This is a genomic window from Anaerovibrio sp. JC8, assembly GCF_002100115.1.
Taxonomy (GTDB): Bacteria; Bacillota; Negativicutes; order Selenomonadales; family Selenomonadaceae; genus Anaerovibrio.
Genome location: NZ_ANBM01000004.1, coordinates 57,672 through 115,342 on the forward strand (window position 1 = coordinate 57,672; position 57,671 = coordinate 115,342).

At 47.9% G+C, this 57,671-nt stretch carries 56 protein-coding genes, 1 tRNA gene, 1 other RNA gene, 2 pseudogenes and 3 riboswitches (2 of these 63 cut by a window edge); of the genes and pseudogenes, 3 read left to right on the top strand and 57 right to left on the bottom strand.

Annotated features, from left to right (window positions below; all coding sequences use genetic code 11):
* The 31 genes from flhB to D081_RS04770 form a co-directional block, all read right to left on the bottom strand.
* Positions 1-855, bottom strand: partial view of a flagellar biosynthesis protein FlhB gene (flhB, locus tag D081_RS04620; protein ID WP_369823994.1) — the 5' portion only. It extends 291 nt beyond the left edge of the window; the window shows 855 of its 1,146 coding nt (coding positions 1-855); it begins with the start codon at positions 853-855; its stop codon lies off the left edge, out of view.
* The gene (gene fliR, locus D081_RS04625; protein ID WP_085022960.1) at positions 809-1,591 is read right to left on the bottom strand and encodes a flagellar biosynthetic protein FliR; all 783 of its coding nucleotides are present in this window, start codon (positions 1,589-1,591) and stop codon (positions 809-811) included. The genes flhB and fliR overlap by 47 nt, the downstream gene beginning before the upstream one ends.
* An 18-nt stretch (positions 1,592-1,609) precedes the next feature.
* Complete coding sequence (gene fliQ / locus D081_RS04630) at positions 1,610-1,879, bottom strand: flagellar biosynthesis protein FliQ (RefSeq protein ID WP_027397519.1); 270 nt, start codon at positions 1,877-1,879, stop codon at positions 1,610-1,612.
* 11 nt (positions 1,880-1,890) lie between these two features.
* On the bottom strand, positions 1,891-2,640 hold the full coding sequence (fliP, locus tag D081_RS04635) for a flagellar type III secretion system pore protein FliP (protein WP_085023151.1): 750 nt from the start codon (positions 2,638-2,640) through the stop codon (positions 1,891-1,893).
* Between the two features lie 21 nt (positions 2,641-2,661).
* Positions 2,662-3,219: a flagellar biosynthetic protein FliO gene (gene fliO / locus D081_RS04640; protein ID WP_233127422.1), complete on the bottom strand. Its 558-nt coding sequence runs from the start codon at positions 3,217-3,219 to the stop codon at positions 2,662-2,664.
* On the bottom strand, positions 3,219-3,581 hold the full coding sequence (locus tag D081_RS04645; RefSeq protein ID WP_027397516.1) for a response regulator: 363 nt from the start codon (positions 3,579-3,581) through the stop codon (positions 3,219-3,221). The genes fliO and D081_RS04645 overlap by 1 nt, the downstream gene beginning before the upstream one ends.
* A gap of 124 nt (positions 3,582-3,705) precedes the next feature.
* Positions 3,706-4,977 carry a flagellar motor switch phosphatase FliY gene (gene fliY / locus D081_RS04650; RefSeq protein WP_233127423.1) on the bottom strand — a complete coding sequence of 424 codons (1,272 nt, stop codon included), beginning with the start codon at positions 4,975-4,977 and terminating at the stop codon, positions 3,706-3,708.
* The gene (gene fliM / locus D081_RS04655; protein ID WP_085022963.1) at positions 4,970-5,977 is read right to left on the bottom strand and encodes a flagellar motor switch protein FliM; all 1,008 of its coding nucleotides are present in this window, start codon (positions 5,975-5,977) and stop codon (positions 4,970-4,972) included. The genes fliY and fliM overlap by 8 nt, the downstream gene beginning before the upstream one ends.
* Before the next feature lie 43 nt (positions 5,978-6,020).
* On the bottom strand, positions 6,021-6,542 hold the full coding sequence (fliL, locus tag D081_RS04660; RefSeq protein WP_085022964.1) for a flagellar basal body-associated protein FliL: 522 nt from the start codon (positions 6,540-6,542) through the stop codon (positions 6,021-6,023).
* Positions 6,543-6,773: 231 nt separating this feature from the next.
* Complete coding sequence (locus D081_RS04665) at positions 6,774-6,971, bottom strand: flagellar FlbD family protein (RefSeq protein ID WP_085022965.1); 198 nt, start codon at positions 6,969-6,971, stop codon at positions 6,774-6,776.
* Between the two features lie 95 nt (positions 6,972-7,066).
* Positions 7,067-8,467 carry a flagellar hook protein FlgE gene (locus tag D081_RS04670; RefSeq protein ID WP_085022966.1) on the bottom strand — a complete coding sequence of 467 codons (1,401 nt, stop codon included), beginning with the start codon at positions 8,465-8,467 and terminating at the stop codon, positions 7,067-7,069.
* 91 nt (positions 8,468-8,558) lie between these two features.
* Positions 8,559-8,948, bottom strand: coding sequence for a TIGR02530 family flagellar biosynthesis protein (locus D081_RS04675; protein ID WP_085022967.1), 390 nt, complete (start codon positions 8,946-8,948; stop codon positions 8,559-8,561).
* An 18-nt stretch (positions 8,949-8,966) separates the two neighbouring features.
* The gene (locus D081_RS04680) at positions 8,967-9,464 is read right to left on the bottom strand and encodes a flagellar hook assembly protein FlgD (RefSeq protein ID WP_085022968.1); all 498 of its coding nucleotides are present in this window, start codon (positions 9,462-9,464) and stop codon (positions 8,967-8,969) included.
* Between the two features lie 21 nt (positions 9,465-9,485).
* A complete protein-coding gene (locus D081_RS04685) occupies positions 9,486-11,126 on the bottom strand; it encodes a flagellar hook-length control protein FliK (protein ID WP_085022969.1) in 1,641 nt (546 codons plus the stop codon).
* 191 nt (positions 11,127-11,317) lie between these two features.
* Positions 11,318-11,941 (bottom strand): MotE family protein, encoded by a 624-nt coding sequence (locus tag D081_RS04690; protein WP_085022970.1) that lies wholly within the window; start codon positions 11,939-11,941, stop codon positions 11,318-11,320.
* A 21-nt stretch (positions 11,942-11,962) separates the two neighbouring features.
* The gene (locus tag D081_RS04695) at positions 11,963-12,526 is read right to left on the bottom strand and encodes a lytic transglycosylase domain-containing protein (RefSeq protein WP_369823995.1); all 564 of its coding nucleotides are present in this window, start codon (positions 12,524-12,526) and stop codon (positions 11,963-11,965) included.
* Between the two features lie 32 nt (positions 12,527-12,558).
* Positions 12,559-13,008 (bottom strand): flagellar export protein FliJ, encoded by a 450-nt coding sequence (fliJ, locus tag D081_RS04700; RefSeq protein WP_085022972.1) that lies wholly within the window; start codon positions 13,006-13,008, stop codon positions 12,559-12,561.
* A gap of 26 nt (positions 13,009-13,034) precedes the next feature.
* Positions 13,035-14,342, bottom strand: a complete 1,308-nt coding sequence (gene fliI / locus D081_RS04705) for a flagellar protein export ATPase FliI (RefSeq protein WP_037330078.1) — start codon at positions 14,340-14,342, stop codon at positions 13,035-13,037.
* A complete protein-coding gene (locus tag D081_RS04710; protein ID WP_085022973.1) occupies positions 14,342-15,085 on the bottom strand; it encodes a FliH/SctL family protein in 744 nt (247 codons plus the stop codon). The genes fliI and D081_RS04710 overlap by 1 nt, the downstream gene beginning before the upstream one ends.
* Positions 15,086-15,125: 40 nt before the next feature.
* Positions 15,126-16,142 (bottom strand): flagellar motor switch protein FliG, encoded by a 1,017-nt coding sequence (fliG, locus tag D081_RS04715; RefSeq protein WP_085023152.1) that lies wholly within the window; start codon positions 16,140-16,142, stop codon positions 15,126-15,128.
* A gap of 11 nt (positions 16,143-16,153) precedes the next feature.
* The gene (fliF, locus tag D081_RS04720; protein WP_085022974.1) at positions 16,154-17,743 is read right to left on the bottom strand and encodes a flagellar basal-body MS-ring/collar protein FliF; all 1,590 of its coding nucleotides are present in this window, start codon (positions 17,741-17,743) and stop codon (positions 16,154-16,156) included.
* Positions 17,744-17,787: 44 nt separating this feature from the next.
* On the bottom strand, positions 17,788-18,090 hold the full coding sequence (fliE, locus tag D081_RS04725) for a flagellar hook-basal body complex protein FliE (protein WP_027397501.1): 303 nt from the start codon (positions 18,088-18,090) through the stop codon (positions 17,788-17,790).
* A 13-nt stretch (positions 18,091-18,103) separates the two neighbouring features.
* Entirely contained in the window at positions 18,104-18,562 is a 459-nt protein-coding gene (gene flgC, locus D081_RS04730) for a flagellar basal body rod protein FlgC (RefSeq protein WP_085022975.1), read from the bottom strand.
* Between the two features lie 51 nt (positions 18,563-18,613).
* A complete protein-coding gene (gene flgB / locus D081_RS04735) occupies positions 18,614-19,027 on the bottom strand; it encodes a flagellar basal body rod protein FlgB (RefSeq protein ID WP_085022976.1) in 414 nt (137 codons plus the stop codon).
* 305 nt (positions 19,028-19,332) lie between these two features.
* Positions 19,333-20,124, bottom strand: coding sequence for a GTP-sensing pleiotropic transcriptional regulator CodY (gene codY / locus D081_RS04740; RefSeq protein ID WP_085022977.1), 792 nt, complete (start codon positions 20,122-20,124; stop codon positions 19,333-19,335).
* Positions 20,125-20,297: 173 nt separating this feature from the next.
* Complete coding sequence (gene hslU / locus D081_RS04745) at positions 20,298-21,692, bottom strand: ATP-dependent protease ATPase subunit HslU (RefSeq protein WP_085022978.1); 1,395 nt, start codon at positions 21,690-21,692, stop codon at positions 20,298-20,300.
* 19 nt (positions 21,693-21,711) lie between these two features.
* Entirely contained in the window at positions 21,712-22,254 is a 543-nt protein-coding gene (hslV, locus tag D081_RS04750) for an ATP-dependent protease subunit HslV (RefSeq protein WP_085022979.1), read from the bottom strand.
* 217 nt (positions 22,255-22,471) lie between these two features.
* Positions 22,472-23,782, bottom strand: a complete 1,311-nt coding sequence (gene trmFO / locus D081_RS04755) for a methylenetetrahydrofolate--tRNA-(uracil(54)-C(5))-methyltransferase (FADH(2)-oxidizing) TrmFO (protein ID WP_085022980.1) — start codon at positions 23,780-23,782, stop codon at positions 22,472-22,474.
* On the bottom strand, positions 23,775-26,090 hold the full coding sequence (gene topA, locus D081_RS04760; RefSeq protein ID WP_233127424.1) for a type I DNA topoisomerase: 2,316 nt from the start codon (positions 26,088-26,090) through the stop codon (positions 23,775-23,777). Before topA ends, trmFO begins: the two co-directional genes overlap by 8 nt.
* Before the next feature lie 13 nt (positions 26,091-26,103).
* Positions 26,104-27,207: a DNA-processing protein DprA gene (gene dprA / locus D081_RS04765; RefSeq protein WP_085022981.1), complete on the bottom strand. Its 1,104-nt coding sequence runs from the start codon at positions 27,205-27,207 to the stop codon at positions 26,104-26,106.
* Between the two features lie 218 nt (positions 27,208-27,425).
* Positions 27,426-28,481 (bottom strand): nicotinate phosphoribosyltransferase, encoded by a 1,056-nt coding sequence (locus tag D081_RS04770; protein WP_085022982.1) that lies wholly within the window; start codon positions 28,479-28,481, stop codon positions 27,426-27,428.
* Between the two features lie 129 nt (positions 28,482-28,610).
* On the opposite strand from D081_RS04770, the gene D081_RS04775 reads away from it, so the two are divergent.
* Together D081_RS04775 and folB are read left to right on the top strand one after the other, a co-directional pair.
* A complete protein-coding gene (locus D081_RS04775) occupies positions 28,611-28,970 on the top strand; it encodes a hypothetical protein (protein WP_085022983.1) in 360 nt (119 codons plus the stop codon).
* Between the two features lie 74 nt (positions 28,971-29,044).
* Positions 29,045-29,407, top strand: a complete 363-nt coding sequence (gene folB / locus D081_RS04780) for a dihydroneopterin aldolase (protein WP_085022984.1) — start codon at positions 29,045-29,047, stop codon at positions 29,405-29,407.
* A gap of 112 nt (positions 29,408-29,519) precedes the next feature.
* Here the strand turns inward: folB and D081_RS04785 are convergent, their stop codons facing one another.
* The 9 genes and pseudogenes from D081_RS04785 to D081_RS04825 all read right to left on the bottom strand — a co-directional run bounded on the left by D081_RS04785 (position 29,520) and on the right by D081_RS04825 (position 38,202).
* Complete coding sequence (locus D081_RS04785; protein ID WP_198941954.1) at positions 29,520-30,170, bottom strand: NlpC/P60 family protein; 651 nt, start codon at positions 30,168-30,170, stop codon at positions 29,520-29,522.
* Between the two features lie 17 nt (positions 30,171-30,187).
* A riboswitch (cyclic di-AMP (ydaO/yuaA leader) is annotated at positions 30,188-30,352 on the bottom strand.
* Positions 30,353-30,383: 31 nt separating this feature from the next.
* Positions 30,384-30,735: RNase P RNA component class A (gene rnpB, locus D081_RS04790), an RNA gene on the bottom strand.
* 81 nt (positions 30,736-30,816) lie between these two features.
* Positions 30,817-31,449, bottom strand: coding sequence for a thiamine phosphate synthase (gene thiE / locus D081_RS04795; protein ID WP_233127425.1), 633 nt, complete (start codon positions 31,447-31,449; stop codon positions 30,817-30,819).
* Positions 31,450-31,470: 21 nt separating this feature from the next.
* On the bottom strand, positions 31,471-32,289 hold the full coding sequence (locus D081_RS04800) for a Nif3-like dinuclear metal center hexameric protein (protein WP_085022987.1): 819 nt from the start codon (positions 32,287-32,289) through the stop codon (positions 31,471-31,473).
* Positions 32,286-32,963, bottom strand: coding sequence for a class I SAM-dependent methyltransferase (locus D081_RS04805; protein ID WP_085022988.1), 678 nt, complete (start codon positions 32,961-32,963; stop codon positions 32,286-32,288). The genes D081_RS04800 and D081_RS04805 overlap by 4 nt, the downstream gene beginning before the upstream one ends.
* 299 nt (positions 32,964-33,262) lie before the next feature.
* Positions 33,263-33,982 (bottom strand): annotated as a pseudogene (gene rpoD, locus D081_RS13010) (RNA polymerase sigma factor RpoD); the annotation flags it as partial.
* A gap of 324 nt (positions 33,983-34,306) precedes the next feature.
* Positions 34,307-35,041: pseudogene (locus D081_RS13090) on the bottom strand (sigma-70 factor domain-containing protein); the annotation flags it as partial.
* A gap of 38 nt (positions 35,042-35,079) precedes the next feature.
* Positions 35,080-36,876, bottom strand: a complete 1,797-nt coding sequence (gene dnaG, locus D081_RS04815; protein WP_085022989.1) for a DNA primase — start codon at positions 36,874-36,876, stop codon at positions 35,080-35,082.
* 327 nt (positions 36,877-37,203) lie between these two features.
* A complete protein-coding gene (locus D081_RS04825; RefSeq protein WP_085022991.1) occupies positions 37,204-38,202 on the bottom strand; it encodes a deoxyguanosinetriphosphate triphosphohydrolase in 999 nt (332 codons plus the stop codon).
* A 191-nt stretch (positions 38,203-38,393) separates the two neighbouring features.
* On the opposite strand from D081_RS04825, the gene D081_RS04830 reads away from it, so the two are divergent.
* A complete protein-coding gene (locus D081_RS04830; protein ID WP_027397484.1) occupies positions 38,394-38,606 on the top strand; it encodes a hypothetical protein in 213 nt (70 codons plus the stop codon).
* 286 nt (positions 38,607-38,892) lie between these two features.
* On the opposite strand, the gene glyS is transcribed toward D081_RS04830, so the two are convergent.
* The 17 genes from glyS to D081_RS04915 form a co-directional block, all read right to left on the bottom strand.
* Positions 38,893-40,956 (bottom strand): glycine--tRNA ligase subunit beta, encoded by a 2,064-nt coding sequence (gene glyS, locus D081_RS04835; RefSeq protein WP_085022992.1) that lies wholly within the window; start codon positions 40,954-40,956, stop codon positions 38,893-38,895.
* Positions 40,956-41,837 (bottom strand): glycine--tRNA ligase subunit alpha, encoded by an 882-nt coding sequence (glyQ, locus tag D081_RS04840; protein WP_085022993.1) that lies wholly within the window; start codon positions 41,835-41,837, stop codon positions 40,956-40,958. Before glyQ ends, glyS begins: the two co-directional genes overlap by 1 nt.
* A 539-nt stretch (positions 41,838-42,376) precedes the next feature.
* Positions 42,377-42,451, bottom strand: a tRNA-Arg gene (locus D081_RS04845).
* An 88-nt stretch (positions 42,452-42,539) separates the two neighbouring features.
* Positions 42,540-43,346, bottom strand: coding sequence for a metal ABC transporter permease (locus D081_RS04850; RefSeq protein WP_085022994.1), 807 nt, complete (start codon positions 43,344-43,346; stop codon positions 42,540-42,542).
* The gene (locus tag D081_RS04855; RefSeq protein WP_085022995.1) at positions 43,343-44,215 is read right to left on the bottom strand and encodes a metal ABC transporter ATP-binding protein; all 873 of its coding nucleotides are present in this window, start codon (positions 44,213-44,215) and stop codon (positions 43,343-43,345) included. The genes D081_RS04850 and D081_RS04855 overlap by 4 nt, the downstream gene beginning before the upstream one ends.
* A gap of 198 nt (positions 44,216-44,413) precedes the next feature.
* Positions 44,414-45,151, bottom strand: a complete 738-nt coding sequence (locus D081_RS04860; protein ID WP_085022996.1) for an ABC transporter permease — start codon at positions 45,149-45,151, stop codon at positions 44,414-44,416.
* Positions 45,151-46,017 carry an ABC transporter ATP-binding protein gene (locus D081_RS04865; RefSeq protein ID WP_085022997.1) on the bottom strand — a complete coding sequence of 289 codons (867 nt, stop codon included), beginning with the start codon at positions 46,015-46,017 and terminating at the stop codon, positions 45,151-45,153. The genes D081_RS04860 and D081_RS04865 overlap by 1 nt, the downstream gene beginning before the upstream one ends.
* A 30-nt stretch (positions 46,018-46,047) precedes the next feature.
* A complete protein-coding gene (locus D081_RS04870) occupies positions 46,048-46,857 on the bottom strand; it encodes an energy transducer TonB (RefSeq protein ID WP_143272125.1) in 810 nt (269 codons plus the stop codon).
* A 1-nt stretch (position 46,858) separates the two neighbouring features.
* Entirely contained in the window at positions 46,859-47,269 is a 411-nt protein-coding gene (locus D081_RS04875) for a biopolymer transporter ExbD (RefSeq protein ID WP_085022999.1), read from the bottom strand.
* A 2-nt stretch (positions 47,270-47,271) separates the two neighbouring features.
* A complete protein-coding gene (locus tag D081_RS04880; RefSeq protein WP_085023000.1) occupies positions 47,272-47,889 on the bottom strand; it encodes a MotA/TolQ/ExbB proton channel family protein in 618 nt (205 codons plus the stop codon).
* A gap of 84 nt (positions 47,890-47,973) precedes the next feature.
* The gene (locus D081_RS04885; RefSeq protein WP_085023001.1) at positions 47,974-48,969 is read right to left on the bottom strand and encodes a sirohydrochlorin cobaltochelatase; all 996 of its coding nucleotides are present in this window, start codon (positions 48,967-48,969) and stop codon (positions 47,974-47,976) included.
* A gap of 131 nt (positions 48,970-49,100) precedes the next feature.
* A riboswitch (cobalamin riboswitch) is annotated at positions 49,101-49,292 on the bottom strand.
* 28 nt (positions 49,293-49,320) lie between these two features.
* Positions 49,321-50,736 (bottom strand): GntP family permease, encoded by a 1,416-nt coding sequence (locus tag D081_RS04890; protein ID WP_085023002.1) that lies wholly within the window; start codon positions 50,734-50,736, stop codon positions 49,321-49,323.
* 503 nt (positions 50,737-51,239) lie between these two features.
* Positions 51,240-51,431: riboswitch (cobalamin riboswitch) on the bottom strand.
* Positions 51,432-51,506: 75 nt separating this feature from the next.
* Entirely contained in the window at positions 51,507-52,661 is a 1,155-nt protein-coding gene (locus tag D081_RS04895) for a cation diffusion facilitator family transporter (protein WP_085023003.1), read from the bottom strand.
* A complete protein-coding gene (locus D081_RS04900) occupies positions 52,651-54,111 on the bottom strand; it encodes a protein O-GlcNAcase (RefSeq protein ID WP_085023004.1) in 1,461 nt (486 codons plus the stop codon). The genes D081_RS04895 and D081_RS04900 overlap by 11 nt, the downstream gene beginning before the upstream one ends.
* A 54-nt stretch (positions 54,112-54,165) precedes the next feature.
* Complete coding sequence (locus tag D081_RS04905; RefSeq protein WP_085023005.1) at positions 54,166-55,569, bottom strand: aminopeptidase; 1,404 nt, start codon at positions 55,567-55,569, stop codon at positions 54,166-54,168.
* Between the two features lie 469 nt (positions 55,570-56,038).
* The gene (gene dusB / locus D081_RS04910) at positions 56,039-56,995 is read right to left on the bottom strand and encodes a tRNA dihydrouridine synthase DusB (RefSeq protein WP_085023006.1); all 957 of its coding nucleotides are present in this window, start codon (positions 56,993-56,995) and stop codon (positions 56,039-56,041) included.
* 3 nt (positions 56,996-56,998) lie between these two features.
* Positions 56,999-57,671, bottom strand: the 3' portion of a protein-coding gene (locus tag D081_RS04915; protein ID WP_085023007.1) for a type III pantothenate kinase. 92 nt of this gene lie beyond the right edge of the window; 673 of the gene's 765 nt are visible here — the last part of the coding sequence; the start codon falls outside the window, past its right edge; it ends in the stop codon at positions 56,999-57,001.

Consider the following 57,671-nt stretch of genomic DNA (forward strand, 5'->3'; position numbering starts at 1 on the left):
AGGAACCTCCTGCATCATTCTGGCCATGGCCATCTGACGCTGCTTCTGACGAATCTTGCCCTTAATCTTAGGGTCACCTTCCTGCTGCTTGAATTCTTCCTTGACCTCCTGCTTGGACATTTTCAAATCCTGCAGGTTCTGCCATTTCTGATAGGCAAAATCCATTACCGCCATGACAATGAACACGCCAATAATCTTGAAGGCCAGAAAAAAAATAGTGTCCGACATCTTATTTAGGGCCGCAAACAGGTCCATATAAATCAGCTTGGGAATCTGAAATATCTCGTCGGTCAGATAAGTCAGAACAAAATAACCAATTATAATTATTTTCAGCAATGACTTGATAAGCTCCACCAGGGAACGCTTGGAAAACATTCGCTTGGCTCCGTTAATAGGATTCAGCTTGTTTAGGTCAAAGCCTATGGTTTCCGTGGAAAAATTAAGTCCCACCTGGGCCAGATTCATGGCCAGGCCGATAATCATAATGAAGACCATCAGTGGTATAGAAGTCTTGGCCAACAGAATTATCATGCCTATAAACATCTGCATGATGGATTCCTCATTTATGTCAACATTCAAATTGCCATAAATATAGGTTGAATAATTCATAATCTCAGCCACAGCATTGCCGCCAAGAACCTTCAGAACCATAAAACCGGCCAACAAAACGAAGGCTGCATTTATTTCCTGACTTTTACCAACCTGACCCTTTTTGCGGGCGTCAGCTTTACGCTTGGCAGTAGGCTCCTCGGTTTTCTCACCGGCAAAGAGCTGCAGGTCAAACTGGAAAAGAGGCTGTCTATATTTTTTATTGTATTGCCCGTAAGGCGATGGTGATGTTTCCATACATCTCATTGAACAACACATCCAAAAACAATATATAAAATGGAATCACGATAGCCAGTGTAAAGGAACCAATCATAATCTGCATAGGAATACCTACAACGAAGATATTCATCTGAGGCATTGTACGGGCCAGAATACCAAGGGATACGTTGGTAAGAAGTATCGCAAAGGTTATTGGCATGGCTATCTGCACACCTGTCACAAAAATATTGGCTGTAAAGTCCACAATCAAATTAGTAATGGAGGTATCATAATGAATCCCCACCATTGGAATAACAGCAAAGCTGTTAATAAGGGCCGTCAACAGCATGTGATGGCCGTTGGTCACCAGGAAAATAATCATGGTGAGATAATAAAGAAATGTACCAATAAGCGGATTCTGTTGGCCGGAGGTCGGGTCCATTTCATTTACCACTGCAAACCCCACCTGCATATCCATGATCTTACCAGCCATAGTAACACACTGAAGGCACACATAGCTTACAAAGCCAATGAGCCAGCCCACAAACATTTCCGAAAGGACGGAAAGGGAGTAGGCGAACAGGGACATGGGAGCCTCGATGGGGTAGTTCTGGTCTATAACCGGAAACACCACCAAGGATATGGCAAAGCAGGCTCCAGCCCTGAAATATATTGGTATATTCTGGCTGCCATAAAATGGCGCAATCAGGAACATACCGCTAATCCGAGTCATCATTAACAGGAAAACAGCGGCATGATTTTGCAGCAAATCAAAAAAATCCACTTTTTTACCTCATTGAAGCTAACCTATATAAATTGGCAGATTTACAAAAACATTTGTAAAATATTCCACCATGATTCTCAGCATCCATGGACCAAAAATCAGTATGGCCACAAATACGGCCACAATCTTTGGAATAAAGGCCAAGGTCTGCTCCTGTATGGAGGTGGTAGCCTGAAATACGCTGACCATAAGACCAACTGCCAGACCCAGACCCAGCATTGGGGCAGATACCAAAAGTACAACCCGCAGGGCCTCCTGGGCCATCTGTATTACCAAATCTCCTGACACTTAATCATCCCCTACTTAAAGCTGACTATCAAGGACTTTATCAGCAAGTGCCATCCATCCACCAGGACAAACAGCAATATCTTAAATGGCAACGAAATCATTACCGGCGGCAGCATCATCATACCCATGGACATGAGGGTACTTGCCACAATCATATCTATTACGATAAATGGAATATATATCATAAAGCCCAGCTGAAACGCTGTCTTTAGCTCACTTACCATAAAGGCCGGAATTAATGTAAAGGTGGAAACCTCCTCCGGTCCATTAGGCCGGGGAGCATCAGACAGGTTTACGAACATGGCCAGATCTGCTTCCCTGGTCTGCTTGAACATAAACTCCCTTATTGGCTCCACCACATTGTCAAGGGCCTGTTCCTGGGTTATCTGCCCTGCAAGATAGGGCTGAAGGCCATTTTCATAGCCCTGATTCCAGTAAGGCGCCATTATATAGAATGTAAGAAATAAGGATAATCCTATAATTACCATGTTCGGCGGTGTTGTCTGTGTGGACATGGCGTTACGCAAAAATCCAAGTACAACAACAATCCTGATAAAGGCTGTAGTCATTATCAGAATTGATGGTGCGATGGACAAAATGGTCAATACCGCCATGAGCTGCAGAGTCACTGCAACATCCTGAGGATTATCCGAAGTTCCAACATCAATATTCACATTAGGAATAAGAGGTGCCGCACTGGCATCTCCTACAAATAAAAAAAAGAAAAGCAGGCTTCCTCCTACTACGAGTAGCCGCTGCAGCTTTGTCAAGCCTCACAACCCCTATCTTCTGCGATTTATACCATCACGGATAAACGAAGGAACCCTCTTGGTCAGCTCATCCAAGGATGACAGCTGGGTGGCAAACAATCCGGTTTCTATTGGCTGAACTACTGACTGTCTCCTGAGCCGTTCGATTTCTTCAGGATCAGTCACTTCACCCAACAGGGTAACCTGCTGGTCGGTAACGCCCAGCATCAAGGTCTTTCCTGCCAACTCAACAACACATACCGATTTATGTGGCCCCAGGGGTAAATGCTCCAACATTCTGCCGCCATTATTATTTACACTTTGGCCAAACCTTCCGCCTAAAAATTTAGACGCAAAATATGCCATGACAACCACAAAGGCAAACACAACCACAAGGCTGATAACGTATGCCAATGTCGACCACCATGACATTTGAGAAGGTTTTGGATCGGCATTCTCATATCCGGCCAGATAGCCACCGCCGCCTGCCGAATCAGCTGCCGCCAGACAATCTGGCGACAGCACTGATAACACCAATATAAAAATACATAGGACAGATGCCATGGAGCAGAAACGTCTCCAGTCAATCATCAGCCAACTGCTTTACGAACAGCTTCGAGAACACGGTCAGCCTGGAAAGGCTTTACGATAAAGTCACGGGCACCAGCCTGAATGGCCTCGATAACCATTGCCTGCTGGCCCATAGCAGAGCACATAACAATCTTTGCGTTAGGGTCAATCTTTCTGATTTCCTTAACTGCACTGATGCCGTCCATCTCTGGCATGGTAATATCCATAGTGGTGAGGTCCGGCTTAAGTTCCTGATACTTCTCAAGAGCCTTGGCACCATTCTCTGCCTCGCCTACTACCTCATATCCATTCTTGGATAAAATATCTTTTACCATCATTCTCATGAATGCCGCATCATCAACTACTAATACTCTTACTGCCATTTGTCATCTCTCCTCATTAAATATTCTCATATTTTGAATTGAAATTATTCTTTCCCTTATAACTGTAATTATATCTTAATCACAGGGATTTAACAAGTCTTACTATTTTGTATACTACGTGAACTTACAGGGTCTGTACCCTTTCCATCGGGCTTACGATTTCTGTAATACGTACACCAAAGTTTTCATCGATAACTACAACTTCGCCCTTGGCTGTCAGCTGACCATTTACATGGATATCAACCGGCTCGCCGGCCAGCTTGTCCAGCTCGATAATGGAGCCCGTGGAGAATTCCAAAATTTCCTTAATGGACTTCTTGGCACGACCCAGCTCAACAGTAACCTGCAATGGAACATCCTGAATGAGGCTGATATTTGCAGTATTGGCCACGGTTGGTTCGTTGGTCAATGGAGCAAACTGTGCGCTCTGTACCGGAACTCCGGAACCAACCACAGCAGAATTTGCGTACTGTGCCGGTGGAGCGTACATTGGCTGCGCTGCCATCATCTGAGGTGGTGGCGGTGCCATAGGTGCCGCCTGAGGTGGTGGTGGCGGTGGCGGTGGTGCCGCCGCTGGAGCCGGTGCTGCAGGTGCTGGTGCAGGAGCTGCTGCCGGAGCAGGAGCTGGTGCCGCAGGTGCTGGAGCTGGCTCTGGTTCTTCTTCTGGCTGAGCTCCGCCATTCATAAGGAAATCTACCATTTCCTTCGCCACATCTACTGGAAGTATCTGCATTATCTCACTATCAATGAGACCATCAACCTCCATACGGAAGGAAATCTTTGCCACTGGCTCGCTCTGGCTGAGGAGCTCAGTGATTTCACTGTTTTCCTCCATGCCGAAGTCTACCAGATTTACCTTTGGTGGTGAAATATCAATCTTCTTGTTGAACATGGTAGACAATGAGGTAGCAACTGTACCCATCATCTGGTTCATGGATTCACCCACCGCACTCATGTGGATCTCAGTGAGTTCCCCTGGTGGGTTAAGACCATCACCACCCATCATCAAATCAGCAATGATGGAAGCATCCTGAGCCTGAATAGCCAAGATATTGTTACCGTTAATACCGATAACGTAGCCTACCTCAACTATCAGATAAGGCATTGGATACTCATCTTTGATGATCTGCATGGTAGCCATGGAAACCGTAGGAGTGGTAATGTTTACCTTGTGGCCAAGAAGAACGGACAACGTGGTTGCCGCACTTCCCATGGAAATATTACCAATTTCTCCTAAAGCATCTTTCTCTATATCTGAAAGCATGCCATCAACATCTGCTCCAGCATCGGAAGGAGCCGGTGCCGCCTCAGTAGGCTCTGGATTACTGCTTTCAGAAGATCCACCGCCGCCGTTCATCAGCGCATCGATCTCCTCCTGTGTAAGCATATCACCCATTAGTGCCTTCATCTCCTTCCGTCTTAATCAATTTCGTGATCTGCACCGCAGATCGTTTGCCGGATGTACCCGGCCGACACAGGAATTTAGTGTCGTTTCCTATTATACATTTCAGTTCATCGTCGACCCTGGTATCCAGCTGCAGCACATCGCCGTAGCTCAAGGACAGGAACTCGCGAACCGAAATATCGAATTGTCCCATCTGAACAATTACAGGAACCTTGGTTCTTCTAAGCTTTTCTTTAATAATATCAGTATTTTCCGGGTGTTCCTCCCTGCTGACATTGGCAGATACCCAGAAGGTTGTAGTCAACTTGGACATGATAGGCTCAAGCACCAGATAAGGAATACAGATATTGAGGAATCCTTCTACTGAACCGATCTGTGTCTTAAGTGTTATGATAACAACCATATCGCTAGGTGGAACAATCTGGGCAAACTGAGGGTTTGACTCCATTGCCTCCATCTTAGGATTGAACTGAACAACATTAAACCATGCTTCTCTGAGATGTCCCAAGGCCTTATCAAAAATTCTTCTGATAACGGCCTCCTCTATCTCAGTAAGCACGCGGGCCTTAATAGTGTTCTCTCCCTGACCACCAAATACCCGGTCTATAATGGAAAACGCAATACCAGAGTTCATCTCAAGGATGATATTGCCCTTCAGAGGCGGTACTGCCAATATTCCAATAACACTAGGGTTTGAAAGCGATTGGACAAATTCCTGATATGTTAACTGCTCAACGGACACAACCTCTACAGATACCAGTGCACGCAAGTACGTGGACAGGTATGTGTTAAACAGTCGTGCAAAGTTGTCATGCAGCATGTTTAATGTTCTAATCTGATCTTTAGAGAACTTATCTGGACGCTTGAAGTCGTAAGTCTTAACCTTTTTCTGGTTTTCTTCCTTCTTCATTTCCTCAGCGTCGGCTTCACCAGAAGCGAACTGGGCCAGTAGTTTGTCTATCTCAGATTGTGAGAGTACATCATCTGCCAAGCTTCATCCCCCTTTCCTTCTCAATATTTATGTTAGCCATAGTTTACTGAAGCATAAAGCTGGTGATGTAAACATCATAAACACTGCCCTCGCCGAGAGCCTTGTTTACCTCACTCTTAATCTTGGCCTTTAAATCATCCTGCTTGTTGGCATCCAGCTCTTCGATCTTTACAGTACGAAGAATCTGCAAAGTGGAGTCCATAATCTTGGTTTCTGCCATTGGTACCAGCTTGCCTTCCTTAACGACCTCTTCCTTTTCAGGATTCAGCTCCATAACAATGCCTACCTTCAGGAAGCGGCTGGCCTTGATGCCACCAACATTGACAATCATACCTTCCTTGGGATCGCCAAGCTTGACAAAAACACCAGGATCGTGATTCTTTACCTCACCGCCAGCTACATTGGCGCCGTTGGACATCACCTGAGTGGTAATGAAAAAGGAAATACCGCCTGCCAGTATCAAGCCAAAAAGAATAAGAACTACTACGATAATGATAGGAAATTTCTTACCTTTGCCACCTGCCTCGGGAGCCGGTTGTTCCTCGATCTTTTCTTCATCAGCCATTCTATGTCACTCCTTCATTTTTTATCCGACGCTAACGGCTGCAAAGGCTCCCACCTCTTAGATGTAAGACAAGCATCCGTAACGCTCTGGGTAAAATTCGACTAAATGCAGCGAAAAATAAAGCTCCAACTGCATAAGTCTCATTTTATCTATACAATTGACGAGAATCCATTCTCACCAAAATATATTCAATAATTATTATTTTACCAATTATATGACAAAATACAACTATTATTTAAACCATGCCCGCTTGTACTTTACCACCTGGCGGACAACCTCTTCCATTGGCTCTTCCACGATAATCTTCTTGCCATTGGTCAGTGTAATTACAGTATCAGGAGTTTCCTCGATTGTTTCTATAATTTCGGCATTGAGGACGAATTCCCCTTTTTTACTACGATCAGAATTGAATTTTGTAAGCTTAATCATATAAGCTCCCCCTTAAAAGCATATTAATTTGTTGGCAGGTGCAGGGAGCACCTGCCAACAAATAACTTAAAAAACCTTTTAAATTCCTAATAAAATTATCTCTTCATATTGATAAGGTTCTCCAACATCTCATCAGATACAGTAATAATCTTGGAGTTGGACTGGAAACCACGCTGAGTGATAATCATGTTACTGAATTCCTCAGCCACGTCCACATTGGACATTTCCAGGGCAGAGGCAGTAATGGTAGCACCAAAGCTAGCGGCAGTACCGATGTTAGGGGTACCGGAGTTATTTGACTCTACATAGAGGGAATTACCCTTCTTGGTAAGACCAGGAGCATTGGTGAACTGAGCTACTGCAATCTGGGCCTCCTTACGGAGTACACCGTTGGTGTAGGTACCAACAACAGTACCGGACTCGTCGATAGTTACAGTATCCAAAGTACCAGATGCATAGCCATCAGCTTCAGCATTAATAGTGCTGGAGTTGGCATACTGGGTCAACTTATCAAAAGTAATGTTAACCTTTTGTGGAGCAGCACCATTCCCCTGGGAATAAGTGAGATTAAGAACAGCACTACCAGATTCATAAGCGCCGGAGTCCTTAAACTTAATAGTCGCATCAGCCATGGTTAAAGTAGTTAGCGAACCATCTTCCTCAGTAATTGTACCTTTTGCCAGTTTTGCCATCCATTCATTTGCCGCTGTCTTTTCAACGGTAATTGGTACAACATGGGCAGAACCCAGGGAATCATATACTTTTACGGTGGTAGACAATGGTATACTGTTACCTATCTTATATGTACCAGTAGTTACCGTCTGGGTCGTACCATCACTCATGGTAAGTACTGCTGCTGCAATATTAGTACCATCTACAGTGCATGGATCAGGTGGAGTAACAGCCTGGCCGTTACTGTCAGTAGCAGTAACACTTTTAATCGTTGCAGCGGAAGCATTAAGATTATTTATATAATTAGCAATCTGAGTTGAAGACGAAGGCATGGTCTTGCCTGCACGAATCTGAATAGAAGAAGTTGCACCATTGGTATTAATGGAATTATGCTCAGTAGCAGAAGCATTCATATATCCCTGAACATACAAGCCTTCCGCATTAACCAGATTACCTTCAGCATCGAAGTTAAAGGCACCATTACGGGTATAGAAGGTCTGGTTTCCCTGCTTTACTACGAAGAGAGCATTACCAGAAAGACACAGGTCAGTATTAATACCGGTGCTCTGTACAGAACCATCCTTGAAATTTACGTCAATAGCAGAAATCTTCATACCAAGACCAATCTGCTTAGGATTGGTACCACCAGTAGTACCGGAAGCCTGGGAAGCTGCGGTGAGGGTCTGGCTTAAGGAATCCTCGAAATTAACACGGCTGGATTTAAAACCAGTGGTATTTACGTTGGAAATGTTGTTACCGATAACATCCATACGGGTCTGATGATTTTTAAGTCCGGAAACGCCGGAAAACAGTGAACGCATCATAATGAATCAATCTCCTTTTCTTTGTCTGATGCGGCTTTTTGTAAAGGACCTCTGTCAGTCAGTCCTTTAAGCTCTCCAATAAGGTCCAAGCTTATAATATGGCCGCACTGTCAATATTCGTAAATATATTTTCCTTTGCACTTGATCCATCCATGGCGGTAATTACAGTCCGATTGGTGACACTGACTACAAGAGCGGTATCATTCATGTAGATAACCGATTCCCTGGCACCCTTTTCAGCCATCCTGGCCACGGTGTCATCCAACTTTGCAAGATCCTGCTCACTAAAGGTAAGATTTCTGTCCCTTAGGCGCTGGAGTGCATGGTTTGAGAACATCACCTTTTGAGAGCTTTGCTGCAATATATCAGCGAAGGTTGCTCCCTTGGTTATGGCTGTATCAGCAGCCCGGCGATGATTAAGACTGGAATTTTCCACTGGCAAAATGGGTTGTGACGGAAAAAAGATTTTTGGGTCACTCATATCTTGCCTCCTAAACTTTTATGCACCTTTGCCCACACGGGTAATATGTGCAATTTCAACCTTGGTAGTCATTTCAGTTCCATCGGCAGCCTTAACTGTTGCCAGCACGGAAGTCTTGCCATCAGTTACGCTGACACCGGAAACAGTACCTTCATAGAAATTCTTACCATCTGAAGACCACTGAATGTCCTTGCCAATCATGCTGCTAAGCTGGCCAACCAATACGGAAGAGTCGATATTCTCCACCAGGGTATAAACCTCGCCCAACTTGCTGGCCACATTGGTCATCTGCTCCAAGGAGGAATACTGGGCCAACTGGGCAAGATACTCGGTGTTGTCCATAGGAGAAAGTGGATCCTGATACTGCATCTGGGTTACCAGCAGAGAAAGGAATGCATCCTTGTCCAGCTCGCTCTTCTTACCGACCTCGGAAGCGGCTACGCCCATTGACTTCTTGTACTCATCATAATCATAGGTCTTGCCATCGACGGTAATGGTATTTAATGAATTTGCCATATTTATACTCCTTTCTGAAATTTATACGGCGTAGTCAACGCCATCGGAAATCTTGTTGCCTTCGCTGTCGCGAATAACCTCAGTAGCCTGATTTACCGGCCCTGCTGCAAGATTCTCCACATCCTCTTCAAAATCCTTTAAGTCAATTTCCTGACTTCTGACATTCTGCTGCTGTTGCTGCTGGTAGTAGCCCTGGCTTTGTCCCTCTGGCAGCTGGCCATCGGAAAGTCCTGTCTGAACTTCTACGCTGTCTACCTTGATGCCCTGCTCATTCAGTTCCTTCTGCAGCTGAATCATTGAAGTTTCCAGCATAGCCCTCACCTGGGCATTATCAGTATGGAATGTGGCGGTCACACCACCATTGCTGTTTACAGCCACCTTCAAGGTAAGATCACCAAGATGTCTCGGGTTCAGCTTAATTACCATTTCAGTGTTCTCAGCATTACGGAGAAGTCTGGCCTGCTCCACAATCTGCTGGGTAACCTGGTAGGTATCCCTGGTCTGAGCCACGTTTGGCTGACTGTTAGTCTGGGCCACGTTGTCAGTGGTCTGAGTCTGAACAGAGGAGTTAATGGCCTGAGTGGCATCCATTCGATTGTTTACGGTTGCTTCCTCAGCTTCTGCCTGCTGAGCCTGCACTACTGGAGCAGCTGCTTCATTTTCCATATTCTGCTGGAAATTCTGCTGTGGCTGCTGGAAGCTCTGCTGCGACTGCTGACTATCAGGATTTAAACTCTGTTTTGGTTCACTGGTATTTACCACCTGAGTCTGCTGTCCGAGAAGATTGTTCATATCCTCTACAGTAGTCTTCTGAGTAGCGGTGTTTGTCGCCGGCTCAGTGTCCTGGCTCACAATTCGGCTGCCGGAAAGAACGGCCAGCATGTGCTGTTCTTTGGTCATATCGCCGGAATTGATTACCTGGGAACCGTCTGGTGCGGTTACAGCTTCCACTGGCTGCACTGGCTTTAACAGTGCCTCAATGGATTTTGGCTGATGCATCTGAGGCTGCTGTACTTCAGCATTCTGCTGAGTCTGCTGAGTTGCCTGACCCTCCGGCTCTGCTACCACCTGTCCATCAACTACGACGGCTTCCTTGGCGGCATCCTGAACCTGTACATTAGTGGTTTCAGTCTGCTGCTGGAGCTGTGTGGCAGCTGCTGGCTGCTGTAATTCCTGGGCTGCGGTGCTGATTTCCGGAGTAGCGGTATCCACTACAGTCTGAATCGGCTGTTCAGCTACTGGCTGTTCCAGAATTGGCTGGACATTTTCCTCAGTCTGGGCTGCTGGCATAGAAGAAGTAAGCTCGGCCAATGGCATCGGTACAACAGTGGTTGCGGTGGCTTCTGCCGCCATTTCCTCTGCTGCCTCATCCACTACCTCGGCTACAGCCCCCTTGACATCGCCCTCTGGCTTTGCCTCCGCTGTGTCAGCCTTCTGTACTGGCTTGTCAGCTACTGGAGTTTCAACAGCTTCCTTGGTAAGCTCGGTCAGCTTATCCTCCTTGGTGACATCTTTAAGCTCCGAGGAGAAATCCTTGCCCTGCTTGCCGCTGGTTGCCTTGCGTCCCTCAAAGGCCTTGTTTACATTTTTCTGAACATTGACATTGCCCTGTGGAGCAGCTGGTGCAGCGGTAAAGAGATTTGCACTTACGTTTGTTCCCATGAATTCACCTCCTTAAAAAAGTAATAATATATATGATTTCCACCTCATCCACCGCCCTTACAGAAGCAAGTTCTCCTAACAGCGGTCCCCCTTCCCCTCAAGGGAAGGCCAATGAAGTAGTTAACCATCAAAAATATTTTACCAAAAGAAGATTAAAGTACAATTAAGAAAAATTATTAATTAGTTATAATTTAATTTTGTGCCTGGGGCTGATTCTGTTCAGACTGTGGCGGATTCTGCATTGGCCGCTTTGGAGCACCATTATACATAATCCTGGTAATATTAGCAGCCCGATCAGTATCAAACTTGGTCAGCACCTGGGAAACCTGGGATTCATCCATACGCTGAAGAATGGATATGACAATATCATCATCCATACCTTCCATAATCTTGGCAGCCTCCTCAGGCTTCATCTCATTGTAGAGACGGGCCAGCTTGGAAACACGTTTTTTTTCTGCGGCCTGTCTTTCCTTGGTCTGCTTTTCAATTTCCTCCTTGGAAAGTACTACAGGCTTGGACTGGTTTTTCTTGTCGTCCTTTTTAACCTCTTTCTTGGCCTCAGTCTTCTGGGTGGCTTCATCCACGGAGGATTCACCATCCTCCACTGGTCTTACAAAGTATTCACCGATAACTGGCATATCGTAAAGGCCATATTTTTCATTTGCTTCGTTGGTATCTATAATTCTGAAGTAAATGCCCAAAAAGAAGCCAACGATTATTATAACAAGCAAAACCAGGGCTATAATAAAGAATTTCAGTATTTTTTTGAATTTACTTGGCTTTTTTTCAGCTTCGTCATTCCGATTCTCGTCCATTAAATCCACCCTATATTAATATTATCGATAAATATCCAATACCTTATTTACATAATTTTGGGTCTCAATATACGGTGGAACGCCACCATAATCCTTAACAGCCTGTGGGCCCGCATTGTATGCAGCCACGGCCTTCTTCACATCACCATTGAAGGTATCCAGCATCTCCTTGATGTACTTGGCACCTCCATCAATGTTCTGCTGCTTGTTATACGGGTCAACCCCCAGGGAAGCAGCAGTATCCGGCATAAGCTGCATAACGCCAACTGCTCCCGCAGAGGACACAGCCCCCTGATTGCCACCGGACTCTGTCTGGGCAATAGCTGCTACCAGACGTGGGTCAACATGGTACTTGGAAGCCGCCTCATTTATAAGGGCAGTGGTATCACCGCCAAAGCTGGTATTTTCCACCTTGGTGCCGCTGAAATCCATGGTAGGATTCAGCTTGCCCTCTGCTGCCTTTAGCTCAGCGGCAAAGGTGTTATTGCCTGCTGCATTGGCATTATAGGCCGGTCTGCTGATACCAAATCTGTCATTAAGTTCATTAATGCGCTGGACAACACCCTCCAGGCCTTCTATTCTCATCATATTCAATCACCTTCACACATACAGATGTCTTAACCCATATTTCTGAAGTAGAGCTGGCCGCCGATTTCATCCAGTACCTTCTGTTCCTCGAAGAGAACCTCTGCCATGTACTGCTGGAAGCGTTTTTCCTTCAGCTGCTCAATGCTCTTTAATTTGTTCATTATCTTTACAAGCTCTGTCATGCGCTTTTGGCGCTCAGCCTGGCACTCCATAATGAAATGCTGCTGCTGCTCAATCTGCTCACGCTTGTAGTTAAAGAAGCTGTTGTAGGTCATGAGGGTACCAACAGTAATGGTTCCCTTGCTGGTAAGGGCATCATAATCCTTATGCCCCTGAGCCATCTGCTCCAGCAGCTCCTCCAAGTGATGTCTTGCTTCTTCAAGCTTTTTTGTAGCGGTGGCCAATTCAACCTGCGCCTGGTCCTTATTCATTTTGGTAACCTTCAGCAGGGTTTCCAGCTGGAACCTGAATTTCTTCATGTCTGGCTGCCTCCACTATTCTATGTCTAAATGGCTTCCAGTCGCTCTATGGTTTCATCGAAGCCCTGTACCTCGAATACCCCCTGGCACAGGAAGTCATTTATGGCGTCAATTTTCTGAATGGCCTCGTCAATCTTCGGGCTGGAGCCCTTGACGTAAGCACCTATATGTATCAAATCCTCAGCGTCCTTATATACTGCCATAAGGGCCCTGAGCTTTCTGTTGGCATCCATGTGTTCATCCGGCACAACGGCTGACATTACACGGGATACGCTGGCCAACACATCTATAGCCGGAAAATGGTTCTGGGCTGCAATGTTTCTTGACAGCACTATATGACCGTCAAGAATACTTCGCACCGCATCGGCGATTGGCTCATTCATGTCATCGCCATCAACCAATACAGTATAAATACCCGTTATGGAACCCTTCTCACTGGTGCCCGCTCTTTCCAGAAGTCTTGGAAGTAAAGCGAACACAGACGGGGTATAGCCTCTTGTGGCAGGCGGCTCACCAACGGTAAGTCCCACCTCACGCTGAGCCATGGCAAATCGGGTTACAGAGTCCATCATGAGAATAACCTTGCGGCCCCGATCACGGAAGTATTCCGCAATGGCAGTAGCCGTCATGGCACCCTTTATACGCACCAGGGCAGGCTTGTCAGAGGTTGCAACAACTACAACCGACCTTTTCAGGCCCTCTTCCCCCAAATCGCGCTCGATAAATTCCTTTACCTCACGGCCACGCTCTCCAACCAGTGAAATAACACTGATGTCGGCTTCGGTATTACGGGCAATCATGGAAAGCAGGGTGGATTTGCCCACGCCACTGCCGGCCATAATGCCGATACGCTGGCCCTGGCCCATGGTAATGAGACCATCAATGGCCCTTACGCCAACGTAAAGTGATTCCTTTATAACCGGCCTGTCAAGCGGGGCCGGCGGATCAGCCTGCAAAGGATATTCCTCCTTGCACAGGATGGGACCCTTTCCATCTATGGGATTTCCCAGACCGTCAATTACCCTTCCCAAAAGCTCCGGACCAACCTTAACCTGGAGAACCTTCTGGGCTGATACTACCTCACAGCCTGGTCCAATACCCTTGGAATCTCCCAAAGGCATCAGCAGAACCTTACCATCCCGAAAGCCTACCACCTCAGAAGGTACAGGCTCAACATCGGGGAAATGTGACTTAACATAGCACAGCTCTCCCATGCTGACGTTTGGCCCCTGGCATTCAATAACCAGACCAACCATCTGCACCACCTTGCCAATCATACGCATTGGCTTGCTGTTTTCAACTGCGTTGGTAAACTTTTTCAGGTTGATTTCCATTATTTCATAACATCCCTAATAGACTGCTCAATTACCTCAAGCTGAGTACTCAGCTTGGCATCTATGGTTCCATTAGGTGACTCCACAACCACGTCACCTAACTTTAAGGTTTCATCGGATTCAATGGTCAGCTCGCATTTACCCTCCATGGTGGTAAGATAATCTGAGCGGGCCATCAGCACCAGCTCGTAGGCCTCCGGGCAAACCCTTACAGTCACCTGCGGCTGGTCCTTAACCTTTTCTATGGCATTTTGCACCAGTGGCAATACCATCTGGGGTATATCAATAAAATGCTGGGGAATGACCTTGTTGGCAATTTCAATAACCATTTCAGCAATGGTATTTTCTGCCTTGGTAACATAGTCAAGAGCTTCCTGCTGGGCAACCTTGATGGTATTTTCAGCTTTGGCATTGGCATCCAGAATAATCTGATGCTGCTCCTCCCTTATCTGCTCCATGCCCTCCTGGCGTCCGGCCTCAATGCCTTCCTGCCTTCCGGATTCCCTGGCTTCATCTCTAACTGCATCTGCCTGAGTGGTGGCCTCAGAAATAATTCTTTCCGCCTCGGCTCTGGCTTCTTGTTTTGTTATCTCGCTGGCTATTTCAGCATCCTTGAGCTTCTGAATGGCTGCCTCCTCCTTGCGGCGGATGTTGGCCATAATGTTCTCACGAACTTCCTCGCTCATTTCAGGGGAGTCTTCCTCCTCCGGAACTACAGGACGCTCAAACTTTGGAGTCTCCACAATATGCGGGTCCTCCTGCCAAACGACACCTTTCAGCACCCTAGACAATCATTTCGTCACCCTTTCCACGGGAAATTACAATCTCGCCCTTCTCTTCCAGACGACGGATGACATTTACGATACGCTGCTGAGCTTCCTCAACGTCACGAATCTTAACAGGGCCCATGTACTCGATTTCTTCACGCAGCATATCGCCGGCACGCTTGGACATATTCTTGAAGACCTTGGCCTGAACGTCCGAATTGGTAGCCTTGAGGGCCAAGGACAGATCCTTGGTGTCCACCTCGCGGAGTACCATCTGCAGCGAACGGTCGTCGATCATTACAATGTCCTCGAATACGAACATGAGCTTCTTGATTTCCTCGGTGAGCTCCGGATTGTCTACTTCCAGAGCATCTACGATGCCCTTTTCAGTAGCACGGTCTACGCGGTTCAATACTTCTACGATAGCCTTAACACCACCGGCATCGGTGAAGTCCTGAGTTACCAGTGCAGACAGCTTGCGCTCCAAGACTCTCTCAACCTCACGGAGTACCTCCGGGGAGGTACGGTCCATGATGGCTATTCTTTTTGCAACCTCAGCCTGTCTTTCCGTAGGAAGGGAAGCCAGGATGGTAGCGGCCTGATCCGGATCCAAGTAGGCCATAATCAGGGCTATGGTCTGAGGATGCTCGTTTTGAATAAAGTTTAACAGCTGGCTTGGGTCAGTCTTATGCAGGAAGTCGAATGGACGAACCTGAAGGCTGGTGGTGAGACGGCTGATAATTGCAGAAGCCTTCTCGGAGCCCAGTGCCTTTTCCAGGACGTTCTGTGCATATTCCAGACCACCGGAGGACAAGTAGTTCTTGGCCATGGCCATCTGATAAAATTCACTGATTACGGCTCTCTTCTGCTCCGGAGAAACCTGCTTCTGATTGGCAATTTCCAGGGTCAGCTTTTCGATTTCTTCGTCGTTCATATGCTTGAACAGCATGGCAGAATATTCAGGGCCGAGGGTTATAAACAGAACCGCAGCTTTTTGCTGATTAGATAATTCCGGTTCCTTGTCACCATACATATCCATAGTTATCAATCCTCCGACAGCCAAGTCTTAACAAGCAAAGCAATCTCGGCAGGCTTGGTACGGATGAGTTCCTCGATAACCTGACGCTCGTTGATGTGTTCCTGCTCCTCTGGAGTGAGCTCATCAGGCTCAACAGTACCAGCCTCAATAGCAGCAGCACGCTCTGCTTCCAAACGCAATCTCTCTTCCTCTTCCAGTCTTGCCTGCTCCTCGGCAGCCTCTCTTGCCAAACGCTCCTGTTCCCGCTTTCTTCTGATATAGAAGAAAACTATGAGGGCGATTATCAGGAGAACCAAACCGATGGCAATGTACATATTTCTGGCCTGACGGTCCTTCTCAGCCTGCTCCTCGGCAGCACGTCTGTCAGCCAGCTCGGTGCTGAATGGCAATGGCTCAACGGATACGGTATCACCGCGGTCCGGATTGATGCCCACAGCAGAGGATACAGAACGGGAAATGCTCTCCTGCTGGGCAGGAGTGATGTCGTCATTTACCAGAACGGCAATATTTACACGCTTGATGGAGCCCGGAGAAGCAATGGTCTTCGCCTTGGCCTCGTTAATTTCATAATTCTTGGTGGTTTCCTTCTTTGAATACTGCGCATTGCTGTTATTCTCGGTAGCCACATAGCCAGGCACATTGGACTGGGTGCCGGCCGGACCGCCAGGAGTATTGGAGGTCCCATTGTAGGATTCATTTACAGTCTGCTCACTGCGGATAATACCGGAATCGTCTACTACAGGAGTAAAGGTCTGGGTATCAGTCTGACGCTGGTCAAAGTCCAGCTCAACATTTACGCGGACATAGGAGCGTCCTTCACCCAAAGCCTGATCCAGCATGGTCTGAACATCCTTCTGCATGCGGTCCTGAACCTTGCGGGTCATTTCCAGCTGGGTCATGGTCTTGGCACTTACGCTGTTTTCCTCGTCCTCGTCCGGATCATTCAGAATCCTGCCGGTTTCATCAACTACAGTAATATTTTCAGGCGAAAGCCCCTGGATACTGTTGGAAGCCAGGTTGACAATGCCCTTGATTTCTTTTTTGTTTAACTGAGTGTTCATTTTCAGCTTCAGCATAATGGATGCTGTCGCCGGCTTCTCGTTTTTCTTGTAAAGGCTGTCCTCCGGAAGCACGATGTGCACTCTGGCCTTTTCTACAGCCTCAATCTGTTCGATAGTACGGGTCAGCTCACCCTGCAATGCCTGAAGATAGTTGACCTTGTTCTGGAACTCAGTAACGCCCAGCTTGCTGTCATCAAAAATCTCAAAGCCCTTGTTACCACGAGGGAGTCCCTCGGTAGCAAGCTGCAGTCTGGCTTCATGAACATTGGCAGAAGGTACCAGTATGGTGGTGCCCTGCTTTGTTTCCTGAACCTCGTATTCTACTTTAGTTTCCTTGAGCTTTGCCGCTACCTCACCAGCATCCTTTGTCTCCATATTGGTAAACAAGGGAACCATATCTGGCTTGCCGCCATACATGAAGCTGGCACCGATTATGAGAAGCACCAGCAGTGCAATACCGCCGATAGCCATGTAACGCTGTTTCTTAGTGGTTTTTTCCCAAAGCTGAAGGTATTTTTCTTTCCACTCGCCCATTCTCTCAATCCCTTCGCTGTGTTTTGCCTGATTTTACCAAGAAATCATACCTGCATGCGCATAATTTCCTGATAAGCCTCCACAGCTTTGTTGCGAACCTGAAGGGTAAGCTGCAATGCGATATCAGCCTTTTCAGCTGCCACTACAACCTGAGATATATCTTCTACCCGTCCGGCTGCCAGAAGGGCGTTCATTTTTTCGGATTCCTTTTCCAAGGCATTTACATTGCCAAGGGCATCCCCGAGGTACTCACCAAAGGTCTTGACAACAGGAGCTTCCTGGGTCTCACCCAAATGACTCTCAGCATGCATGGACACCGGAGTCATCTTTAATGCTTCTATCTGCATTATGTCACCTCATTTATTTACTGATATTTAAGGCCTGTGAAGCCATACTCTTCGCTGCATTGATGGTAGTAACATTTGCTTCATAGGCACGGGAAGCAGTAATCATGTCTACCATTTCATTTACAATGTTAACATTTGGCAGCTCAACATAACCATCCGCATTGGCGTCCGGATGGCCAGGATCATATACGAGCTTGCCCTGAGTTGTGTCCTCCTGAATAGCCACGGCACGCACACCATCGCCAGCCTTTTTGCCAAACTCTGACTTGGAAATCTCACCCGAAAGCACACGGGCAAAATTCTTGTTGTGCATTTCTCTAGGCTCAAATACTACGAACTTGCGCTTGAACGGGGTACCGTTCTCAGTGCGGGTAGTATTAACATTGGCAATATTGTTGGATATTACATCCATTCTGAGACGCTCAGCTGTCAAACCGGAAGCAGCTGCATCTATGCCGCCAAACATACTCATAAGCTGTTCTCCTCATTATATATAAAAGAATTAATTCACGCTGTTGATTGCTTATTTGCTGGTAATAGTGGTCTTTAACCGCTGAATAAAGCTGCCCATTTCCTTGGTCATGGCATTGTAGTAAATCTGGTTTTTGGCCATATTTGCCATTTCCTTGTCAATATCCACATTATTCTTGTCTGTTCTCATTATGGTACTTTCGTCCATAACTACAGCAGCCTCCGCCCGCTCCCGCATAGGAATCGGCATGTGACGGTCATGGGTACGCACCATCTCAAGGCCCAGCTGTTTGTCCAGCCCCATTTCCTTGGCCAAAAGGCTTTCAAACACAACGTCACTTTTCTTAAACTTAGGAGTGTTGACGTTGGCAATATTATTACTGATTACTTCATGTCTGAGATTTGCCGCCGACATACCTCGGGACAGATAATCCATGGTAGAGGTATTAAAAATCTGATCCAACATGGGCTCATATCCTCCTAAAAATATATCTAAAAACTCAAAAATGCATAATTCGGTACACTACTTACATTCTACATCTAATTAAAAAATCCTTGTCTATTCTAACATATTTGTTGAAATTCAAGAAGATTTTTCCATGTTTTTTCCATATTTCACAGGGAATTGTGACTAAAGTCCACTATAGTTTATAAGTTAATATAGTGAAATTTAATTATATTTTATATTAAAAAAGAACAAGGAGATTGCAACCTAAAGAATACAAGCTCCCTGCTCTTATTTTCGTCACATTTGATAACAATCCGTTGTCATCAGTTTGTTTCCTTAGCCAGCTCCTCGATGCCCTGCCAAAGGTATTCGTTCAGCACCCTGATATGGGTCCCCTTCATACCCTGGGACTTTGGCTCAACCAAACCGGCAGATTCCAGCTTTCTCAATGCGTTGACTATCACAGAACGGGTAATTCCCAGCTTATCCGCTATCTTCGAGGCATTAACCGCACCGTTGTTTCCATCCAGTTCACGGATAATACTCAGTGTAGCCTGCTTTTCAGAAATCGAAAGTGATTCTAGAGCATTATGAACAGTTTCCTTCTTACGGCTTTCCTCCTGATTTCTTCTGGAGCGGTCGTGAAGCATTTCCATGCCCACAACAGCTGCGCCATACTCGGCCAGGAGAAGGTCATCGTTGGTAAAGTCCTCATTGTACCTTGCTACTACCAAAGTACCAATACGCTCACCAACACCGTAAATCGGAACAATAGTGGTGTTCTTGCCATGGAACTTGCACTTGGTCTCACTGCCATCCACGAACGCACAAAGACCGGACTTGGAGCGAAGATTGGCTGAGGTCTCATCGATCTTGTTAAGCCAGTTTACATAATGGCGGGGGAACCTGCCCACAGCCACAACATTGTCAACCATCAGGTCACATTCAAAATCATCCTGAAAGGCATAACCGTAAATGCTGCCCTCTGTATCTACAATATATACATTTGCATCAATAACATTGCTGAGTACGGTGGATATTTCCCTGTACTCCACATTATGGAACCGCTGCAATACTCTGTTAATCTTTCTCGTTCTCTCCAAAAGAGTAGCCATACTCTTTTACCTCCTAGTGAATATTTTTTCGTCCTACTTTTAGTACATGTTATTCTACCACAAAAAATAAAAATACGCACATAATTTGTAATATTTTTTGTGCGTATTTTTTATATTTAAAATTTTATTCGTTTTTGATACATTTGCAATTTCAAGATATTATTATGCATTTATCACAAAATAAACTGACTGACATCCTGATTAATTACAATTTCAGAAAGAGCTTCCTTCACGTAGGCCTCATCCACTACAACGTGCTTTTCCTCCATGTCCGGAGCATCAAAGGAAAGATTTTCCAGCAGCTTCTCCAAAATGGTATGGAGGCGGCGGGCACCGATATTTTCATTCTGGTTATTTACGTCGCAGGCCAGCTTTGCCAGACAGTCAATGGCCTCATCAGTGAACTCCAGCTCAATGCCCTCTGTGCCCATAAGAGCCTGATACTGCTTAATCAAGGCATTCTGTGGCTCAGTGAGGATACGCTTAAAGTCCTCCTTGTCGAGGGAGGTAAGCTCCACACGGATTGGGAAGCGGCCCTGAAGCTCCGGAATCAGGTCTGATGGCTTTGAGGTATGGAAAGCACCGGCTGCAATGAAGAGGATATGGTCGGTCTTTACCGGACCATACTTGGTCATGACAGTGGAGCCCTCCACGATTGGCAGAATATCACGCTGTACGCCGTCACGGGCCACATCGTGATTGCTACCGTGACCACCGCTGGAGGCCACCTTGTCAATTTCATCCAGGAATACGATACCACTGTTTTCCGCAACTCTGACAGCTTCCTCAGTAACCTCTTCCATATCCACCAGCTTCATGGCCTCCTCCTGCTGGAACAGCTTGCGGGCTGCTTCCACAGTGACCTTCCGCTTCTTGTGCTTCTTCGGCATCATGCTGCCAATAATATCCTGAAGGTTGTCACCCATACCCTCCAGTGATGAGCCGGCAAACATGCCAACCATCGGCTTGTTGTTGTCCTCAATATCAATTTCAATGAGCTTGTCTTCATACTCGCCGGCCAGCAGCTTTTTACGGCACCATTCACGGCCTGCCTGATACTGCTTTGGCTCACCCTCGTTATCCTCTTCCGCCTCATCCTCGGTGGAGCCACCAAAAAGCTGGCCGAATGGATTAACAACAGATTTCTTTGGCTGTGGAACCATAACGTCCAAAATACGCTCCTCGGCCATTTCTGCTGCCTTTTCCTGTACCTCCTCCAAACGGGAGGAACGGACCATGCGAACAGCGGTCTCTGCCAGATCACGGATTATGGATTCCACATCACGGCCTACATAGCCCACCTCAGTAAACTTGGTGGCCTCCACCTTGATAAATGGAGCCTTGACCATCTTGGCCAGACGACGGGCAATCTCAGTTTTGCCTACACCGGTGGAACCAATCATGAGAATGTTCTTCGGGATAATGTCATCCTTCATGCTTTCGCTGTCCAGCTGACGGCTGCGCCACCGGTTTCTCAGGGCAATGGCAACAGACCGCTTGGCAGCCTTCTGCCCCACAATGTATTTATCTAATTCCTCAACAATTTGTTTTGGAGTCTGTTCGTTCATACAAAAAATCCTCCGTTAATCAGTCCAGTTCCTCAACCTTGATATTGTGGTTGGTGTATACGCAAATATCTGCCGCAATGGTCAGGGCTTCCTTGGCAATTTCAGCTGCAGACAGCTCTGTATGCTTTACCAAAGCCCGGGCAGCAGACAGGGCATAAAAGCCGCCTGATCCAATGGCACCCACGCCGCCATCCGGCTCAATAACCTCACCGTTGCCGGAAATCATCAGCAGATTTTCCTTGTCAGCCACCAAAAGCAGGGCCTCCAGCTTACGCAGCACCTTATCAGTGCGCCACTGCTTGGCCAGCTCCACGGACGCTCTTGGCAGATTGCCGTTGTAGGCCTCCAATGTGGCCTCGAATTTTTCAAAAAGGGTAAAGGCGTCCGCCACGGAACCAGCGAATCCGGCCAGCACCTTCCCATGATAAAGGCGACGTACCTTGCGGGCACTGGCCTTCATAATGGTGTTCTGACCAAAGGTCACCTGGCCATCGCCGGCGATGGCGGTTTTGCCATTATGCTTAACTGCAACTATTGTTGTTGCATGAAATTGTGTTTCCATAAGAATCTCCTATTTAATGTGTCATGGCAAGGGGCTGATTGCTTTTCGCAATTAGGTCACGAGACGTAAAGAAACTATTTTTTACTTACTTACACATCAAGAAAACATCCACTGTTTGAGCGAAGCGAGTTTGGATTTTTCTTGATGCTAATTAAAATGTAAAAAATGGTTTTAGTCGAGAGACCGGGCGAAAGTAACAGTCCCTTGCCTGTTACTTTTACAGGTTCTGTTTAAACTCTTCCAAAGTTGCTAAAGCTCGCTCGGCGATGCGCTGCTTCTTCAGCTTCTTGTCCCGGATTTTTTCCTTTATCGGGGACATGATACCAAAATTCACGTTCATAGGCTGGAAGTGCTTGGCCGGTGCAGTAGTAATGTAGTGGCACAAGGAACCGTGGGCGGTTTCCTGCGGGAACACCACCGGCTCCAGCCCATTACAGATACGGGCCGCATTGATGCCAGCCACCAAGCCGGAGGAAGCGGACTCCACATAGCCCTCTACCCCGGTCATCTGCCCGGCGAAGAACAAATGGTCATTCCCCTTAAACTGCATAGTAGGACGCATGGTTTCCGGAGAATTAATAAAGGTATTCCGATGCATAACACCATAGCGGACAAATTCTGCATTTTCCAGTCCCGGAATCATGCCAAACACCCGTCGCTGTTCCGGCCATTTCAAATGTGTCTGGAAACCTACAATATTGTAAAGGGTTCCATCAGCATTGTCCTGACGGAGCTGAACCACGGCATATGGCAGCCTGCCATCTGCCGGATTTTCCAGGCCTACCGGCTTCAGCGGGCCGAACAGCAGGGTATCCTCCCCTCTGGAGGCCATTTCCTCCACCGGCATGCAGCCCTCAAAGAATTTTTCCTTTTCAAAATTATGGGTCGGTGCCTTTTCGGAATTTACCAGCTCTGTCCAAAAAGCATGGTATTCCTCCTTGTTCATTGGGCAGTTGATATAGGCAGCCTCACCCTTGCCATAACGGGAGGCCTTCCAGGCCTTGGTCATATCCACGGATTCCAGGGTCACAATAGGAGCAGCTGCATCATAAAAATACAGATATTCCTGCCCCATGAGCTCACCGATATTCTCAGCCAGCTTCCCCTCAGTCAGCGGACCACTGGCCACGATGGTAACGGCATTTTCCTCGTACGGAATTTCTTCCAGTTCTTTATGAATTACATTAATAAGCGGATGGTTGCTGACCTTGTCTGTTATGTACTGACTGAAGCCCAACCTATCCACCGCCAATGCACCACCGGCGGGAACCTTGGTAGCATCTGCCGCTTCCATAATAATGGAGCCCAGACGGCGCATTTCCTCCTTGAGAACACCTACAGCATTTTCAAGGCCGGCACCCCGAAGGGAGTTGCTGCAAACAAGCTCCGCAAACAGGTCCGTCTTGTGGGCCGGGGTATTCTTCACCGGGCGCATCTCGTATAAATCAACTTTTATTCCTCTGCTGGCGGCCTGCCAGGCAGCCTCACTGCCTGCCATGCCGGCGCCAACAACAATTATTTTATCCATTCTGTTCCTCTTGTGCTTTTTGGGCCGCCTCTGCCTTTTGGGCCTTCTTGGCCTGCTTTAAAAGCTCCTTGTTAATTGGATGGTCAATTCTGGTCTTGCAGTCTGCATTGTAGCAATAAATCAGGCCACGGCCATTTCTGTAGTAGTGCTTCAGCTGCAGTGAACCGCACTCTGGGCATGGCTCCGGAATTGGAGCATCCCAACTGACAAAATCGCACTCAGGATATTTGTTGCAGCCGAAGAAGCCCTTGCCACGGCGGGATTTTCTCTCCACAATATGACCATCGCACTTAGGGCACTTCACACCTGTATCCTTCAATATAGCCTTGGTATTGCGGCAATCCGGGAAGCCAGGACATGCCAGGAACTTGCCAAAACGGCCCTGCTTCACTACCATCATACGGCCACAGATATCACATGGCACATCGGAAACCTCCACAGGCAGCTCCACATGGCCAATGGCCTCGTCTGCCTTTTCCAGGGTTTCGGCAAATGGTCCGTAGAATTCACGCAGAAGATCCGTTTTATCTACCTTGCCCACGGCAATGCTGTCCAGCTTGCCCTCCAGATCAGCGGTAAACTTGGCATCTACAATATCCTTGAAGTATTCCTTCAGCATATCCACCACAATATCACCCAGCTCTGTCGGCTGGAAGGACTTGCTGATACGCTGTACATAGCCTCTTGCCAATATGGTTTCAATAATAGGAGCATAGGTGCTTGGGCGTCCAATCCCCATTTCCTCCAGAGTCTTAACCAGAGACGCATCATTATAGCGCGGTGGTGGCTCAGTGAAGTGCTGAACAGGATTAACCTTAAAGAGATTAATATCATCACCAACAGCCATCTCCGGCAGAATAACATCCTTATCGTTGGTATCTGCCATGGTATAAACGGCTGTAAAGCCGGCAAACCTCATCTTGGAGCCGGTGGATTTCAATGTAAATTCGTCCTTGATATTCTTGGCCTTGCCATCATTTTTAATGGTCACAGTAAGTCTGTCAAACAGGGCAGGAACCATCTGGCTGGCCACAAAACGCTGCCAAATAAGCTGATACAGCTTGAACTGGTCCTTGCTGAGATATTTCTCAATCTGCTGTGGTACCAGCATGGCACTGGTAGGACGGATAGCCTCATGGGCATCCTGGGCCTTCTTGCCAACAGAATAAACATTGGCCTTGACCGGATAATATTTCTCCCCAAAGTTTTCCAGAATATATTCCTTGGCTTCCTGCTGGGCCTGCTCGGAAATACGCACAGAATCGGTACGCATATATGTTATGAGACCCACAGGGCCCTTACGTCCCAAATCAATACCTTCATAGAGCTGCTGAGCAACCATCATGGTGCGCTTGGAGGTAAAGCCCAGCTTTCTTGCTGCATCCTGCTGAAGGCTGGAGGTGGTAAACGGAGGAGCCGCCTTGCGGGTGGCCTGACGCTCCTTGATGTCAGACACCATCCACTTGCAGGCCTCCATTTTCTCCTGAATCTCCTTGGCCTCATCACCCTTGCTGATTTCCAGCTTCTTGCCGTTGATCTGGGAAAGCTCGGCATCAAACTGATGGGAGGTGCCCTTTTTCAGCTTGGTGCCAATTGTCCAATATTCCACGGAAACGAAATCCCTGATTTCCTTTTCCCTGTCACAAATCAGCTTTACAGTAACGGACTGCACACGGCCGGCACTCAGACCCTTTCTGACCTTGCGCCAAAGGAGCGGGCTCAGCTTGTAGCCCACAATACGGTCCAGCATGCGGCGGGCCTGCTGGGCATCCACCATATCCAGATTAATGGCGTGCGGCTCCTTCACAGCTGCCTGAATAGCCGGCTTGGTTATTTCATTAAATACAATACGGCAGTCAGAGCTGCTGTCGATATCAAAAATATGGGCCAAATGCCAGGCAATGGCCTCACCCTCACGGTCCGGGTCGCTTGCCAGATATACTTTATCAGCCTTCTTGGCCTCTTTTTTCAGTTCCTTGATAAGGTCACCCTTACCGCGGATATTTATATACTTTGGCTCAAAGTTGTTATCCACGTCAATGGCAAACTGGCTTTTGGGAAGGTCACGGAGATGCCCCATGGACGCCTTTACCACATACCCCTTGCCCAAATAACGCTCAATGGTCTTGGCCTTGGTTGGAGACTCCACCAGCACAAGGGTACTCTTGGTATCCTTGGACTTCTTTGACTTGGCAGTAGTCTTTTTGGCAGTTTTTCCAGCAGCTTTTTTGGCAGTGGTCTTTTTAGCAGCAGCTTTCACTGCTGTTGATTTCTTTTTCTTAACGTCTTCATTTTGCGTTGCAGTCACAAAATGTCCCCCTTTATTTCCTTACATACGAATGAGCCTCATTACTCTGTATTATCCCCCGTATTTCCATCTGGAGAAGCAAAAAGGCTACGTTGGCAGGGCTGCTGCCATGTAAATTGTATATTATTTCATCAATGGATAATGGCTTATCAGGGGTAAGCAGGCTGTAAATACGCTGTTCATCCTCCGATAATGCAAATTTCTTTTCCATATTATCATTTTTTTCTGACAAAGTCTTGTTTTTTATAAAATCACTGTACTCTGATATTATATCGCTAATGTCAAGTACAAGCTTGGCTCCATGCTGAATCAGCCGGTTGCAGCCAAGACTGCCCTGGGTAAAAATCCCGGCTGGAACGGCGAAAACATCACGGTTGGAGCTGATGGCATGCTCCACCGTAATAAGGGCACCGCTTCGTTCCGCTGCTTCCACCACCAGGGTCCCCCGGCACATTCCTGCAATAATGCGGTTGCGGGCCGGAAAGGTATATTTATTGGGCTCGCTGTCGGGAAGGTATTCGGAAATCACAGCCCCCCTCTCTGCAATTTCCTCCAAAAGCTTTCTGTTGGAACGGGGATAGACCACATTCACCCCACAGCCCAGAACCGCCTCCGTAATTCCATTCACGGACAATGCGCCTTTATGGCTTTCCGTATCAATACCGTATGCGGCTCCGCTAACAATTGTAATCCCCTGGGATGCCAGCCCGCAGGAAAATCTTTCCGCAGCCGCCCGTCCATATGGGCTAATTTTTCGTGACCCCACCATGGCCAGCCGCGGCCATTCATTGTTCAGCTGCCCCTTGTAGAATAAAATATGAGGGGGCTGAAAGATTTCCTTCAATAAAATAGGGTATGCCTCATCATCCTTATGGACCAGCTTTATATGATTTTTTTGACAGCTTTCCGCCAGTTTCTCCGGACAGCGGGAATTATCACGGCGAAATTCCAGGAAGCTGGCTGTTTTATTTTCCGTCAACAGCTTTGTTTCAGCCAGCTCCCCTTCCGTGGCCTGCCAAACTGCCTCCCCGTTTTTAAATATCTCCAAAAGCCCTTCTAAAATCCCCGTAGTCATTCCCGGAATATTCTGTAAAACTCCTAAGTAATATTTTTCCATATATATTCAACCTCTATACTTTAGTTTGTAAATATATAATAGTAAATATTTTACTTTTTGTTAAGAGTTTTTATATATTTTATTAACAATATAACAAAAGCAGGCTGCAATAAATTACAGCCCGCCCCAAAAATACATTATTTTGTAAAAAGCTTGTCCCAATATGCATAGAGTACCATCAGGAACACCAGTATTAAGATGATAACATCACCCATAGCTTAATCCACATCCTCAAGTCTTGGGTTGTCGCTAAATGCCCGGCCAGCCTTGGCACATGGCTTGCCGTTAACCAATACAATGTCGGCAGTGAAATCCGCATTGGTAGCAAAGATGTTGCTGCCCACAGCATATACATCTACAGGAACATTATTGGTCTCAAAGAGACGGATACGCTCAGGATTGAAGCCACCGGAAACCATGATTTTTACATGGTTAAAGCCCTCTGCATCCAGTGCCTCACGGACATTGCGAACCAGCTGCTCGTTTACGCCGGTTGGCTTAAAGTGACCCATCTGACCAATAAGGGACTTGTCCACCATCTTGTCGGAGGTATCAAGGCGCACACCGTATAGCTTGTCACCCAAAGCACGGGCTACCTTCAGGCTGGTGCCAACACAGTCGTTATTGAAATCCACCAAGGCTACACGGCCGATTTTAGGGTCGATGTACTTATCAAACATTTCCGTTGCCTTCAGTGTATCACCGCCGCAGGCTGCAATAAGGGCATGTGGAATGGTACCAGCTGCCTCAATTCCCCAGGTCAGGGCATTGGCAGGAGTGGAAACATTGGTCATGCCGCCGATTTTGGCTGCATATCCGTCCCCCTTCTGAACCGCATAATGGTCAAAGCGGGAAGGGAAGAACAATACCGGCTTGCCGTTGGCTGCCTCAACAGCCTTGGCACAGTTGGTGGCCACCTTGGTCTGGCGGGCAATAATACCCAGATATACGGTTTCCAGATGGCTGAAATCCGCCAGATCACCTTCAATGGTCATAACGGTTTCCCACGGCTCGATTTTATCTCCGTCATGAAGGGCACGGATTTTTATCCGCTCCGGATGATAAGCACAACGCTTAATGAGGGCAATGGCCTCGTCAATACCACAGAGGGTAGCATAATCACGCTGGAAAATCTGCATGGTTACTGTTGGATGATAATCAGCGTGGTTCAGAATCTCCTGGGTGCGGAGAAAATATATGTCACTGTACAATCCGCTCTTAATCTCATCTACCGGAAAATCAAAGCTTTCTGGATTAAGCCGCTTCTTAGTCATAAAATATGCCTCCTAAAAATTAAACTGGTTTTCAGCACTAATTAAAGAAACCAGCTTTATTTAATCTCGTACTGTCTTATGATACAATGAAAACATCAATAAACGCAAATGAAATAAGGAGTTTTTCCCATGGACAGCAAAATAATAGCCTTATCCACTGCCAATACAACGGACATGGAGGAAGAATTAAAGGCCATCAGGGTTTCCTCCCGGGGCATAGAAATAATGAAGGAAAAGCTGGTTTTTCGCTGCTTTAAAATTACAGACGTGGACACCAGGGCCGCCAACATCCTGAAGCAGACCATGCTAAGCCAGGGGGCTGAGGCCGCCGTATCCGCAGGAACCGTAAATCTCAGTGTTCCCCATACAGACGTGATAGTAGGGGCCACCCTGCACCAGCTGAGAAAGGCTGTATTCCGCCTAAAGGAGCAGCCCTGGGGATTAAAGGCCATTGCCGACAGCATTGAAAAAGAGTTTTTAAATATCTAGTTTTTAAGCAGGAAAAAGAATTCCTTTGGCGAAGTAATCACTATATGAGAATATAATCTAAGGAGTTGATTTTCGTGGCAAAAATTAGAATAGTAAACATGATGTTTTACGGTTTTCACGGCCAGTACGAGTACGAGCGTGAGCAGGGCCAGAAATTCTACTTTGATGTGGAAGTAACCACCAAGACCGACAAGGTAGTGGATAGTGATGACGTGGCTGACACCATCAATTCCAGCACCATTTACTCCATAGTAAAGGATGCAGTAGAAAACAAGAAATTCCATCTGCTGCAGGCTCTGGGCGGCCATATTGGTGATAAGCTCATTGCCCACAGCCCTGTTGTGGCCGAGGTTAAGGTAACCATCCGCAAGCAGTATGTACCTATCTCCGGTGCCCTGGACTATGTTGAGGTTGAGGTTACCCGCACAGCTGAATAATGAATGCATTTTTAAGGACCTGTACTTCCCGGTGCAGGTCTTTTTATTGCTGCAAAAACACAATTTTTATCGACAAAAAAAGACGGAGCATTTAGCTCCGCCAAAAGAAGTTTTAAATTACTCTGCGTGCGCCGATGTAGCAGGAGCCCCAGTAACCACTGTACAGGGAATCTACAGCAACACCACGGCTGGAAGATGCATTAATGAAGGAACCATCGCCGAGATAGATACCAACATGGGATGCACCATAATCGTAAGTGGAGAAGAATACCAGATCACCTGGGATCAACTCACCACGGGATACTGGCATGCCAACCTCATACTGTGCATCTGCAGTGCGTGGAAGATAAATTCCAGCATTGGCAAATACATAGCGTACATAACCGGAACAATCAAAACCACCTGGAGACGTACCACCGAACACATAAGGTACACCAATGTAGTTCATTGAATCGGAAATGATACGGCGGGAAATGGAATTAAAGCTACGGCTAACCTGTGGCATCTCCCTACCCATCAAAGCGGTGTAGGTAGAAGGGCCAACCAGACCATCAGCATCAAGACCCAGATTGCTCTGGAACATCTTTACTGCTTCCACAGTAGCCGGTCCAAAATCACCATCAGCTGAAACATCATATCCAAGGTTAGCTAACTGACCCTGAATTTCTGCTACCTCACTTCCCTGGTCTCCCATACGAAACGCGGAAGCGTTGCACACGGAAAAAACGCACACAAACATCATGGATAGCGCAAATATGCGCATAAACTTACCCAAAAAGACACTCCTCTCTCTATGCGCCTACGAGGTTAGCTGTCGGGTTAGGGTTGAGAAAGACTACCCTTTAAGATCCACTTATGCAGCATCCTTGCTGCAACAGCTGATTTTCATTCACCCCAAAAATTTGGTTCCCCCGCTCCATGGGCTGGATTAGGCTTTATTATAGATATGTATGCCCATTATATTAGATTGTAAAATGCTATGAGTGATCAATAAGCCGAGTTCTGTTACGCAAAAGCGGTGACAATCATTTATCTGGACTGCCAGTTGCCTGACAGCTCTAGCGACACACCCGGAAGGTCAGCGGGCCGCCTCATATCCTTCCCTATTCGGTCTTGCTCCATGTGGGGTTTATCAAGCCAGCCAGTCACCTGACTGCTGGTGCGCTCTTACCGCACCTTTCCACCCTTACCCGGCGAACCGGGCGGTTTCCTTTTCTATGACACTTTCCCTAAGGTCACCCTCGCTGGACGTTATCCAGCACACTGCCCTGTGGAGCCCGGACTTTCCTCAAACTACAAACATAGTCAGCGATTGTCTTTCACGCTCATAACACCGTAATTATATCACCATGAAAAAATGGTGTCAAATTATATAGGTCAAAATTGGTCATATAATGATATTGTGCTGGTTACCTTTTGATAATATTGAGTAATTTCTGTATTTTTTGTTCGATATCCTCAGCCTGTGTAATTTCAGTGACTACAGCCATATTTCGGGCACCATGTTCCCATACATGAAAAATATTTTGGGCTTTTATGCCACCAATTGCTACAAATGGCACAGAAGAATTTTTCGCTGCATATTCCACGTAGGAAAAGCCCACTGGCTCAGCAGTGGCCTTGGTTTGCGTTGCAAAGACCGGTCCCACTCCCACATAGTCAATAATATCTTTTAGCTTATTTGCTGCCTCCAATTGGGTCGGAGAATGGGTCGAAAGTCCGATAACCATGTCTTTACCCACTAATTGTCTGACAATTTCGACAGGCAAATCATCCTGCCCCACATGAATTCCATCGGCTTCAACTGCCATGGCCAAATCCACAAAATCATCAATTATTAAGGCTGCACCATACTCACGGGTCAGCTTTCTAAGCTCAAGGCATTCCTCATATCGGGCCAGTCCGCTCTTTTCCTTTTCCCGATACTGGACGAAGCGAATTCCAGCCTCCAGCATTGCCTTGACCACCTGATAATTACTGCGTCCCAGAGAATTTTTCTCCGATGTAATCCCATAAATTGGAAAGCCTTTAAATAGGGCCATAGTCTCCTGTCGTTTCATGATTTATCCTTTCTTGCTTACTACCTGGAAGAAATCCTCAGATAAATTGTCCTCACACACCTGGATGTCTGCTCCATGCTTCATGGAGGAAAGCTCCTGACGCAGATAATCGGCCACTGCCTTTACCATAGGAAATTCCGTGGCAAAATGACCGGCATCAATAATGTTGATTCCCTGCTTAAAGGCCTGCTGGGCCTCATGGTATTTCAAGTCACCCGTAACATACACATCCGCGCCCTTAAAGACTGCCTTGCTGATAAGGTCCGAGCCAGCCCCGCTGCACAGAGCCACCTTCCGTACCATAGCCTTGCCGCCCTTGACCAGGCGCACATGATTGCATGGCAAGGTGTTGCATAGCTTTTGGGCAAAATCCTCCACGGAAACAGATACTGGCAGACAGCCTATCCTTCCCAGACAATCCCCCGTATCGGGGTCCGTCACTGCCAGCCCCTCAACCTGCTCCAGCCCCCACAGCTTGGCCAGAATATCATTACAGCCCCCCTGGGCTATATCCAGATTGGTATGGGCTGAATAAACGGCAATGTTATGGGACAGGAGCTTTTGCAGCATGGCACCATCGTAGGTATCGGTTCTGATGCTGAGCAAGCCCTTAAACAGCATAACCGGATGGTGGCTGATAATCATATCCGCCCCCAGCTCAATGGCCTGCTCCACCACCGGCTGGCTCACATCAAGACAAACCAGTATTTTGGTAATTTCCTGCTCCGGGCTTCCCAGCTGAAGGCCCGGGTTGTCCCAGTGCTCCGCCAGCTTCTTTGGAGCCAGCTTCTCCATAATGCCCATTATAGTCTGACACTTCATTTTAAATACCCCTCCAACAGCTTTATCCTGGCTTCAGTTTCCGCCAGCTTACCCCTGGTCTGTTCGCCACCCTTTTTTAACCCCTGGCGGATTTTCTCCAGCTGCTCCAGATTATTTTCCACATGGTCCTTAAACAGAAGGGGACGCTTCTTAATCAGGACCGGTCCCAAAATCAGCTCCGGCTCCGTAAGGGGCGCAGTTTCTCCCGGCACCGCCCTTATAATCTGATAAACACGGCCGTCCACCTTGGCCAGGGTCTCGTCCTCAATATGCCACTTGTGGTCATAAAGCCACTGGCGGAGATACTCAAAGCCATTCTGTGGCTGGAGCACCAGACATTTCAGCTGCTCCACAACTTGGGGCTGGGCTGCCAGAATATCTGCCTCCAGCTTGCCCCCCATGCCGGCAATACACACAGTCTCAACCTCGCCGGGCTTCAGAGCAGCCAGACCATCACCCTGCCGAACCTCAATTTCCCCATTGAGCCCTGCATCCGCAATGGTGCGGCGGGCCGCCTGACAGGGGCCTTCATTCAGGTCAGCAGCAATAACCAGACGATCATTGTTTGCCTTATATAATTCAATGGCCAGATAGGCATGGTCGGTGCCAATATCCGCCACGCTGGAAGCTGGTGGAACAAAATCCGCCACCGCCTGTAAACGGTCATCTAACATTTTGTCACCTCTTTTGTTTATTAAGGGCAGTGGGGTTGAGGTTTTGAGCAATACGGCACGGTACGTAAAGAAACTTTTTATTGCTAAACCTTAATATTAGTGAAAAAAATCATTTGTCTGAGCGACGCAAATCTTGTCCTGTAAGGGCGAAGCGAGTTATGTTTTTTTCACTATATAAATGCAAGAAAAAGTTTTAGAACCGGGACCGTCGCGAAAAACACAGCCCCACTGCCTAATATAAAACAGTAAAGGGGACGGCATAAGCAGTCCCCTTTGAATATTAACGATATATACTGAGCTTAGTCAAGGAAATCCTTCAGCTTCTTGCTGCGGGTAGGATGACGCAGCTTTCTGAGGGCCTTGGCCTCAATCTGACGGATACGCTCACGGGTAACCCCGAAGCTCTGACCCACTTCCTCAAGGGTACGGGCCCGGCCGTCCTCAATACCAAAGCGGAGCACCAATACCTTGCGTTCACGCTCAGTAAGGGTATCCAATACCTCTGCCAGCTGCTCCTTCAGCATCATGAAGGAAGCCTGCTCTGCCGGAGCCGGTGCATCATGGTCCTCAATGAAGTCACCCAGATGGGAATCCTCTTCCTCACCAATAGGAGTTTCCAGTGAAACTGGCTCCTGGGCAATCTTCATGATTTCACGAACCCGCTCAACGCTGATGTCCATCTTCTTGGCAATCTCGTTAGGCTTCGGATCACGACCCAGATCCTGCACCAGCTGACGGGTAACCCTAATCAGCTTGTTAATGGTCTCAACCATGTGAACCGGAATACGGATGGTTCTGGCCTGATCCGCAATAGCTCTGGTAATGGCCTGTCTGATCCACCAGGTAGCATAGGTACTGAACTTATACCCCTTGGTATGGTCAAACTTCTCTACAGCCTTAATCAGACCCAGATTGCCCTCCTGAATCAGATCCAGGAACAGCATGCCACGGCCCACATAACGCTTGGCAATACTTACTACCAGACGAAGGTTGGCCTCAGCCAGACGCTTCTGTGCGTCCTCACCAAAGGCCTTGGCGGTATTCATGGCGATGATATCAGTCTTGGAAAGTGGCTCCACCTCATATTCTGCATAGCCCAGGGCCTCATTATATGTGGTGAACAGCTCACTGTCAAAGTCATCCAGCCCATCAATATCCTCCTTGTACTGATCCACAATAGCATTAACGCTGTCGCTCTCAATATGGAGATATTTGCGGGTAACATCGTTGTTATCCAGCTTCAGCAGCTCAGTCCATTCAGACAGTGGTCTTACACTGTCCTGACCTGCCTGGACATCCTGCTTGACCACCTCATCGGCAGCCAGGCGTATTTCTGCAGAAACGCCGTCCTCCATGCGCTCTGCCAATTCCTTCTCCTCAGAACCTGTGAGAAGTGGCACGCGGCCAATCTCCTTCAGATACATACGAACCGGGTCATCTATATTCACACCGTCAGGTATGTTAATACCTACCTCAACGTCGACGTCTTCTTCATCTTCAGGTTTATCAACATCATCGTCCGAATCGTTATCGTCAAAAGAAACTTCCACACCATTCTTACTGAACTTGTCCACAATGATCTCATCCAGCTCTTCTGGAGATATATCCTGTTTCTGTAAAGCTTCCATAATCTCCCCTGCTGTTATCTTATTCCCATTATCACGGGCACGCTCCACTAAATCCGCTAAATTGCCTGTTTCCATCTCCTGGTTATCTTCCACAGTAACCTTTGCTTCATCTGAAGCCTTGGCCTTAGCGCTCTCCTTAGCTTTAGTGCTCTTGGTGGTTTTAGTTGTCTTAGCCGGCTTTTCACTCTTGGCAGCCTTTGCAGCCGTAGCTTTCTTGGTTGCTGCCTTGGTGGTAGCCTTCTCTGTAGTTGCTGCAGCCTTGGTTGTTGTTTTCTTGGCTGCTGCACTTTGGGTTGTTGATGTAGTTTTGGTAGATTTTTTGGCTGCAGTCTTGCCAGTTTTCTTTTCTGCAGTCTCTGCTGCCTTGCTTGTCTTTGTCTTCTTCTGGGTTACTGCCGCCTTGGTCTCTTCCTGTTCAGTAGTGGTAGTATTTTTCTTTTTCTCAGCCATTGATAAACCTCCTTTCTCAAAAATTTGATACTTGATTATCAGTTAACACCTTGTAATTCATCCATTTCATTTTTTATTTTCTGACTGGCAGCCAGCTCCTCCAAATATTTTGCATCACCCTGCCGATATAGCTCCTCGGCATTCCTTGAATGCACTTCATACTGGCTCACCAGATAATTTTTGCGCAATTGGCGTACACAAGCCTCATATAGTACGGAGCGGTCCTCTTCTCCCAAATCCTCGACAACAGCCCTGGACAATTCCTCCACTGCCTCGTCGCCTAAATTGGCCAACCCCATAATATCGCTTATCTTCTCGCCTGCCCTGAATTTTCCCATAAGGGCTATCAATATTTTTTTGTGAATATCGTCAGGCACCGACTCTATAGGCACCAGGCTTGCAAAATGGTCCAAAATGGCGGGCTCATCCCATGCCATGCGAATAATTACCCTGCCTGCCCGGCGTCCGGCATCATCCACCTGCCGTACCACGCTTCTCATAGCCTTGGTATTGCCATGCTGACTGCCAGCCCAACGGCTTTTTTTGCCTAACTCTACAAGTATATCATTTTCTGACACACTTAGCAATTGTGCCACCCTGGATACGTAAGCTGAACGCTCGGCAGTATTCTTTATGGTGGCCAATACAGGCAGCATTTCCGACAGGGCCCTAAGCCTTCCCTCCAGCCCGGATACATCACTGTGGGCCATTATATGCTTCAGGCGGAACTCCACCACGGAAACGGCCTGGCTGATAACCTTTTTGAAGTCCTCAGCCCCGTGCTTTCTGATGTATTCATCTGGGTCCTTGCAATCCGGCAGCTGCACCACCTTGATAACAGCACTGGTTTCAGCAGCTATGCCAATGGCTCTTTCAATAGCCTCCTGCCCGGCATTATCACTGTCATAGCAGAAATAAATAGCAGGAGCATATCTCAGCAGCTTTTTGCACTGGTCCACGGTAAATGCTGTTCCCAGAGAAGCAACCACATTTTTAATGCCGGCCGCCGCCACGGAAATAACATCCATATAGCCTTCCACCACAAGGGAAAAACCCTCCTGAGCTATGGCCCGGTGAGCCTTATCCAATCCGAAGAGAAGCCTGCGCTTGTTAAACAGAACTGTCTCAGGAGAATTGAGGTACTTCGGGTTGCCGTTGTCAATGACACGGCCGCCAAAGCCGCACACCCTGCCCCGCTCGTCCATAATTGGAATCATGACCCGGTTGCGGAATCTGTCGTACTCACCCTGACCCTTCTGACGCTTGACCACCAGCCCACTTTCCAGTAAAAGCTCTGTATCAATGCCACGCTTGGCAAAGGCTGTGGTCAGCTTATCCCAGGCATCAGGAGCAAAACCAAGATTAAATTCTTCTATTGTATTGTCGTTTATACCGCGATGATGGAAATATTCCAGACCGGCTGCTCCATATTTGGTCATGGTAAGACAATTATGGAAAAACTTTCCGGCCAGCTCGTGGGCCTCCCGAAGCTTTTTCAGCTTCTCCTCCCGGGCTATTTCCTCAGGACTCCGCTGTCTTTCAGGAAGGGGAATATTCAGCTTCTCCGCCTGAAAAATAATGGCTTCCTTGTAGGAAATGCTCTCTATCATGGATATAAACTTAAAAACATCCCCACCTGCGTGACAGCCAAAGCAGTAGAAAAACCCTTTTTCGGGGGTCACAGCAAAGGAAGGTGTCTTTTCATTGTGAAAAGGGCAGCAGCCCCAAAACTGTTTTCCTTTGCGCTTTAGCGGTACATAAGTGGAGATTACAGAAACAAGGTCTGATTCTGACCGAACTCTTTCCACGAATTCATCTGTCAGCCAGGTTGCCATGTGTATCATCCTTTTCCAACGCATAAAAACAGCGCAAAGATTTGTCATACATATACAGTGGTTTCCACAAAGATACCAAGGTATATTTCGCGGCCAAAAACAAAAATCCTGCAATTTCTGCGATTTTTTCTTCAGCCTGATTCAAATCCCTTGCACTGTTAATATTCCATATAAATTCAAAATATCCTTTTTTTATAACGCAATCGTTCAAAATTTCCCATTTCACATGGGAAATATTCTACTTAGTGTTTCAACGAGGCGAGAGTTTTTTGCCGAGTTATATTGACAAAATCATATTAATGTATCAAGTCCAGTCTTTTTAGCCTATCATTTAACCATAACTCCCACAGGTGGCATGAAAATATCATTAAACATCTGTACTGCGTAGCTGTCGGTAATGCCGGCCACATAGTCCACCACGGTCTGCTCCAGCCCCCACTGATTTTGCCGCTGCAGAAATTCGGCCGGCATTTTATCAGGATTTTCCATAAAATACTTAAAGAGCTGTTCAATGACGAACACAGCCTGGCCCCTTTCCTGAGCCAGCCTGTCCGAGTGATATATATTATTGAACATAAATTCCCGGAAAATTCTCATGGCCTCGGTCATGGAGTCAGAAAAAACAATGTCCTGGGCCGCTTCGGAAGAACGGATCATATCCGATACCATGGCCGTAATCATTTTGGAGGTATCGGTGCCGATACGGTCAATTACCACCGACGGAAGGCTGTCCGGCTTTAAGATATCCGCCCGCATGCTGTCATCATAATCATGGCAGAGATAGGCAATACGGTCAGCCCAATGAACGATTTTTCCTTCCATAGTAAAAGGCTTCACAGCACCGCTATGGTGCTCAATGCCATCCATCGTTTCCTTGGTAAGATTCAGTCCCTTGCCACCCTTTTCCAGATATTTTACCACCCTCAGGCTCTGCTCGTTATGGGCAAAGTGCCCCGTCAGACGGTCAAGAGCCGCTTCCCCGGCATGGCCAAAGGCAGTGTGCCCCACATCGTGTCCCAGGGCAATGGCCTCCGTCAAATCCTCGTTAAGCCGCAGGCTGCGGGCAATGGTACGGGCTATCTGGGAAACCTCCAGACTATGGGTCATACGGGTACGGTAATGGTCCCCGGAAATTATATAGACCTGAGTCTTGTGCTTTAGACGGCGGAAGGCCTTGGAATGGATAATCCGATCCCGGTCCCGCTGGAATCTGGTACGAAATTCGCAGTCCTCCTCCGGACGCTCCCGCTGGGCATCACGGCTTTTGGCCGCCAAAGGGGACAACATCTGGTATTCATTTTCCTCGGTACGCTCCCTGACCTTCATATAATCCACCGCCTTTTTATATAAGAACAAAAATCATACTAAATTAGTCTCATTTTATGGTTTAACATTTTAGCCCCATCATGTCAAGGGTTACGGGGTTATAATACAAAAACATTATACACAAAATTATTTATCTATGATATAATATAGCATATTATGTTTATTATGTTTTTTAGAGGGGAGAGTTCTAAATGACTCAGGAATCTATCGAAGCAATTCTCAAAGCAAAAATTGCTGAAGAGCGCGGCAAGCTGCCAGTTCATGAATATATCGACCTGAACGCTGTTTCTAATGGTCGTGGTGTTGCTGACGGCGGTCTCATGTTCCTCAAGGCTGTTGACACTGCTCTGGACATCATGAGCAAGTCCGTAGCAGCTACTCTGGCTGAGGTTGTAAAAGACTAATTCAAACATCAAAAAAATGCTGTTCCTTTCGGAACAGCATTTTTTATTTGTACAAAAACGATAAAGTGCAGGAACAGATGGCTTGAACAATAGGTTCCGGTGCGTTACAAAACTTTTTGTTGCGATACTCATATAATAGTGGAAAAAATCATTTGTTTGAGCGACGCAAAGCTAGTCCTGTAAGGGCGACGCGAGTTATGATTTTTTACACTATATAAATGCAAGAAAAAGTTTTAGCAACGGATACCGTGTGAAAGCCACTGTTCCTGCGCTCTTTTTAATTTACTTATGCAAGTACAATTTTGCTGAAGTCTGCAATCTGGCAGATGAGCTGGTCAACGGCCTTTAAGAGACCCAGACGATTATTCTTGATCTTCTCGTCCTTGTCCATAACCATAACAGCATCAAAGAAGCCATCAATAGGAGCAGCCAGCTTGGTCAACTCAGCCATAGCCCCGGCATAGTCCTGCTTTGCAAGGAGGTTTTCCACCTTGGCGGAAGCTACCTTGAACTCATCATGGAGCACACCCTCAGCTGCCTCAACAAAGAGGGAAGCATCGCATCCGGCAGCTACAGTTTCATCCTTGCGGGAAATATTGCCTGCACGGTTGAAGGACTGAATGGTCTCCTCAATACCTTCCTGCTTAACAGCCTCGTTTACAGCCTGAGCACGGAGGGTTACGGAATAGATATCGTCTACGTCAACGAATACAGCATCTACCACATCATAGCGAATTTCTGCATCGGACAGAACATTCTTCAGACGGAGCTTCATGAAGTCAGCCACATCCTCCTGCATCTTGGCCTGAGCCTTGGCATCAGTAATGTTAAGCTGCTCCATAGCCTTGGCAACCAGACCGGAGAGGGAAATATGATACTTGGCCTCTACCAGCATGTTTACCATACCCAGAGCCTGACGGCGGAGGGCAAATGGATCCTGGGAGCCGGTTGGAATCAGGCCACGGCTGAAGGTTGCCACCAGATTATCAATCTTGTCAGCAAGGGAAACAATACGGCCGGCAACGGAAGCAGGCTGTCCATCAGCCGCACTTCTTGGCATGTAGTGTTCATCAATAGCCTGAGCAACAGCTGGGGTCTCGCCATCCAGCAGTGCATATTCACGGCCCATGATACCCTGCAGCTCAGTGAACTCAGTTACCATGCCGGTTACCAGGTCAGCCTTGCACAGCTTGGCAGCCCGGACAGCATCCTTCTTCTCCTGGTCAGAAACCTTTAATTCATCAGCAATATAAGCAGCCAGCTTTTCCAGACGGCCAGCCTTGTCATAGATGGAGCCAAGGCCCTCCTGGAATACAACGGTCTTCAGCTTGTCGCCATGCTCCTCCAGAGACTTCTTGCGGTCCTCATCGAAGAAGAACTGGGCATCCTCCAGACGGGCACGGAGCACACGCTCGTTACCGTGCTGTACGATTTCCAGATGCTCGCTGCCACCATTACGGATAGTAATAAAGAGCGGCATAAGCTTGCCATCCTTCAAAACAGGGAAGTAACGCTGATGGTCGCGCATTGGAGTAATAACTGCCTCAGCCGGCAGCTTCAGATACTTGTCATCAATAGTACCACAGAGAGCGGTTGGATACTCTACCAGATAGAGTACCTCCTCCAGCAGGCCTTCCTCAATCTGTGCCTGGCCACCCTTGGACTCAGCCAGCTCCACGATCTGCTGACGAATCATCTCACGGCGGCGGTTGTGGTCAACAATAATGAACTGCTCCTCGCAGGCCTTTTCATAGCTGCAGGCGCACTTAATCTCAAAATCCCCCTCGGAGAGGAAACGATGGCCACGGGATACACGGCCGGACTTAACATTGGCAGTTTCAAACTCAATAACATCCTCACCGTAGAGGCCTACCAGCCAGCGGAGCGGACGGATGAACTTGTAGTCAAGGTCTGCCCAGTGCATGTTGTTTGGGAAATTCAGGCCATCTACCAGACCCTTCAGGGTATCACTGAGGAGATCAACAGTCTTGCCGCCCACCTCATGCACCATGGCATAAACATAGCCATCCTTGGTAACCAGATCCTTGGCCTCAATGCCCTGGCCACGGGCAAAGCCCTCAGCAGCCTTGGTAGGGTTGCCGTCAGCATCAAAAGCAATATTTACAGCCGGACCACGGTTCTCCTTGGACAGGTCAGCCTGAGTTTCGGCCAGGCCTTCCACAATAAGAGCCACACGGCGTGGGGTACCCATGGTCTTTACATTATCAAAAGTCAGACGCAAATCAGCGAAGGTCTTCTCGGCATTTTCCTTAAGCTGGGCAATAATACCAGGCATTGCATAAGCTGGAATTTCCTCAGTACCGATTTCTAATAATAAAGTCTTGCTCATTATGCCTTATTCCCCTTTCCCATCATTGGATAGCCCAGCTCCTCACGCTGCTTCAGATAGCAGGCAGCGCACATGCGGGCCAGTTTACGGACGCGGCCGATGAAGGCAGCACGCTCAGATACGGAAATAGCACCACGGGCATCCAGCATGTTGAAGGTATGGGAGCACTTCAATACATAGTCGTAGGCCGGATGAACGTAGCCCTTGTCAATAATGCGGACAGCTTCCTTTTCGTACTTGTCGAACAGCTCAAAGAGCAGGTCAGAGTCGGAAAGGTCAAAGGCATAGGTGGACTGCTCAAACTCATTCTGATGGAATACATCACCATAGGTGTAGTTGCCAACCCACTGAATGTCATAAACATTCTCAACGCCCTGAATGTACATGGCCAGACGCTCCAGACCATAGGTGATCTCAACTGCGGTTGGCTTGATATCCTGGCTGCCTACCTGCTGGAAATAGGTGAACTGAGTGATTTCCATACCATCCAGCCAAACCTCCCAGCCAAGGCCCCATGCGCCCAGGGTTGGGGATTCCCAGTTATCCTCTACAAAGCGGATATCATGCTCCTTTGGATTGATACCAAGCCGCTCCAGAGAAGCCAGATACAGCTCCTGAATGTTGTCAGGGGATGGCTTCATGATAACCTGGAACTGATGATGCTGATACAGACGGTTTGGATTGTCGCCATAGCGGCCATCTGCCGGACGGCGGGAAGGCTCCACATAAGCCACATTCCAAGGCTCAGGTCCAAGAACTCTGAGGAAAGTGAAAGGGTTCATGGTGCCGGCACCCTTCTCCACGTCATAAGGTTCGCCCAAGATACAGCCCTGCTCGGACCAGAACTGCTGGAGGGCCAGGATTATTTCCTGATATTTCATAAGAGTATGCCTCCTTCTGATTTGTTACAGAAACAATAAAAAAACGCCCCTGTAACATCGGTTAATAATGTTACAGGGACGAGATAACCCGCGGTTCCACCCTGCTTGAATGCCAAAGCATTCCGCCTCAATGGATATTTACTTATGCTCCAAAGTGCCATTCATCCCGGCAGCAGGCTCGCACCCTCCCTGCATCGCTGAAATGGGACTACTCCTCTTTTTCATTGCAAGAAAAATTTTAGCAAAATCCAAGAACACTGTCAAGAATGTTAAACAGGGGGCAGTACAGGTATCTTTCGCTCAGTTCCAGTACTAAAACTTTTTCTGCCCAAATTAAATAGCGAAAAAAATCATAACTCGCGTCGCCCTTACAGGACTAGCTTTGCGTCGCTCAAACAGATGATTTTTTTCACTAAGGCATAGTAAGGCACAAAAAGGTTTCTTAACGTACTGTAACCTAATGCTCAATCTACCTGCACTGCCCTCAAACTATCACAAACAAAAACCTGCCACAAACTGTGACAGGCTATTTCCTAAAATGGTGCGCTCGGCGGGAGTCGAACCCACGCTTTCAGCTCCGGAGGCTAACGTCCTATCCACTGGACTACGAGCGCTTGCTTAAATAATATCGTCATGGAATGACTAAATTTCCGACAAGGAGTATTATACCATCCCTTGTCCTATTCCGCAAGAAGAAAGAAATTAGCGGACGAAATACGGCTTTAAGGCCATGGTTATAAAGAATATCAGTGCCGCAATTACCACAATGGTGGCTCCTGCAGCCATATTGAACTCATAGGCCAGCATCAGGCCGGACAGGCCGGATATCATGGCACTTCCAATGGACACGGCATGGTACTGCTTCACACTGTTGGACACATTGCGGGCCGCAGCGGCCGGCAGCACCAGCAGGGAATTGATAATCAAAAGGCCAACCCACTGAATACTGATGGCCACCACCACTGCCACCATGGCGGCAAAGATGCTTTCCACCAGCATTACATTAATGCCCCGGCTACGGGCAAAGGACTGGTTTATGCTCAGCACCAGCAGCTTGTTGAAAATAAAGCCCCAGGCAGTAAACACCAGCACCAGCACCACCAGCAGGGAAATCAGTTCCTCATGGGTAATGCTCAGAATATCACCAATAAGATAACTGCTGAACTTGTTGAAGCCACCACCGTAGGACATCATCATCAAGCCCACGGCAATACCCGTGGATGAAAAAACTCCAATAATGGTATCGGTGGAGGCAGAGCTTTTATTCTTAATCCACGTAATAAGCAGGGCAAAAACCACAGAAAACAATATCAAGGACTCCATTGGGGATACAATGCCCACCACAGCTCCGATGGCCAGCCCTGTAAAGGCCCCGTGCCCCAGAGAATCGGAGAAAAAGGCCATGCGGTTGGATACCACCATGGTGCTTAACAGCCCAAAGAGCGGAGTTATAAGAAGAATTGCCAGAAAGGCATTTTTCATGAAATCATATTCCAGCCATTCCATCATTCCTCACCCTCCTTTGGAGCGCAATCCGGACAGCCACAGCCAGCCTGATGCTTCTTTGGCTGATGCTCCACCCAGACAAAGCCGGTGCCACCACGATTGGCGCCCCCCTCTGCCAGCATGCCGAAAATTTTCCGGGTCCTGTGGTCACTAAAGACCTCCTGAGGCGTGCCACTGCACACCACGCCCTTATTCATAAGCACCACCTGGTCTGCATGCTTGGCCACCATATTGAGGTCATGGGAAATGAGAATAATGGTCATGTCCTCATTATTCTGCAAATCCTCCAAAATATTGTAAAAAATCTCCAGACCGTTCTGGTCAACACCGGACACTGGCTCATCCAGCAGGAGAATATCCGGCATTGGATTAAGGGCCAGAGCCAGCAGCACCCGCTGCAGCTCACCACCGGACAAGGCACCCAAGCGGCGGTCAATAAGCTCCACTGCCTTAACCCGCTTCAGGCTTTCCTCCACCTCATGGCGAATATTGGAAGGAAAGAGCCAGGCCGGACGGGAGGACCGGCACACGGAAAAGAGGTCCAGCACCGTCACCGGGGCACTGACATCAAACTTAAGGTACTGGGGCACATAGCCAATCACCGGCTTGCCGCTGTGCTTGCCCTTGGCATCAGTGTACTTCAGGCTTCCCGTATGGCTTACCTCACCCAAAATAGCCCTAAGGAGAGTGCTCTTACCCGCTCCATTAGGGCCAATAACCGCCGTAAGCTGACCGCAATGGGCGTGAATATTCACGTCCTCAAAAATAGTCAGCTTACCTACCTTCACTGTGAAATTTTCCAGCTTTGTGCAGCACACCCGGGAGCAGTCATTGCCCTCCCCCTTGGAGTGCCTAAAAAATTTTTTCAGCATAATATTCCTTTTATTTAAAAATGATTATTACACTACATGTCAGACATACGGGAAGGTACACTGTGGAACGCTCGCGCTCACTAGTTTGCGTAGTGGATACTAAGCTCATCCTTCGCCAAGGGCTTGGATTCACTAAGTACCAACGCAAAATACGTCCCCAGCTGCACCTCCCCATATGTCGTTATATGCTTTAATCATCTATTTTAACTGATCCTTCAGGGCCTTGTTGCCTAATATAAAACCTATTATAGCATAAACCACCAGTACCGCAACTGACTCCATGGCCACCGGGCTCTGGGTGGAAATCCCCCGCAGAAGGTAGCTGGTGTGAGTCAGAGGCAGTACCTCAATAATCCACCGCAAAGCCTCCGGCAGAGTCTGGGTTGTAAAAAAGGTGCCGCACAAAAAGGACATTGGCAGCAAAGCATAAGTATTCACCTGGGACAGCTCCTCGTAGCTGTCCATTTTCATGGCAGCGAAAAAGCCCACCTCGGCAAAGACAATGCAGTTCAAAATAAGAATAGCTATAAACAGAGGAGTAATATTCAAGTTGGCCCCAAAAATAAGGGCCAGCCCCATAATAATAGCCGAGGAAATCAGGCCTCTGAGCACTGCCGCCAAAATCTTGCCGATAATAAAGGCATTAAAATGCATAGGGGCAATTATATACTCCCCGATACTGCGGTGATATATCCGCTCCGTACACAGGGGTGTCAGACTGTTGTAGCTGATATTCATGGAATTAAGGGCCATAATACCCGGCACCAGAAAATCCAGATAAGAGCCGGAGCCCACCTGAATGCTGCGGCCCAAGCCCCAGCCGAAGGCCACCAGATACAGCATAGGGGCCACCATACGGCTCAGGATAAATTTTGGCAGCCGGCGCTTCAACACCACCCAGTCCCGCCAAAAGACAGTACAAATATCCGTCAGCATTATACCCCCTCCTTTCGGCCGGTCAGTTCAATAAAGGCATCCTCCAAATTGGTACGGCGAATGTGGGCACCATGCTCCAGGGTGCCGGCAAAGACTGCTGCCTCCTGCCGGCTCTCAAAGAACTGGTACTGATGCCCCGTCTGGTCATCCCATTCCACCGTAATGCGGCCCAGGCTATTGCAGAAGGCCTCCGGAGTATCAATGGCAATGAGCTTTCCCTTATTGACAATGGCCACCCGATTGCAGAGGGCTTCCGCTTCCTCTATATAATGGGTAGTAATAATAACCGTGGTCCCATTGGCTGCCAGAGCCCGGATAAGCTCCCAAATACGGCGGCGAACCTGAGGGTCCAAGGCCACAGTTGGCTCATCCATAAAGAGAATTTTCGGCTCGTGAATCAAGGAACGGGCAATAAGCAGACGGCGCTTCATGCCGCCGGACAAGGACCGGGGCATGCGGTTGATGGTGTCCCCCAGCTCCACAAAATCCAGCATTTCCTGAATCCTCTGCCGCCTTTTTTCACTGCTCATGTGATGCAGGCGGGCATGGAGCTCCATATTTTCCCCCACTGTCAGATCATTGTCAAAATTAATATGCTGGGGCACCACACCAATGAGCTTCTTGATTTCCCGTGGATTTTTCTTGATGGACTCCCCATTATAATAAATCTCACCCAAAGTAGGCTGAGTTTCCATGGTCAGCATGCGAATAGTGGTAGTTTTCCCCGCCCCGTTAGGGCCCAGAATGCCAAAGATTTCCCCCGGCTTCACCTGAAGGGACAGATTATCCACTGCCCGCTTGGTCACTACCTTTTTATCCTTGTTTTTAACTTGAAATTCTTTTATCAGGCCTTGAATTTTTATCATAAATGGGTACTCCGTAATAATCTTCAATAATCATCTGAGCTTAAAGGTAATTCTTACCCGCTTCTGGAAGGGAACCGCCTGTCCGTATTCATTGTAGGCGGTGGTATAACGATACCCCCAGGCAGCATCCAGGGCCGACTGGTCCATTTCCCCATATCCGGAGGAGGACTCCACATCGGCACTAATGACATCACCATCGGTACCCACCACAATGCGGACAATAACCTGCCCCTTTACATTGCGCTGGCGTAGGTTTTCCGGATAAACCGGCTCAGGAGCCTCCAACAGACTAGGTGGGATAGCCGGACGCTTGGCATTGCCGTCACCAGTGCCCGGACCCTCTCCGTTACCGCTGCCAACACCGGGACCAGTACCCTGGCCGGAGCCATTGCCGTTGCCGTCTCCATTGCCAGTACCATTTCCAGTTCCACTAAGGCTGCTGCCGCTGCCTTCCCCAGTTCCATTGGGAGCTGTTACAGCTGCAGGGGCCACAGGGGCATTGTGCTCCTTTTTGAACTGCTCCTGCTTTTCCGGTTCCTTGGTGAAGGTTTCCTCGATTTTTGGCAGAATTTCCTCTTTCTTTTTATCCAGTACCACATCATCAATAGATGGTGCTGCGGGAGCCGGTGGTGCCGGGGCCGCCGCTGCTGCTCCGCCTCCACTGTGTCCCCCGCCGGCGTCCGCGTCATAGAGGCTCACATCCACCGGCTGGTCCTCCTTTGGAGATACTACCACAAAGAGCCCTGTCAGACAAACAATGGCAAATATCACCAGATGAATGACCAGTGAGCCGGCCCAGGCCCGGTATTCCCGCTTTTTATCTGAATTATCTGAGGCCATATCACTTACCTCCGGATTCCGCCGCCAAGCCAAATTTGGTAATACCGGCAGCCTTGAACTTATCCAGCAGGCCAATGACCATACCATAATCCAGGCTCTGGTCCGCCCGGACCACCACGGCGAACCGTGGATTACGGGCACTTTCCGCCTGGGCCTTGGCTATGAGCTCCTTTTCCCCGATGAGCTTATCCTCCAGCCACAGGGAGCCGTCAGCCTTCATGGTCACCAGATAATTGACACTAAGCTGGGTTTCCACACTCTGGGCCTTGGGCATATTAACGGGAACCGTCTTTAAATTCACCATATACAGGGTGCCGATCATGAAGAATACCAGCAAAAAGAACATTATATCAATCATTGGAATAATCATGACCTCAGGCTTGTCAAAATCATGACGATTGCGGATGCGCATACTTAATCACGCTCCTCTGCCATGCCCTCTACCAGGGAAAAGCACTGCTCCATATCAGACACAATGCTGTCTATACGCTGAGTGAAATATGCATGAACACCAAGAGCAATAATAGCGGTGCAAAGGCCCATGGCGGTAGCAATCAATGCCTCACCAACACCACCGGTAATGGCAGTAGCCTGGCCAGATTCAATATTAAACACACTGAAGGCAGAAATCATTCCACTGATGGTACCCAAGAGGCCTAAAAGCGGTGCCATGGTAACAATAACATTCAAATAATAAAGGCGCTTGCGGAACCGGGTCAAGGCAATACCAGACTGAACCTCAAAAAAGGTGGTAAGAGGCACATTCTCCGCCCCAGTAAAGGCCATTCCCTTAGTCAACAGGGATGGAATAATTCCTTTGGTGCTGCCGGCCAAAGAAGCGGCTCCTTCCCGGTCCCCTTGGCTGAGCATATCTGCAAAATTGCGGGCAAAGCTCCGGCCCGGGTCCTTGGCCTTAAAGTACATACTGCGCTCAATGGCAATAGCCACCACAAACACGGAGCAGAGCAGCAACACATACATTACCGGTCCACCCTTATGAAAAAAACTGATTCCAGTCATTATAAGTTCCACAAAAAAACCTCCTTGCAAAAACATTACCCCCTTAGTATATCACAACCAAGGGGGTACTGCGTCATTCATATAGTTTAAACTAAATTATTTAGCCTGCAATGCATCCCAAGCTTCGTTTGCTCTCTCAACGTAAATGTCACGGATAGCCTTGTTCTCGCCAAGACCATGGATGTAAGTGCTTACATTGAAGCCTTCCTTGGTCAGGATGGACTTGTGGGAATCTTCCTCATCACCGGCCATATCATTGTTGGCATGGTCACCGGCAACCATCATCATAGGCATGAGGGTTACGTTCTTGATGCCCTTTGCCTTCAGCTGAGGAATGATGTTATCCAGAGCAGGCCAGCCCTCTACAGTGTAGATGTAAGCATTGTCATAGCCCAGCTGGTTCAGACGGTTCTGCATTACAGTGTAGTATGCGTTGGCAGGATGTGGAGTACCATGCTCCAGAATGAGAACAGCGTCCTCACTGCCGGTCTTAGGGAACTGGGTAGCAAAAGCCTTCATGGTTTCGATAATATCGTCACGCTGCTCCTCCTGGCCCATCCAGTACATGAGGGAAGTACCCATGGTCATCTTCTTGAAATCATTCTTGTACTGATGGAATACAGCCACATCATAGGAATACTCCATACCAGGAATTACATCAAGGGTAGTGAGGGCTACACGGGTATAGCCTTCCTTCTTCAGCTGCTCCAGAGCCTCCTCAGGAGTTGGGTAGGTGATACCCTCATTGGCCTTGATGCGGTCAATGATAATATGGGAGGTAAAAGCAGTAACAACCTTTACGCCAGGATGTGCAGCCTGAATATCAGCTACAGTCTGGGTAATGGTCTTGTCGCGGTTATCCTTGTAGGTAGTACCAAAGCTCATTACTACGATAGCATCCTTGTTGGCCTTGTTTGCCAGAGCCTTGTTCTCGTTTACCATAACGCCAATCTGGGAAGCGTTCTTCAAGGCAGTGGTTGCAGTAGTAACCTCTGGATTCAGGGAATAAGCAGCCTCGGAGCTGTTTACATTAACGGACAGCAGAGCTGCACAAGCCAAAGAGCAAGCTACCATTTTCTTTAAATTCTTCATGATTTAATTACCTCTCTTTTAATAAATTTTTTAAAAATAAAAAGCTCTCTCGCGAAGACGCGAAAGAGCTTAATACATACGATTTCATGAGAAACCTGTAAATAATCCCCTTCCTATCGCTCGCAGGTAATAACGGTGATTGTTCAACAGGCAGTTCTCCTGACTCCAGTTCATCATCATAACTTTGCCTTCCCGGATATCCCAGTGGCATTGATAAAGTATGACTCCCTGATACAGTGGCGGGACCGTACCGGCTTTAAACCGGTTTCTCATGTTAGGCCAGCCCAATAATGGACCTTGGCACCTGTTCCCTCATATTCAGCTAGGTATAGTATATTGCAAAATCCCTTATTAAGCAATACCCGTAAGCATATAGAACAGTACGCAAAGGAATGGTACAAGGAACTTCATGCCCATCAGTACGATAATATCGGCATAGGATTCCTTGTGGCTGAGACCGCAGATAGCCAGCAGGGTAACAAGAGCACCTGCATGAGGAACTGGGTCAATACCGATGGATGCAACAGCCACAATACGATGGAGTGCTTCCAAAGGAATACCGGCAGCAGTGGCCATCTGTGCCCACTGGTCACCCAGCATGGACAGAGCGATGGTCAGACCGGAGGATGCGGAACCGGTGATACCGCACATTACGTTGGTAGTGAGAACTGCAGAGAACAGTGGGCCACCACCAAAGTCAAGGTTCAACAGGAAATCCTTGATAACAGCGAAGCCACCCAGGCTTACTACTACGCAACCGAAGGCATAGCCGGAGGCTACGTTCAGTACAGCACTACAGGAGGATACAGCGGAGCCGTTAATGGTAGGCAGCATACCATCCTGAAGACGAAGGTGACGACGGGCAATAAATGCCGCAACGATGGAGCTGAGAATCAGTGCAATACTGATGGACCAGCCCGCGGAAATCTTGGCTACGGAATGAGCCAGGAGGGACAGCTTCAGGCCGCCCAGGGACTCCAGAGAGTTCTGATCCCAGTGGAAGCCCCAATCCCAGTTAAATGGGTTGGAAAGAATTACGTTCAATACGATAACCATAACCAGTGGAATACAGGAAACCTTCCAGTTAGGGTTAGGAAGCTTATGACGGCGCTGGCCAAACTCGATGTGACGGCCATAGCCCTCGCCGGCATCCTTCAGACGCTTGGCCCGGAAGGAAATCCAGCCCCAGCCCATAAGCAGGAATACCAGGGATGCGAACAAACCAATGCCTACGCCGGACCAGGTGGAGGTACCAAAGTAGGAAGAAGGAATAATGTTCTGAATCTGTGGAGTACCAGGCAAAGCAACCATTGCAAAGGAGAAGATACCCATCCACAAGGCAGCCGGTAACAGACGCTTAGGAATATCAGCCTTCTTGAATACTACAGCACCAAAAGGATACATAACGAATGCAACTACGAATACGGACAGACCACCATAGGTCAAAGCACCGCAGCCCAGCAGTACTGCCAGTACCGCACGCTTCTCACCCAAAATCTCAATAATCTTGCCGGCAACGGATGCTGCCATGCCGCCCTTTTCCATCAGACGGGCAAACACCGCACCAAACAAGAAAATTGGATAGTAGTTCTTCACATACTCAGCAGCTTTTGTCATGTAAAGCTCACTGAAAATTGGTAAAACTGCATGCTCACTTCCAAGTGCAGCAACTACGGCAAACAGAGGGGCAACCAGAATTACGGATGCACCACGATATGCCATGTACATCAGACCGATAAGCGCAATAAGAATTATTGCTGTGTCCATTACGAAATCTCCTCCTAAAATTTTGTTAAAAAATAGTTGTTAGCTTATCTCATATAAAGAGTCAGCCTCTATATTAAAACAGTATGAAAGTTAAATGTCAAGACAAACTTGGCAGTAGGTATCAATTTTTTCGAAATTATGTATTTTTTTCATGTTTCTGTTCTGATTATAACCAAAAGTTATTAAAATCATTCTTTTAAACTTTTGTTCAGACTATTTTTTACATTATTTCATTTTCGGTGGGAGAAAAGAAAGATAGCTTCCGGATAGCTCCACCTATCCGAAAGCTAGTGTTGCACCAGGCAACCAATGAATGAAATGAAATGTATGAGCAATGCTTTTCTTGCAGCGCTGAAACCACAAGAAAAAACCTTTCGACTATTTCAGTGACCCGAAAGCGAAAGGTTTGCTGTACAATGGCACAATAAAAGAAAAATCCTGACACCAAGCCAGGATTCATGCAATCTACGTTGCCAAATCCCCTTCCCATCACTCGCAGGTCAAACGGTGATTGTCAAACAGGCAGTTCTCCTGACTTCAGATCATCGCTCCATCACGCCTTCCCAGATTTCTCCAGTGACATAAATGTGATATCGCTCCCTGTTACAGTGGCGGGACCGTACCGGCTTTCAACCGGTTTCTCATGTTAGGCCAGCCCAATAATAGGCCTTGGCACCTGTTCCAATCTTTATTAAATTCATCTTACGAATATGATACTAGCACTTTAGTTATTGGGTGTCAACCAAAAGTGACATATTTTTCCATATTTTTCACAAACGGTCCACCTGTATGCTCACCTGATGGTCCGGATAACTCTTGTGAATATCCTCCTCCACCATTTCTATAATGCGTTCATCAGTGAACTTGCAGCCATAAGGCACCGCCAGATCAAAGACAATACGGCCGGCAGCCGTAAGGCGGAAATCGTGGAAGGTAATCAACGGGTCAATGCAGGCCACAATATGATAGAGCTTTTCCTTGATTTCATTCTGAATAGGGTCTCCCGTTACCATAGGGTCCACGTGCACCGTCATGGACACCTTGAATTCCTCACGGATGGACTCCTCCAGATTATCAATTATATTATGGGCCTCCATAAGGCTCATATCAGCCGGCACCTCCGCATGGAGGGACACAAAGATACGGCCGGGGCCATAGTTGTGAACAATGACATCATGCACACCCATAATCTGTTTTTCTTCCAATGTACGGCGGGTAATAGCCCGGACAAATTCCGGATCAGGAGGCTCACCCAGCAAAGGCTGCAATGTATCCTTGGCCGCCTCCCAGCCGCTGTGCATGATAAATAAGGCCACCACAATACCGGCCATGCCATCAAAATCATAGCCCATGGTCAGATTCACAATAAGGCAGATGATAACCACAAAGGTAGCCACACAGTCGCTGAGGCTGTCAGTGGCTGCCGCCAGCATGGCAGGAGAATCAATCCGCTTCCCCAGCCCACGGTTAAAGAGACCCAGCCACAGCTGCAGCAGCAGGGACAGAGTCAATATTACAACTACCGTTACGGAAGTATCCATGGCCTCCGGGTGCAGCACCTTTTCAATGGAGGACTGCATCAGCTCAATGCCAATGACCAAAATAGCCCCGGCAATAATGAGCCCCGCAATATACTCTATGCGTCCATGACCAAAGGGATGCTCCGGGTCCGCCGGCTTGGCTGACATGCGATAGCCCAAAATGGTAATTACCGCAGCACCGGCATCAGCCAAATTGTGCACCGCATCACCAATAATGGCAATGGAGCCGGAAACAAAACCAATAAACAGCTTTACAAGGCACAGAATTACATTCACCATGATGCCCACGCCGCCGCTGAGGTACCCATAGCTGGTCCGTACAGCAGTGTCATTTATCTGTTCACTGTTCTTTACAAATTTTCTGATAAGAAAATCAGTTAACATTCTCATCACCTACACTGGTTACATACCAAACATCAAAGTCCTTGACGAACTTCCAGACAGCATCGTCGGAAATCCGGGCAGAAGCTTCGTTGTCAACATAACGGGACTTGGCGTCCTTGAATTTTTTATATAATTCAGGCTGCTTCAAATCCGCCGGTTTCTTTTCCAATATCATAAGGGCATATTTTTCCGCCTCGGTGAGATTCTTGAGCTGCCGCAGCTGAGGCTGGCATTCATCCAGATACTTCTTTGGCAGATGCGCCTGCAGCTTTATAAGGGCCCTTTCCCGCTTCTTATTGTCCTTCTTCAGCAGGTCCAGGGTCTTGCTTTTAGGAATGGTGTCCTTGCCCTTTGCAGTACCCCAGAGATTTTTATATAAAAGCTGCAATTCCACAGCATCAGGCCGCCCGATGTGTGCCCAGTTATTTTCCAGCCGCTGGGAATGGCTGGCAAATATTTTCATGGGCTCAGCCAAATCGCCAAACTGTGACTTAATGGCCTTTTCCCAGGATTTCTTTTCATCATACATACCAGGGTTATTGGCAAAGTCCGCCCCGGTGGCAATGGCTATCTTGGACAGCTCGGCCTTTTCCATGGGATTGATGAAAAATGCCGGCACATCCTTGGCCTTCATGTCCTTATCCATCTTATCCAATGGGCCAAGGGCCAGCTTTTCCTTCATAAAATCCGTCACCGGATAGTTCCACCAGATTCCCATAGGCTTGCCATAGATGCTGTTTACCTGCTTCACCGTTTTATCAGACAACCCGTCGGGGCAAACCCCTTCCCCCGTGTACAGCACCAGCACATCCTTGTCCAGCTTGGCCGCCAGGGTGCGGGTGTAGTCGCTGATGGGGCCGTTCTTCTCCATATCCTGCAAAAAGTATTCCGTAGGCACCAGAATCAGATTGCTGCAATCGGGCCGAACCTTGATAAAGTTGGCGTTGACCCAATTGACAAAATCCGCCTGCCCCTGGGCATCCTTGGTGGGAATATCGTCAAAGAACAGGGCAAAATGCCGGATGCCAATATCATACATGGCCTGCATCTTGTTAATCATGGCGTAGCGGTCCTCGTACATGGACTGGCCGGAGAAGGCAATATCATTCCCCGGGGATACGGCAAAGATAAGATCTATCTTCAGCTCCTTGGCCTTTTGGGTCAGCTCCTGCAGCTCCCTGTACTTGTCCTCAGGATATGGCTGCCGCCAGTACTTGCGGTGATATTCATCATCCTTTGGAGCATAAATATAGGCATTCAGCTTCTTTGATGCCATAAATTTAAGCATATCCAGCCGGTGCTCATGGGTCCAGGGCACACCGTAAAAGCCTTCCACCACACCCCGCAGCGGAATGGCCTTGCTGTTTCCCCGGTCCGCCTGGGCATTGATAGGCAGCAGTGTCAAAACTATTAAGCATATAACCAACAAAAAAATTAACTTCATTTTCATTAACCATCACCTGGATTTATGGGAACAACCCCATGATGCCCGGGCAGTTCTAAATTATATTTCCTGTAAAAAGGCCTTGTAGCCCTTCATTGTTTCGTATACATCCACCTTGCTTACGGCTTCCCAAGGAGCATGCATGCTGAGAACAGCCACACCGCTGTCAATTACATTCATGCCATAGAGGGCCATAATGTAGGCAATAGTGCCGCCGCCACCAAGGTCCACCCGGCCCAGCTCAGCTGTCTGGAAGGTAACCTTGTGCTTCTTCATAATGGCTCTTATGCGGCCCAGATATTCGGCACTGGCATCATTGGAGCCGGACTTGCCACCACGGCCGGTGAATTTATTAAATACCATACCCTTGCCCGGATAAGCCACATTCTTCTTGTCAAAGGCAGAGGCATAGAGAGAGTCATAAGCGGAGCTTACATCAGAGGACAGCATCCAGGAGTTGGCCAGACAGCGGCGCAAGGAAATGCCGCTATAGCCACCCAATGCGTGGAGCAGCTCAGCCACGGTGTTCTCAAAGAACCGGGACTGCATACCGGTAGCACCCACGGAGCCGATTTCCTCCTTGTCCACCAGCAGGCAGCAGGCAGTGCGCTTCACCTTCTTGGTTTCCAGCATGGCTACCAGAGAAGTATAAGCACATACTCTGTCATCGTGGCCATAGGCCAGCACCATGCTGCGGTCCAGCCCCAGATCACGGGCCTTGCCGGCAGGAACCATGGTGAGCTCGGCGGAAATGAAATCATCCTCCTCAATCTGGTACTTGTCCTTCAGGAGTTTCAGAATACCGGCCTTAACCGCATCCTTTTCCTCGCCCTTTAATGGATAGCTGCCGATAAGGATATCCAGATTCTCACCGGTAACCACCTTGGAGGCCTTCTTTTCCATCTGCTCCTGGGATAAGTGAATCAGGAGGTCAGTAACGCAGAATACAGGGTCACCCTCCTCCTCACCAATGACAATTTCCTGTACGGTGCCGTCCATGCGAGCCACCACGCCGTGGAGAGCCAATGGCAAAGTCACCCACTGGTACTTCTTGATGCCGCCATAATAATGGGTATCAAAATAAGCCATGCCATCAGACTCGTAAAGAGGATTCTGCTTCAAATCCAGACGACAGGTGTCGATATGGGCACCCAGAATGGCCATGCCATCCTCCAAGGACTCGGTGCCGATGTTGAACATGGCAATGGCCTTGCCCATGCAGACAGCATATACCTTGTCACCGGCAGACAGCTTCTTGCCGCTCTTTACGATGTCATCAAGATTCCTGTAGCCGGCCTTTTCCGCCTGCTTAACAGCCTCAACTACGCTTTCACGCTCGGTCTTGCACTGACTCAGAAAGGCCTTGTAGCCTTCATTGAGCTTGTGCAGGGCCTTCTTTTCTGCTTCGGTGTATTTATTCCAAATTGGAGTCTTTTTTTCGTCTTTTTTCTGATCCTTAGCCATAATAAGCCTCCTTATTGTCTATAGGTACCGTGGGAAGGTACCTATTAGTATATATCGTCTAATAAGTTTAGAGAATGGGGCAAGGAACCGGTGTCTTTCACGCCGTCCCTGTGCTAAAACTTTTTATTGCCTATATATAGTGTAAAAAATCATAACTCGCTTCGCCATACGGGACTAGCTTTGCGTCGCTCAAACAAATGATTTTTTCCACTAAAACCAAGGTATAGCAATAAAAAGTTTCTTCACGCGCTGGTACTAAATGTTCAAGCCACCGGTACCAGCCCCCTTACATATTATCGTTGTTATGCCAAGAGGTACGCGGGGAGGTGCATATGGGGGACGTATTTTGCGTTGGTACTTAGTGAATCCAAGCCGACAGGCGCCGGATGAACTTAGTATCCGCTACGCAAACTAGTGAGCGAGAGCGTTCCCCATTGCACCTTCCCGCAGTACCTCGTATTATCAATTGTTAGTGCATCTTGTCCAGGATGCGTAAAAAGTCGTCGCGGGTTTCGGCTTTGTTGAACTGCACCCGCAGCTCGGCGTTGCCCTTGATGCCTCTGGTGTACCAGGTGGCATGCTTCCGCATTTCCCGCGGGCCCACATAATCACCCTTGAATTTCAGCAGCATATCCAGATGGCGGATAATAACTTCCTTCCGCTCCTCCATAGTTGGCCCCGGCAGACGCTCCCCGGTCTTTAAATACTGGGTCAGCTGACGGAAAATCCACGGATTGCCCTGGGCAGCCCTTCCTACCATGACCGCCTCACAGCCAGATACTTCACGGATTTTGATTAAATCATCCACAGTGCGGATATCGCCGTTGGCAATAACCGGAATGCTGAGAGCTTCCTTCACCTGACGGATAATCTTCCAGTTGGCCTGGTCCTTGTAGAACTGCTCCCGGGTGCGGCCGTGAACCGCCACCGCCTTTACCCCGGCTTCCTCAGCCAGCTTGGCCATTTCCAGCACGTTGATACGCTTGTCATCCCAGCCAATGCGCATTTTCACCGTAACAGGCATGCTCACTGCCCCCACCAAGGCCTTTAAAACCTTGAAGGACCGCTCCGGGTCCAGCATCATGGCCGAGCCCTCGTGATTCTTCACTATTTTCGGTGCCGGACAGCCCATATTAAAGTCCAAAATATCCGCACAATGCAGTGATTCTATATATTCCGCCGCCCGGGCCACACTGTCCGGCTCCGCACCAAAAAGCTGCATGGCCATAGGCCGCTCCGCTTCCTCGGTGTGGAGCATATTCAGGGTATGCTCGTTGCGGTAGTTAATCCCCTTGTCGCTGACCATCTCCGAATACACCAGCGGACAGCCCATTTCCCGGGCCAAAATCCTGTATGGAGTATCCGTAACACCCGCCATGGGCGCCAAAAAGACAGGGATAGGGAATTCAAAGTTTCCAATGTTCATTAATTACTGATTCCTTTCATAAAGAACCCGCAAACCAGTCAGAGTGAGGAAATGGTCAATTTCATCAATGGTTTTGGATTCCTTGGCAATCATCTTTGCATAACCGCCGGTGGCAATAACCTTCATTGGCTTGCCATATTCCTGCTTAATCCGACGGACAATTTCATCTATCTGACCCACAAAGCCGAAAATAATTCCCGCCTGCATACCAGTAATGGTATTACGGCAAATCACATTCTTTGGAGTCACCAGCTCAATACGTGGCAGCTTGGCAGCCTTCTGGAACAGCCCCTCTGCAGAGGTGCCCAGACCAGTGGAAATAACACCGCCCAAAAAGTCACCGTTTTCATCCACCACATCAAAGGTGGTGGCAGTACCAATATCAATAACAATCAGTGGCCCGCCATACTGCTCGTAGGCCCCCACCACATTTACAATACGGTCGGCACCAATATCCCGCGGATTTTCGTATTTAAGACGAATCCCGGTCTTAATGCCAGGCCCCACAATCAAAGGCTTTAAATGGAAATAACGCTCGCACATTTTCTCCATAGGCACCACCAATGGCGGTACTACAGAGGAAATAATAACGGCGGTTATATCCTCCATTTTAATGCCGTGATACAAAAAGAGATTATTGATCTCCATACCATATTCATCACTGGTCTTCTGCCGC

Coding starts and splice junctions, on each gene's coding strand:
- D081_RS04870 (WP_143272125.1), bottom strand. CDS start 46,857: ATGGCCTCAGATAATTCAGATAAAAAGCGGGAATACCGGGCCTGGGCC.
- D081_RS04645 (WP_027397516.1), bottom strand. CDS start 3,581: ATGGCAGTAAGAGTATTAGTAGTTGATGATGCGGCATTCATGAGAATG.
- D081_RS04825 (WP_085022991.1), bottom strand. CDS start 38,202: ATGAAGGTCAGGGAGCGTACCGAGGAAAATGAATACCAGATGTTGTCC.
- D081_RS04800 (WP_085022987.1), bottom strand. CDS start 32,289: ATGAAGTGTCAGACTATAATGGGCATTATGGAGAAGCTGGCTCCAAAG.
- D081_RS04865 (WP_085022997.1), bottom strand. CDS start 46,017: ATGATAAAAATTCAAGGCCTGATAAAAGAATTTCAAGTTAAAAACAAG.
- D081_RS04770 (WP_085022982.1), bottom strand. CDS start 28,481: ATGACTAAGAAGCGGCTTAATCCAGAAAGCTTTGATTTTCCGGTAGAT.
- flgC (WP_085022975.1), bottom strand. CDS start 18,562: ATGAGTATGTTTGGCGGCATAGATGCAGCTGCTTCCGGTTTGACAGCT.
- D081_RS04775 (WP_085022983.1), top strand. CDS start 28,611: ATGGACAGCAAAATAATAGCCTTATCCACTGCCAATACAACGGACATG.
- D081_RS04875 (WP_085022999.1), bottom strand. CDS start 47,269: ATGCGCATCCGCAATCGTCATGATTTTGACAAGCCTGAGGTCATGATT.
- D081_RS04850 (WP_085022994.1), bottom strand. CDS start 43,346: ATGATGGAATGGCTGGAATATGATTTCATGAAAAATGCCTTTCTGGCA.
- dnaG (WP_085022989.1), bottom strand. CDS start 36,876: ATGGCAACCTGGCTGACAGATGAATTCGTGGAAAGAGTTCGGTCAGAA.
- glyQ (WP_085022993.1), bottom strand. CDS start 41,837: ATGAAATATCAGGAAATAATCCTGGCCCTCCAGCAGTTCTGGTCCGAG.
- D081_RS04680 (WP_085022968.1), bottom strand. CDS start 9,464: ATGGCAAATTCATTAAATACCATTACCGTCGATGGCAAGACCTATGAT.
- D081_RS04830 (WP_027397484.1), top strand. CDS start 38,394: ATGACTCAGGAATCTATCGAAGCAATTCTCAAAGCAAAAATTGCTGAA.
- dprA (WP_085022981.1), bottom strand. CDS start 27,207: ATGGAAAAATATTACTTAGGAGTTTTACAGAATATTCCGGGAATGACT.
- flgB (WP_085022976.1), bottom strand. CDS start 19,027: ATGTTGGATCAGATTTTTAATACCTCTACCATGGATTATCTGTCCCGA.
- fliE (WP_027397501.1), bottom strand. CDS start 18,090: ATGCAGATAGAAGCATTAAAGATGACTCCGGTGTCCATGCATGCTGAG.
- codY (WP_085022977.1), bottom strand. CDS start 20,124: ATGGCTACTCTTTTGGAGAGAACGAGAAAGATTAACAGAGTATTGCAG.
- D081_RS04695 (WP_369823995.1), bottom strand. CDS start 12,526: ATGAGAATAGAAGGCCTGGAGGGTGTTGTCCAGCGCATTAATGAACTT.
- hslU (WP_085022978.1), bottom strand. CDS start 21,692: ATGAACGAACAGACTCCAAAACAAATTGTTGAGGAATTAGATAAATAC.
- D081_RS04855 (WP_085022995.1), bottom strand. CDS start 44,215: ATGCTGAAAAAATTTTTTAGGCACTCCAAGGGGGAGGGCAATGACTGC.
- fliL (WP_085022964.1), bottom strand. CDS start 6,542: ATGGCTGATGAAGAAAAGATCGAGGAACAACCGGCTCCCGAGGCAGGT.
- D081_RS04675 (WP_085022967.1), bottom strand. CDS start 8,948: ATGAGTGACCCAAAAATCTTTTTTCCGTCACAACCCATTTTGCCAGTG.
- D081_RS04885 (WP_085023001.1), bottom strand. CDS start 48,969: ATGAAGAATTTAAAGAAAATGGTAGCTTGCTCTTTGGCTTGTGCAGCT.
- fliJ (WP_085022972.1), bottom strand. CDS start 13,008: ATGAAGAAATTCAGGTTCCAGCTGGAAACCCTGCTGAAGGTTACCAAA.
- D081_RS04785 (WP_198941954.1), bottom strand. CDS start 30,170: ATGCGCATATTTGCGCTATCCATGATGTTTGTGTGCGTTTTTTCCGTG.
- D081_RS04895 (WP_085023003.1), bottom strand. CDS start 52,661: ATGTTAACTGATTTTCTTATCAGAAAATTTGTAAAGAACAGTGAACAG.
- fliI (WP_037330078.1), bottom strand. CDS start 14,342: ATGGAAATCAACCTGAAAAAGTTTACCAACGCAGTTGAAAACAGCAAG.
- glyS (WP_085022992.1), bottom strand. CDS start 40,956: ATGAGCAAGACTTTATTATTAGAAATCGGTACTGAGGAAATTCCAGCT.
- D081_RS04805 (WP_085022988.1), bottom strand. CDS start 32,963: ATGTTAGATGACCGTTTACAGGCGGTGGCGGATTTTGTTCCACCAGCT.
- trmFO (WP_085022980.1), bottom strand. CDS start 23,782: ATGGATAAAATAATTGTTGTTGGCGCCGGCATGGCAGGCAGTGAGGCT.
- fliF (WP_085022974.1), bottom strand. CDS start 17,743: ATGGGCGAGTGGAAAGAAAAATACCTTCAGCTTTGGGAAAAAACCACT.
- fliO (WP_233127422.1), bottom strand. CDS start 3,219: ATGATTGACTGGAGACGTTTCTGCTCCATGGCATCTGTCCTATGTATT.
- D081_RS04890 (WP_085023002.1), bottom strand. CDS start 50,736: ATGGACACAGCAATAATTCTTATTGCGCTTATCGGTCTGATGTACATG.
- D081_RS04685 (WP_085022969.1), bottom strand. CDS start 11,126: ATGGGAACAAACGTAAGTGCAAATCTCTTTACCGCTGCACCAGCTGCT.
- D081_RS04860 (WP_085022996.1), bottom strand. CDS start 45,151: ATGCTGACGGATATTTGTACTGTCTTTTGGCGGGACTGGGTGGTGTTG.
- D081_RS04900 (WP_085023004.1), bottom strand. CDS start 54,111: ATGAAAATGAAGTTAATTTTTTTGTTGGTTATATGCTTAATAGTTTTG.
- thiE (WP_233127425.1), bottom strand. CDS start 31,449: ATGGCCCTATTTAAAGGCTTTCCAATTTATGGGATTACATCGGAGAAA.
- D081_RS04690 (WP_085022970.1), bottom strand. CDS start 11,941: ATGGACGAGAATCGGAATGACGAAGCTGAAAAAAAGCCAAGTAAATTC.
- fliG (WP_085023152.1), bottom strand. CDS start 16,142: ATGTATGGTGACAAGGAACCGGAATTATCTAATCAGCAAAAAGCTGCG.
- D081_RS04665 (WP_085022965.1), bottom strand. CDS start 6,971: ATGATTAAGCTTACAAAATTCAATTCTGATCGTAGTAAAAAAGGGGAA.
- dusB (WP_085023006.1), bottom strand. CDS start 56,995: ATGAACATTGGAAACTTTGAATTCCCTATCCCTGTCTTTTTGGCGCCC.
- hslV (WP_085022979.1), bottom strand. CDS start 22,254: ATGGAAACACAATTTCATGCAACAACAATAGTTGCAGTTAAGCATAAT.
- D081_RS04670 (WP_085022966.1), bottom strand. CDS start 8,467: ATGATGCGTTCACTGTTTTCCGGCGTTTCCGGACTTAAAAATCATCAG.
- fliY (WP_233127423.1), bottom strand. CDS start 4,977: ATGGGTGATATGCTTACACAGGAGGAGATCGATGCGCTGATGAACGGC.
- D081_RS04905 (WP_085023005.1), bottom strand. CDS start 55,569: ATGGCTAAGGATCAGAAAAAAGACGAAAAAAAGACTCCAATTTGGAAT.